This is a genomic window from Umboniibacter marinipuniceus (assembly GCF_003688415.1).
GTDB classification, from domain to species: domain Bacteria; phylum Pseudomonadota; class Gammaproteobacteria; order Pseudomonadales; family DSM-25080; genus Umboniibacter; species Umboniibacter marinipuniceus.
Genome location: NZ_REFJ01000004.1, coordinates 114,974 through 172,644, shown reverse-complemented (window position 1 = coordinate 172,644; position 57,671 = coordinate 114,974). Strand labels below are relative to the sequence as shown.

The following is a 57,671-nucleotide window of genomic DNA, read 5'->3' as shown; positions in this document are numbered from 1 at the left end:
AAAACGAGTTGCCGTTGGCGAAGTCGACGCTGAGCGAGTATTTCCGTTTTGGCGCGGAGACCGCAGAGGCCTTACTCGTTGCAATCAAAGTTGAGCGAGCGTTCGGTAATATCACGGCGGAGCGAACCTTTGCGCAACAATTACAGCTGCGTTATCCCTACTCGGATGAATGGCTCGCCTATCGAGAGATGAGTAACCAATGAGTGAATCCATGCAGGATCTAAATAATTTCGAACGCCTTGGTATACGGCTTAAGGCGCAGCGCGAAGCCGCCGAGCTAACGCTTGACCAGTTAGCGCAGCTACTACGTTTAACGCCTAAGGTAGTGGCCGCTATTGAGGCAGGCGACGAGTCTCAGCTGCCTAAGCGAGTCTTTATTTTGGGCTATATTCACTCGTATATTCGTGCCCTCGAATTAGACGAGCAAAGTTTCGCCGAGGAGTTGGCGCAAGTCTTTCCCAAGCCAGCAGAGATGTCGTCTTCCCAACGAATTGATGGGGGTGTTGATAAATCTGAGGTTTTTCATGACCAAATTGACACACCAATTTGGCAAAAGGGACTTATTGTTGCACTGGTAGTGATAGTTATTACCGCAGTACTGGCCTATATCTACCTACGCCCTAGCAGCACCGCCGCTGTTTCAGTAGCCGAGGACAGCCCCACAACGGCATTGAGTACCGTGGCAGTGATGGGGTCATCTTCACAAGCGGACTCCACTGAGCAAGCTATTGGTACAACCGATGAGAGTGCCGGTGTTGATAGGAACGATTTAGCCGCTGAGACTGACGTGCTAGCGAGTGAATCAGCGACGGAGGCTAGTACAGATGCCAGTGCAATGGCTGAGAATGCCGAAGCGGCAGAGCAAGCTTCTACCGCTAATCAGCTTAACACGCAGCCCCAAGCAGATAGTTCAGAGATAGTGCTGCCAGCGTCTTCGGCAGAGAGTGATAATGTGGTTGCCGCGGCTATTCGCGAAACCATCGTCGGCAGCGCTGGTCAGCGCTTGGAATTGAACTTTAATGCCGAGTGCTGGGTTGAAGTTAAGCGAGCAGATGGTTCGCTGTTGGTTGGTGATTTATTTAACCCAAATCGACGCCTCATCGTGAATACCGATGAACGCGTTTCGATTTTGTTGGGTTATGGTCCAGCGGCAAGCGTAACGTTCGCAGGTGAAGCGGTTGAGTTCAGAGTTCGAGATAACGCTTCGGCGTTCTTCTACGTGGGTGAATAGGTCAAGATATGAAGTTTGAGTCCCCAATTAAACGTCGCAAGACGCGGCAAATAATGGTCGGAAATGTGCCCGTGGGCGGTGATGCCCCCATTGCGGTGCAAAGTATGACTAATACCAGTACCGATGACATTGACGCTACCGTGGCGCAGATATTGCGCCTAGAGAATGCCGGTGCTGATATCGTCCGCGTCTCGGTGCCAACCATGGAAGCTGCGGAAGCATTCGGTGAAATTCGTCGCCAGGTATCAGTCCCGTTAGTGGCTGATATTCACTTCGATTACCGTATCGCCCTTCGTGTGGCTGATTTGGGCGTTGACTGTTTGCGTATTAACCCGGGCAACATTGGCCGCGAAAAACGTATTCGCGCGGTGATTGATAAGGCTCGCGAACACAGCATTCCTATTCGAATTGGTGTGAATGCCGGTTCGTTGGAAAAGGATATTCAAAAGAAATATGGTGAGCCAACACCCGCTGCCTTGGTTGAGTCAGCGATGCGCCACATTGATATTCTCGATCAGCTTGATTTTCAAGACTTCAAGGTTTCTGTAAAGGCCAGTGATGTCTTCATGGCGGTTGGCGCCTATCGCCAATTGTCGCAACAAATTGACCAGCCGTTACATTTGGGGATCACCGAAGCTGGCGGTTTCCGTGCGGGGGCGGTGAAGTCAGCCGTGGGCCTTGGTATGCTCTTGATGGATGGAATTGGTGACACCATTCGCGTGTCTCTGGCCGCTGATCCGGTGGAAGAGGTCAAGGTAGGTTACGACATTCTGAAGAGCCTACGCTTGCGTTCAAAGGGCGTTAACTTTATTGCCTGTCCAAGTTGCTCTCGACAAAACTTTGATGTGGTTAAGACCATGAACGAGCTCGAAATGCGTGTTGAGGATATCCCTACATCATTGGACGTTGCCGTCATTGGTTGCATTGTGAACGGCCCCGGTGAAGCACGTGAAGCGGATCTTGGCCTCACCGGTGGTACGCCGAATAACCTCGTTTACGTGGACGGTGAACCAAGCCACAAATTAGGCCAAGGTAACTTGGTAGATGAACTAGAGTCTTTAATTCGTAAGAAGGCGGCCGAAAAAGCGGCGCTTGACGCGACTATTATTGCCAAGAGCTAAGGGTTAAAACGTGAAAAAACTTCAAGCCGTGCGAGGCATGAATGATCTTACTCCAGAGGGTTCTCCTGTTTGGCAATACCTAGAAGGTGTGATTGCTGATCTGTTGGCGAGCTACGCCTATCGTGAGATCCGTTTCCCTGTGGTAGAACAAACGGCATTGTTTAAGCGTGCAATTGGTGAAGTGACAGATATCGTAGAGAAGGAAATGTATACCTTCGAAGATCGCAATGGCGATAGTCTAACGCTACGCCCAGAAGGCACTGCGCCTTGTGTTCGTGCCTGTGAACAAAACGGCCTGCTTTATAATCAAACCCAGCGACTTTGGTACAACGGACCCATGTTTCGTCATGAACGCCCGCAGAAAGGGCGTTTACGACAGTTTCATCAGGTAGGCGTTGAAACCTACGGTATGATAGGCCCAGATATTGATGCCGAAGTCATTGCCATCAGTGACAAACTATGGCGACAACTCGGTATTCGCGACGCGGTGACACTGGAGCTGAATTCTATTGGCTCACTCGCGGCGCGAGCAGAGTATAAAGAAGCGCTGGTTAGTTTCTTACGACAGCACATTGAAAAGCTGGATGAAGATAGTGTTCGTCGCCTTGAAACCAACCCACTAAGAATCTTAGATTCTAAGAATCAAGACGTTCAAGCACTGCTAGCCGATGCGCCCAATTTATTAGACTACCTCGATGAAGCGTCGGCGGAGCACTTCAAGCAACTTCGCGAGTATCTAGATACTATGGGTATTAGCTATCGGGTGAATCCTCGATTAGTCCGTGGTCTGGATTATTACAACGCCACGGTCTTTGAGTGGGTGACGGATAAATTAGGTGCTCAAGGCACTGTCTGTGCGGGCGGCCGCTATGACAGCTTGGTTGAACAGCTCGGTGGCAAGCCAACTCCTGCAGTGGGTTTCGCTATGGGGCTTGAACGTTTGGTGCTATTGTTGGAAGCGCTTGAAGTGGTTCCAGCTGAACTAAGCCAGCAAGTGGATGTCTATGTTGTAGCCGTGGGCGACGTCGTCGCGAACGCGATGCAAATTGCGGAATCCGCACGCGAGGCGATTCCAGGTCTTAGAGTTCAAATGCACTGTGGTGGTGGTAGCTTTAAGTCGCAAATGAAGAAGGCTGATCGTTCGGGTGCCTCGCTGGCATTAATCTTTGCTGAAGACGAGAAAGCGCGTGGCGAGATTAACGTGAAGTGGCTTCGTGAACAACGCGATCAGGTCACCATTCCCGTTACGGACGTTGCCAGTTTTTTGGTTGAACAGATTGCTTAACAAACAATAAATAATAGGCGCAAACACAGCGCTAAAGTAGTAGGAGAGAACAAGTGGATCCATTACGTACAGAAGAAGAGCAGCTAGAAGCATTAAAACTGTGGTGGGAAGAAAATGGTAAGCAAACGGTTGCTGCGATTGTTCTTGTTGCGGCGGGCTGGGGCGGCTGGCAGTACTGGGGAGCGCAAGAGCAAGCTCACCGTGAAGATGGGTCGGCACTGTATAGTCAGCTACAAACACTAGTGGCTACTCCCGAGCTAACCGATATCCAAAAGGCGTCAATTGAGACCTTAGGTCAGCGCTTGCAGAATGAGTTTGACGATACCGGTTATGCCGAATTTGCAGCACTCGAGTTAGCTAAATACCGCTTTAATCAGGGCGATACACTCGGCGCCGAAGCGGCGTTAAGTACTATCAATTTAGCGGAAGCGCGTCCGGAAGTGGCTCAGCTTGCTGCATTACGCTTAGCGCGAGCTCAGTGGGCGAATGGCGATGCGGATGCAGCCCTCGCTACGCTTAATAGTGTGTCGGTGTCTACCTTTGCTAGCCTCTATGATGAGCTACGTGGTGATATTGCTTTTTCACAGGCAGATCGTGTTAGTGCTCGCGCCTACTATCAATCGGCACTTACCGCATTGCAAAACAGCGATCAGGGTCAAGCGAGCATGCAGCGCGAAGGGCTGCTCACCATGAAGATCGATAGTATTCTCGTTGACGATGCAGCACCGGTTGGAGATGCAGAATGAGATTTAGCAAGCTCGTAGCGGGCGTGGTGGTCGCAACCCTACTTAGCGGTTGTGAGATCTTTGACGATGAGGACCCCAAAGCGCCGGCAGATTTAGTTGATTTTGAGCCAACGCTCTCAGTGAGCAAGGATTGGTCTCAAAAGATTGGCTCACAGCACGAGTATTTATCGCCAATGCGCTTAGCGGAAGATGCTGGTGTTATCTTTGCCGCAAACCTTGACGGCGAGGTGAGTGCCTTCCGCCGTAACTCTGGTGAAAAGGTTTGGGAAGTGGCACTGGATATTCCCCTGTCAGGGGGTGTTTCGGCCTCTCGTGGATTGGTTACCGTAGGTGGTCCGCAGGGCGAAGTGGTAGCGTTAAGCACGGTAGATGGCACGGAGAAATGGCGAGCTAAGCTGGCCACCGAAGTCCTATCAGCGCCGGTGAACACGGGTCGTCAGGTGGTGGTTCATACACCAGATGGTCTGGTTACCGGGTTGTCTAGCTCCGATGGCTCCGAGCTTTGGAAGTATAAAGAAACCTTACCACTATTGACTATGCAGGGCGTTTCCGAGCCTATTCTTGAAGGCCCGTTGGCATTAGTTGGCTTTGCTTCAGGAAAGCTATCAGCCATTCGTACCGATACCGGTCTGCCAGCTTGGGAGGCGCTTATTGCACTGCCGAGTGGTCGCTCTGATATTGAGCGCATGGTTGACCTAGATGGCGAGCCCGTCGTGGTGGGGCAGTCTGTGATTGCGGCAACACTCCAAGGGTCCATTAAGGCATTAGATATGCGTGGTGGCCGAGTGCTTTGGGAGGCAGATGCTTCAACCAGTAAGGCGCTTGCAGCGGGCTTTAGCCAAGTTTATATCGCGGAACTGGATGGAAGCGTTACGGCTTATCGCGCTGATACCGGCGCCCAGGTATGGCGAAATGATCAGTTGAGCTATCGTGGCCTTTCGGCGCCAGTGACATGGAGCTCTTACCTCGCGGTGGGCGATGCGGATGGCTATGTGCACGTAATGTCTCAACGCGATGGAAGCTTCGTGGCGCGCTTCTCAGTAAGCGGAGCGGTGCGTTCCCTAATGGCCTCGCGAGGCAAATCATTATATGTACTTGACGATAGTGGGCGAATTACTGCGCTAAGTATCGAAGAGTAAGCTAAATTGTTAGAAGGCGGTCTGTAGAAGTCTGCGGGCCGCTTTTTTTTGTTTCATTAAAAGGAAAATATCCTAGTGATACCGGTTATTGCTCTAGTAGGGCGCCCAAATGTTGGTAAATCAACGCTATTTAATCAGCTAACGAAGTCGCGAGACGCGTTGGTGGCCGACTATTCGGGTCTCACTAGAGACCGAAAGTACGGCAACGCCAACTACGAAGGCCGCAAGTTCGTGGTGGTCGATACCGGAGGTATCAGCGGAGATGAACAGGGTATTGACCGCGGTATGGCGGATCAAAGCTTGGCGGCGATTGAAGAGGCGGACCGTGTCTTCTTCCTCGTTGACTGTCGAGCGGGAATGACCGCAACCGATGAAATGATTGCGGAGCACCTCCGTTCGGTGAATAAGCCGGTCTATCTTGTCGTCAATAAGATTGACGGCCTGCATGCGGAAGCTCAGAGTGCGGAGTTCTTCGCTTTGGGTCTAGGCGAGCTGCACCTTATCGCTGCCTCCCACGGCCGCGGCATTAAACAGCTTATTGAAGACGCGCTGGAGGATATTCCAGAGAGCGTGGTGGAAGAAGACGAAGAGGATGATGCGGCTCGCGGCATTCGGATGGCGATTGTTGGTCGTCCGAATGTGGGTAAATCTACCCTTGTTAACCGCCTGTTAGGTGAAGATCGGGTAGTTGTGTATGACCACCCGGGGACGACTCGAGATAGTATTTACATTGACTACGAGCGCAATGACCAGTCCTACACCATTATTGATACAGCAGGGGTTAGGCGTCGCAAGAGTATTCGAGAGACAGTAGAGAAATTCTCTATCGTCAAGAGTCTTCAGGCCATTGATGATGCCAACGTTGTGGTGTTGGTGATGGACGCGAGTGAAGGTTTGGTGGATCAGGATCTACATCTTCTGGGGCACTGTATCAAACGAGGTCGAGCCTTGGTTGTTGCCCTAAATAAGTGGGATGGTCTACCTGAAGAGCAGCGAGACTACGTCAAGAAAGAACTGAATCGCCGCTTAGTGTTTCTTGATTACGCGGATATTCACTTTATTTCAGCTCTACACGGCACGGGTGTTGGTCATCTATATGAATCTATTGATGCGGCGTATGAAAGTGCCACCCAGAAACTCAATACCAACCAAGTTACGCGCATCTTGGAAGACGCGGTAGCCACCCATCCACCACCACTGGTGAACGGGCGTCGAATTAAGCTTCGCTACGCGCACGCTGGTGGTCAGAATCCGCCGTTGATTGTTATTCACGGTAATCAGACCGATAAGGTTCCGGCAAGCTACGTTCGTTATCTCGAAAAGACGTTCCGCCGCGTTTTGAAGTTGGCGGGAACGCCGCTCCGTTTGGAATTCAAAGGTAACGAAAACCCGTTTGAACACAAGAAGCCCAAGCTCGTGGATCGACAGGTTAATCGTAAACGTGGACTAAAGAGTCACAAGAACAAAGAGAAGGCGAAGGCAAAGTTGGCAGGAACCAAGAAGCCTGCTCGTAAAAAGCCGGCGCCGAAACGTCCCACCTCACGCTAAACTTTCACTTGTGGTGTTAGCGAGCTTTGCTAACACCGCCGTATTGCTCGTCGTAGTACGGACGGTACATGTCGGTTTCGCTAGTGCTAGTAAGCTTTGCTAATACCGCCTATTGCTCGGCGGCTAGCTCAGTAACGCATCCCCACCGTTCATCACCGTGCCGTTAATAAAGTGAACGCTGGATCGTTGGCCTAGTGGGCCGTGCGAATGAACAATACGGGAAATGGCTGCGTAGGGAAGATGTAATTGTCCAATACTGGCGAGTGGTAGATTTAAAATAGTGGCCAGGTGTACTCGGATCAAGCCACCATGAGAGACCACTAAAACCCGCTTACCTTGATGTTTTTCCAGTAATTCTTGCCAGGCACTCTGAGTGCGTTCTACCAGTGTTTCCATGGGCTCAATGCCGACCTCGTTGCAATTGACCGGGTCGCTAAAATAGGCCATCGCCGCCGCCTTATCAGTCTTCCAGACATCCTTAACCAGCTTGCCTTCCCAACTACCGAAACTCATCTCGCGCCAGCGCTCATCCACTTCAATATCGAGGGAGTGATTCGTGGCAAACTCTTCAGCGAAACGTCGACAGCGAACTAGCGGCGAGGCAATCACCTGCTCCCAACCGCCATTATTCTCCTGAGTTTTGTTGCGCAGCTGTTGCCACCCCAATGGAGACAAGGATACGTCTGTACTACCGCGAAATATTTCTCCGCCCTCGCAAGCGCCGTGTCGTAAAAAATCGACAACCGTGGTTGATGAACTCATGTTAAGCTACCTTAAAAATTTGCTAGAGCAATAGTACCAATGGGTAATAGATTATCAAAAATATATACGCGCACGGGTGATGATGGGACCACAGGAATGGGTGACGGCTCGCGGATTCCTAAATCTAGTGCGCTGATTGAGCTAATCGGCACGCTGGATGAATGTAACGCATTGTTGGGTACTGCCGCGTCTCACTGCGCCGCCGCTGGCTATGATGCTGAAACCGAATTGATCACTCAGATCCAACACCGGATGTTTAATGCCGGGGGTGAGTTGAGCGTCCCTGGGATGCAGCTTATTCACGAAGAGGATGTCACGTGGGTGGAAGATCGCATCGATGCGATGAATGAAACGCTTCCCGCGTTGAAGGAATTTATTCTTCCTGGCGGTAATCTTCCTGCATCCACTACACACGTTGCTCGTACGGTAGTTCGGCGAGCAGAACGACAGGCCGTAGGCCTAGCTCCGGATATGGATATCAGTGCTGTGCTTATCCGTTGGCTGAATCGCCTCTCGGATTTATTGTTTGTCATGGCGAGAAGCCTTGCTCGAAAGGATGGTGGAGAGGTCCTGTGGCAGAATCCAACACGCTAGTTCACTCCCTGCAGCACTACTTTAAGCCTCAGGTCATAGCGATGGCGGCTTTGGGCGTAGGCGCTGGACTGCCATTTTTACTTGTCTTCTCCACCTTAAACTACTGGTTGGCCGATGAGGGAGTAGCCAAATCTACCATTGGTTTTTTTGCCGCGGTGGGCATCACTTACTCAATTAAAGTCATTTGGGCGCCGCTTATCGATCAGTGGCGGTTACCGTTTCTTAGCCAATTAGGCCGTCGGAGAAGCTGGATCTTTTTAGGCCAGTTAGGCATAGCGCTCGCGCTCTTCTGGATGAGTTTGCTGGACCCGAAAACTGAGCTGCAATGGCTGGCGGTAGCTTCAGTATTAGTGGCTTTTAGCTCGGCGACACAAGATGTAGCCCTAGACGCTTGGCGCATTGAAGCGATTGACGAGGCCTATCAAGGTTTGATGTCCGCGTCTTACATCTTTGGCTATCGCGTTGGCTTGCTCATCGCGGGTGCCGGCTCGTTGTATTTGGCCGACTTTGTGTCTTGGCAATTCGCCTATCAGTGCATGGCGATGTTCATGATACTGCCAATACTGGTGCTGCTATTACTCCGACGTGACGCCCATGTAGACGCCGTTCACGATGACAGTTGGCGAGCGATGATTCAGCGTGTTGTGGTTGAACCATTCAAAAATTTCTTTTATCGCTATGGCCGCGCTAGCTTAGTCATATTGGCCTTTGTTGCGCTTTATCGATTAAGCGATATTGCCATGGGAGGTATGGCCAATCCGCTCTATAGTGACCTGGGTTTTTCAAAGTCTGATGTGGCCAGTATCGCCAAGGTCTTCGGCTTCTTTATGACCATCTTAGGCGCTTTTGCCTGCGGCTTTGCGGTGGTACGCTTCGGTGTTATCAAACCATTATTTGTTGGCGCTATTCTTGTTGCCACCACCAATCTGCTGTTTGCTTGGTTGTCAGTATCGGGCGCTGACTTAACGGTATTAACACTTGTAATCAGTGCGGATAATTTAGCCGCGGGAATCGCAAATACTGCGTTTGTGGCCTTTCTTTCGTCCTTAACTGACAGAGCTTATACGGCCACCCAATACGCGTTATTCAGTTCCTTCATGACGCTTCCAGGCAAGCTGTTTTCAACCACCTCAGGATTATGGGTAGAATCTTACGGCTTTACCGATTTCTTCTTTATCTGTGCTGGACTGGGGCTGCCCGCTATCTTGCTTTTACCCCTGATTGCACATATTACCCGAAGAGCGAAGTCGAGCGTGCCGACTATGGGTTCGGGTGGCTAAAGGAGTTTGGGTAGCTAAAGGAGTTTGGGTAGCTAAAGGAGTTTGGGTGACGAGCAAGCGAGGGGAAAGTAAGTTTTAGTGATGGCTAAACAGATGAAGCTGAGTTTGAACGCCTAGCAAACGAATCCGTGCTAACTTAACCTGGAAGAGGACGAGGGAAAGCTAACGCGAACGCCTACTATCTGCGCACCTTCATCGAGCAATCGCTGGCGTTGCTGTTGACCTGACGGGGAGTCAATCGGGAGTGCAATATGGTGGCGACTATTGAGTACTCGATGCCAGGGTAACTTGGTGTCTTTGGGAAGATTCTTCAGGACGCGAGCCACCTGTCGTGCATGCGATGGGTAGCCGGCAAGTTTGGCGATTTCACCATAACTAGTAACAGATCCTGCTGGGATTTGACTCAAGATGGAATACACTTGATCATTGAATGTGGCGGTCATGGGTGCAATTCTTAGTTCTGTGATTACACTCAATCTACAACGATTTGAAAAGAGATCATAATGATAAAACAGATTTTTGCTGCAACGGCGCTGGTGTCACTATCTGGAATGGTGGATGCCGATGTGCTGGTGACTAAAAATGGTGAACGTTTATTGGGAACGCTCGAATCGATTCGCGGTGATTCCCTTGTTTGGAAATCTGACTCCTTTAGTACCTTGACGCTCTCTAAATCAGATATAGCTGAGCTAGTGCTAACCCAAGAGATTAAAATTAACGGCCATGACGACCCCTGTTACATGGACAGTTTTGTCAACGGCATGATGCAGCTCAACTGTGAGGGAACAGAGTCATTTGTTCACCTGGATATGCTGCAATCGTTGGAGCCGTGGGTTGACCCAGACTATGAATACTTCAGCTGGACCGGCCATGTTCGTCTTACCGGCGAACTCTTTTGGGGTAATAAAACGGATAAAGATTGGACGCTGGATTCGGCAACTAATGTCTATAAAGGTGATTTTAGACATTCTGCCGCACTTTATTACAAACGAGATGACAACTCAGACCCTCTGGTAGAGCCGGATATTAAGTGGATTGCGAGCTACGGAATAGATTGGTTTTACAGTGAGCACTGGTACTTAAACGGGAATACCGAGGCGCGACGCGATGACAGTAATTCCGTGGTCAGCCGTTATACCCTTGGTGTTGGTGTGGGTTATCGCTTTTGGGACAACGATACCGGTCACCTGTTCATAGAGAATGGTCCTGCCTACGTAAAAGAGACGCTCGACAACAGCGGCGTGGAAGATACCACCAACTCAATTGGTTGGCGTTATAAGCTAGATTGGTCGGCACCACTGCCACTGTGGCCCGAGGATTTTGGTGCGGCGCCAGATTTTTATCATCGCCATACGGTGACCATGACGGATGCAGATCACTTCCGTACTCAGTTCGAATCAAACACCGGTGTCCGATTTCCAGTCTTTGGAAGTATTAATGCCGACATCGATTTTGAAGCAGACTACGATACCAAGCCAAGTGCGGGCAATGAAAAAGCGGACTACCAGATTCGCCTAGGTGTTTCATACTCCTGGTAGGTATTGATCACCACTTGAAAAATGGGGGCATCGCCCCCATTTTTATGTTTCAGATAAAGAGGGTTCGCTATGCATAAAGTACTATTTGGCCTAATCGCTATTCCGGTTGTTGAACTGTGGGTACTCATTAGTATCGGCGCTGAAATCGGTGCGCTAGCAACTATTGCACTCTGTTTTGTTACCGCCTTTATTGGCGTGCAGCTCCTGCGCCATCAGGGTTTCGCCTTGCTAAGACAAGTAGATGAAAAAGTGGCTCGTGGCGAAGCACCGGCCGGTGAGTTGGTGGAAGGCGTGGTAATGGCAGTGGGCGGCGGCATGCTGTTGTTCCCAGGATTTGTATCGGATGTGGTGGGTTTCCTTTTGATTCTTCCCGCAACTCGTTACCTATTCATTGCCCGTGTAGCCAAGTACTATCAATCACGTGCGCAGTTCTATTCGTCGAGTCAGGATGGTGTGATCATTGATGCTGAGTTCGAACGAAATCCAGATAAAAATCTAAAATAATTTTTTTGATGGGGCTTGAATTCACAGAATTCGAGCCCATCTAAGCAACAGTGCTACGTTAATGCACGTTGTAAACCGCAATAATAATCTATTGGAGATATACCACGATGAAAATTCGTCCTCTACATGACCGCGTTGTTGTTCGTCGCAACGAACAAGAAGAGACAACGGCAGGCGGTATTATTCTAACCGCAGCAGCAAAAGAGAAGCCGAATCAAGGCGAAGTTGTAGCGGTAGGCCCAGGGGCCGCTTTGGATAATGGCGAAGTTCGCACTATGAGCGTCAAAGTAGGCGATCAGGTTGTCTTTGGTCGTTACGCAGATAGCAACACCATCAAAGATGGCGACGAAGAGCTTATTATCATGAGCGAGTCCGAAATCTACGGCATTGTTGAAGCTTAATCACACCGGTTTAAACGAATTGAGGTAATTGGAAAATGGCTAAAGAAGTTTTATTTGGCGACCAAGCTCGCGCAAAAATGTTAGTTGGCGTTAACGTTCTTGCTGACGCAGTCCGTGCAACACTTGGACCAAAGGGTCGTAATGTAGTGTTGGATAAGTCTTTCGGCGCACCAACCATCACTAAAGATGGGGTATCGGTGGCGAAGGAAATTGAGCTTGAAGATAAGTTCGAGAACATGGGCGCACAAATGGTTAAAGAAGTTGCGTCAAAAGCTAATGACGTAGCGGGTGACGGAACCACAACAGCAACCGTATTGGCTCAGTCTATTGTGAATGAAGGCCTTAAGGCAGTTGCTGCTGGCATGAACCCTATGGATCTAAAGCGCGGTATCGACAAGGCCGTTATCGCTGCCGTTGAACACTTGCACTCACTGGCAATTCCGTGTGCTGATACCAAGGCAATTGCTCAGGTGGGTAACATCTCTGCAAACTCTGATTCCAGCATCGGCGACATTATTGCCGAGGCCATGGACAAGGTAGGTAAAGAAGGCGTCATTACCGTTGAAGAAGGTTCTGGTCTGCAGAACGAGCTAGACGTGGTTGAGGGTATGCAGTTTGATCGCGGCTACCTATCTCCTTACTTTGTTACCAACCAAGAGAGCATGCAGGTTGAATTGGATAACCCGTTCATTCTGTTAGTAGACAAGAAGATTTCTAACATCCGTGAGCTACTTCCTGTGCTTGAGCAGGTTGCTAAGTCATCACGCCCGCTGTTGATTATTGCTGAAGACCTTGAAGGCGAAGCGTTGGCCACACTGGTCGTTAACAACATGCGCGGTATTATGAAAGTTGCTGCCTGTAAGGCGCCGGGCTTTGGTGATCGCCGCAAAGCGATGCTTGAAGATATTGCTATTCTTTCAGGTGGCGCGGTAATCTCTGAAGAAGTGGGTATGGAAATCGAGAGCGCGACACTTGAGCACCTAGGTCAAGCTAAGCGTGTTACCTTGAGCAAAGACACTACCGTCATCGTTGACGGCGCTGGCAACGCAGAAGCCATTCAGGCTCGCGTGGTCGCGATTCGAGCTCAGATCGAAGAGACTTCTTCAGACTACGACCGTGAAAAGCTTCAGGAACGTGTTGCGAAGCTAGCCGGCGGTGTTGCAGTGATCAAGGTTGGTGCTGCCACTGAAGTTGAAATGAAAGAGAAGAAAGATCGCGTTGAAGATGCGCTTCACGCTACGCGTGCAGCCGTTGAAGAGGGTGTTGTTGCCGGTGGTGGCGTTGCGCTAATTCGCTGTGTTAAAGCGCTAGAAGGTTTGACGGGTGATAATCTTGATCAGACTGCGGGGATTAACCTTGCTCGCCGCGCGATGGAAGCTCCGCTTCGCCAGATCGTTTCTAACGCAGGTGACGAAGCCTCTGTAGTGGTCGACAAAGTTAAGCAGGGAGATAACACTTTCGGCTATAACGCGGGTACTGGTGAGTATGGCGACATGATGGAGATGGGTATTCTTGATCCAGCTAAAGTCACTCGCTCTGCGCTTCAAGCTGCAGGCTCAATCGCTGGTCTGATGATCACCACGGAAGCAATGGTTGCTGATAAGCCATCTGCTGACGCTGGCGCTCCAGATATGGGCGGCATGGGTGGAATGGGCGGTATGGGCGGCATGATGTAAATCGGCGCCTAGCCTCACCCAAAAAAACCGCGGACCTTGGAAATAGGTACGCGGTTTTTTTTCGTCTCGAATTTGTTATGCTCCTGCAACGAACCTGTCCCGCTTTCGGAAAGATAATAAAAAAGGCATCACATGACCTCTGCAGCATTCGTTAATCGATCCAACCTGTCACTTTTTGTTGGCGCTCTCAGTTTTTTAGTTATGTATATGATGGGCTTCTACCAAACGGTGATGCCGGCCGCGGCGTGGCAGGTGACTTCAGTGGCGGTCTTGATGGCAATTTGGTGGGCCACGGAGGCGTTACCTGTCGCCGTAACGGCACTACTTCCAGTGATCGTATTGCCATTACTTGGATTCTCCGATGTGCGAACTTTGGGTTCGAGTTACGCCCATCCGCTAATATTTTTATTCCTCGGCGCCTTTATCTTGGCCTTGGGGCTGGAGCGCTGGAACCTCCACCGCAGGCTCGCACTCAATATTTTGCTGCGTACCGGAACGGAAGGTAGCCGGTTGATTGCGGGATTTATGCTCATCGCGGCGCTGCTTTCTATGGGCATGACCAATACCTCTACCACGATGATGCTATTGCCCATCGCGCTTTCTGTGAGTGCAATTATTAGTGAGCGTGAGGACGTCAGCGAGCAGCATAAGCAGGCTTTCACCGTTGCATTACTGCTGGGTGTCGCCTTTGGTGCCACAATTGGAGGAATGGCCACATTGATCGGTACGCCACCTAATGCATTACTCGCCGCGTTTGTTAGCGAGCAATATGGTATCGATATCGGCTTTAGTGACTGGTTGGTGATTGGGCTACCCGTTACCATTTTTATGTTGCCGGTGACTTGGTGGGTGCTGACACGACTGGTATTCAAATTTGAAGTCCCTGCAAGCGAAGCGGTGAATCAGCATGTGAAGCAAATGACACTTGAGCTGGGCGCTATGACGCAGTCTGAAAAACGCGTTGGGATGGTCTTTTTATTGGTGGTGTTAGCTTGGGCGTTCCGTAAGCCCATTGTTGCGGCTACCGGAATGAGTTCGTTGAGTGATGCAGGGATTGCATTGATCGGCGCGCTACTGCTCTTCATCATCCCGGCAAGGAGTCAGGCTAGTGATAAGCTGATGACTTGGGATGTAGCAAAAACATTGCCTTGGGCGGTGTTACTTTTGTTCGGCGGGGGGTTGAGTTTAGCGGCCGCGGTAAGTCAGTCGGGCTTAGCGGTTTGGCTAGGGGAAATGCTCTCACCGGTCAGCGTTTTAGGCCTATTCGCACTAATGTTGGCAATTAGTTTCACCGTTGTCTACCTCACCGAACTGACATCTAACCTGGCGACAACGGCAACGTTTTTGCCGATCGTAGCTGCCGTGGCGGTGCAGTTAGATCTCAATCCATTGCTACTATGTGTACCCGTTGCGCTAGCAGCGAGCTGCGCCTTTATGCTTCCCGTCGCTACGGCGCCCAACGCAATTGTGTATTCTTCGGGACGCTTCCAAGTTGCCGATATGGCTAGGGCGGGTATGCGACTGAATATTGTAGCAGGGCTATTTATTACCGCTTTCTGTTATGTGGCGTTAAGTTAAGCTATACGTTAGGTGGAGGTGAACCAAGGTGACGAGATGATCCGCAGATACCAAACGAAAAAAAGGGGCTTCGATTGAAGCCCCTTGTATTTTCATCTACCACAAAGAACTTGCAGCTTTAATCGCGAGGAATATTCATCTCGTCGAGCAGGCGTTCAGTGTTATCAACGTGCTCCATGACCCAAAGCATGTAGCTTACATCAACATGAATTGAGCGAGTTGACGAGGTGAAGTCCCAGTCGGCGTTGATGCTGTCATAGGTGCCGTCAAATAGCAGTCCGATGAATTCACCCTTGCCGTTCATAGTTGGGGAGCCTGAGTTACCTCCGGTGGTATCAACCGTACTGAGGTAGTTCACTGCCACTGAGTCTAGCGCCTCATCGTAGTAGCGACCGTAATGCTTCGCTTCAATCTGCTCTAGTTGAAGGGCCGGTGAATCAAAAGGATCCTCGCCTGTATATTTAGCCGTGATGCCTTTAAGCGTGGTAAACGGTACATAGGAATCAACGCCATCGTTACCGTCGGCTGCTTCGCTGAAGCTTCCCGCTGGTGGCGTGTAACCTTTCACTACACCGTAGGTGACGCGCAAAGTGCTGTTGGCATCTGGGTAGACCGGTAAGCCCTGTTCGCCATAGAAGTCGATAAGCATCTGCATGTAACGTGGGCGCAGTGCTGAATACAAACCTGAACGCTCGCGTGCTTCTTCTTCACGTGCCATACGGAAGTCGAACAGCGCGACGGCAAGTTGAACGAAAGGCTCATCTGACGCCGCCAGCTCTTCTGGTGTAGCGTTCATCAATGCCACCCGAGTATCGGTATCCTCAAATTGCGAAGTCGCGTACATTTCGTCCAACTTGGCAGCTAAGATATCGCTATCGCTTGCCGTGCCGGTTAGGCCAAAGAACGAATCAAAATCGGCGACACGCTGATCAGCTGGTAGTGCCAAATAGTTCTGCACGAAGAACATCCAAACCGCTTTATCAACGGCTTGATCATAACGACGGTTGATGCGCTGAAGGCCTGCTTCAATGCGCGGAAGGTCACGCTCTTGATAACCCTGAGTGCGTTCTTCATTTGGCTTTTGGTTTTCATGGGCTAAGCGTACAAGGGTATTCGCCGCACCAAGGAGGCTACTGCGTGCCATGTAGTTAAGCGCGAAGTCACGCTCTTGATTCAGGCTATCTTCGCTAATCAGGGTACTTAAATCGTTTAGACTTGTTGCGTACTGCTCGGTACGCTGGACGTCCGCATCAATCCATGCCTGGAGATCCGTCTCAAGCTTCAACTTACGCTGCAACAGATCAGAGCGTGCGTAGCCTTCCATCATGCCCATGAAGTTTTTTGCGTAGTTGTTGAGCCCGGCTACTTGGCTGGCGTACTTTAGCTCCGCGTCAGTGCCTTCGCCCGCCGCTTCACCAATGGTAGCAGACCAGTCTGCGAGCACCTTCTGCATGGTTGGATAGTACCAGTTGAACTGATTCTCAACTTCCAAAGCAGTACGGTAGCGATTGGTGCTGCCTGGGTAGCCGGCCACCATGACGAAGTCATGTTCACTAGGTCCCTGGGTAGCAACCTGAAGATGATGTTTCGGCTGGTAGGGAACGTTATCTTCACTGAAGTCAGCAGGCTTGCCATCAACACCTACGTAAGCGCGGTAGAAGCTGAAATCACCGGTGTGACGAGGCCACATCCAGTTATCAATATCGCCACCGAATTTACCGATGGAACTTGCCGGTGCGTAAACTAAACGAACATCTCGGATTTCCATCTGCTTGAGTAAGTAGTACTGAAGGCCGCCATAGTAGGAGTAAACATTACAGCGGTAGCCATCGGTAGTCTCACATTCTGCAACAATTGATTTTTCAGCGTTTTCAATGGCCTGATTACGCTCGAACCCGGTCATATCCGCCGTTAAGGCGCTACGGATGGTCTGGGTGACGTCAATCACATCTTCGGTAACATAAACACGCGAACCGGGGGCGGCCTGAAGTTCGTCGTTGAAGGTTTCGGCGTAGAAACCATTGGCCAACAAATCGTTGTCTTCGGTGGAATTGTACTGGATAGAGCCGTAGGCACAGTGGTGGTTAGTGGCAACCAAACCCTGCGGCGAAACAAATGAGGCAGTACAGCCACCTAGGCTAATCACGGCATTCATTGGGAATTCGGTCAGCTGAGTGAGTGATTCAACGGGCAACTCAAGTCCTAGCGCTTCCAGTCGGGGGCCTAGTTCTGGCAGCTGTTCTGGCATCCACATGCCTTCAGTGTTGAAACTGTCGTTGCTTACATCAAGAGTTGGCGTAGTGTTAGTTGCATTGTTATCCGTGGCTGAGCAGGATGCCAGTGCAAGGCCAAGTGCGGTAGCACTCAACCAAGGCGTTAGTCGCGTCATGTTGTCGTCCTTTTGGGATTTATAATTATCGCGCCAACATAGTAATTAAAAGCGATGAAAAGCGCTACTTAGATGAGACGATAGGTATAAAAGGGGGGTTACTCATCAGCGATTATCGCGCTCCGCCTACCGTTGTGAAAGCGCAGCTCAACCTCATCACCGCTGTTGAGCTCAGCTGCTGCGGTGATGACTTTACCGTCTTCGCTCAGGACCACGCTGTAGCCGCGCTCTAGCGTCGCAAGCGGGGAAACGGAGTTCAGCGTTGAGCCAAGAAGGGTCCAGCGATCACGCTTTTTCTGCAGCAGGTGCTGCGCGTTTTGAATAAGCGATTGCTGTGCTTGATCGGCGCGACGGTGGCTGTTGTTTAGGTTACTCACCAGTAAGCTATTTGACAGTGGCAGTGTTCGCAGACTCTGAGTCTTGGTATTGATCAAGGTTTGTTGAGCGCGAATGAGTCGGCGTTCAAGTGCTTCAATGGTGGTACGCTGGTTGGTTAGGCGTTCGCCGGGATGACGCAAGCGCTGCTTTAACAGGTTTAAGCGTTGTTGTGACTCGCTCAGTTTTACTCTGAGTTGCTGCTGAAGTCGATAGTCAAGGGTGTCAACGGTTTGGGCAAATTGTTGGAGTAGGCGTTCGGGTGACCGTAAGCGCTGCTCGAGCTGTCGAAATTGCTGTTTGTTTTGCTTACCAATTCGAACTAGCGCAATGTGCAAGCGTTGCGATAGCTGCTGTATCTGTCTGAACCAATGGCCTTGATCCGGGCTGGCAAGCTCAGCTGCCTGTGACGGCGTTGCGGCGCGCAAATCGGCAACCAGGTCAGCAATTGAAACGTCTGATTCATGACCTACTGCCGCAATGATGGGTGTTTCCGCTGAAAAAATTGCCCGCGCAACGCGCTCATCATTAAACGCCCAGAGATCTTCCAGTGAGCCGCCGCCGCGGCCGACGATCAACACGTCAAATAGGCCGCTACGCTCCGCTTTAGCAATGGCGTCCACAATCGCGGCAGGCGCTTCACTGCCCTGAACCACCGTTGGAATAATGGTGACAGGAATAGCTGGGCAGCGGGCTTTAAGAACCTTGAGGATGTCGTGAATAGCGGCTCCCTTTGGCGAGGTGATGACGCCAATATGTTTCGGCTGAGTGGGAATAGGTTGCTTGAATTCAGGATTAAATAGCCCCTCGTTTTGGAGCTTCGCTTTTAATTCATCCAGCTGGCGCTGCAGCGCGCCAAGTCCGGCGTCTTCCATATGGTCTACTAAAAGCTGGTAGTCACCCCGGCCCTCGTAGAGGCTCACCCTTCCGCATACCAACACCTTTTGGCCATTGGTGGGGCGAAGTTGAACGCGCAGATTACGCCCCTTAAACATGGCGCAGCGAACTTGGGCGCGTGCATCCTTCAGGGTGAAATACCAATGACCCGACGCGGCAATAGTTACATTCGATAACTCGCCTTCTACCCACATCGTAGGTAGATTGGCTTCTAGCGTTTGTTTGGCGAAGTTATTGAGCTGGGCGACCGTGAATATTTGCCTTTGCTCTGAGGGGGGTAAGTTGTGCATAATTTATGGCTTATATATTCTCGGGCAGCTAGCTAAAGTCATCAATGGATACTTTAACACTAGTTGCCTTTTTTAACATCTATAGAGGTATGCCCCATGCTGCGAATCGCCCAAGAGGCTCTAACCTTTGATGATGTATTGCTGTTACCAGGTTACTCGGAAGTAACCGCGCAGGACGTCTGCGTTAAGACCCAGCTAACTCGCAATATATCGCTCAATATTCCTATCGTGTCCGCTGCCATGGATACTGTCACCGAAAGTCGTCTCGCGATTGCCATTGCCCAAGAAGGTGGTATCGGCATCATTCACAAGAGTATGACCATCGAAGAACAGGCGCAAGAAGTGCGCCGAGTCAAAAAATATGAGAGTGGCGTTGTTCGCTCTCCAATTACCATTGCGCCCAACGCTACAGTAGGTGAGCTGATGGCCATCCGTAGAGAGAATAATATCTCTGGCGTGCCGGTAGTTGATGGTGATGATCTAGTAGGTATCGTGACATCGCGTGACGTACGCTTTATCGAAGATATGGCTACAGAGATTGCTAAAGTAATGACGCCTAAGGCTGATCTAGTAACACTACTAGACGGTGAAATTGAGCCAGCTCGCGTTGAGCAACTACTACAAGCTAATCGTATCGAAAAGTTATTGGTCGTCGATACAGACTTCCGCTTGACGGGGCTCGTGACGGTAAAAGATATCGATCTAACCGAGCAGTACCCGAATGCGAATAAGGATGCCGAAGGGCAACTCCGCGTAGGGGCTTCAGTTGGCACAAGTCCAGATACCGACGACCGCGTTGCTGCGCTAGTTGCTGCTGGCGTTGATGTATTGGTTGTCGATACCGCACACGGTCACTCGAAGAATGTGCTTGAGCGAGTGCGCAAAATCAAAGCTGACTTTCCACAGGTTGATGTGATTGGCGGCAATATCGCAACGGCAGCCGCCGCTCGTGCACTGGTTGAAGCGGGTGCGGATGGGGTCAAGGTTGGTATTGGTCCAGGTTCCATTTGTACTACCCGAATCGTTACCGGTATTGGTGTTCCGCAGATTTCCGCTATTGCCAACGCAGTCGCCGAAGTAGGAGGCGAAGGCATCCCAGTTATTGCAGATGGCGGCATTCGCTTCTCCGGCGATATCGCTAAGGCCTTGGTTGCTGGTGCCAGTGCAGTGATGATGGGTTCTATGTTTGCCGGTACTGAAGAGTCTCCAGGCGAGACCGAATTATTCCAGGGTCGAACTTACAAGGCCTATCGTGGCATGGGCTCGCTCGGTGCTATGAGTCGTACCAAGGGCTCTGCAGACCGCTACTTCCAAGACACTTCAAAGGGTACTGAGAAGCTGGTTCCAGAGGGTATTGAAGGTCGAGTGCCTTACAAAGGCGCATTGAAGAACGTTATTCATCAGCTGTTAGGAGGCGTGAAGTCTTCTATGGGTTACACCGGCTCTGCCGACATGGAAACCTTCCGTAACGTACCTGAATTCGTAAAAGTGACGGCTGCGGGTATGAGCGAATCTCACGTCCACGATGTGCAGATTACTAAAGAGGCACCTAACTACCCAATGAAGTAACGTTTGGGAAGTAATGGCCATGCAGAACCGAGTAAGTGGGCCTAGGCTAGTTACTCGGTTCTTTGCATTTTGCAGAACCATTTTCGCCGATTCTTTGATTCGGCCAACAAAGTGAAATAGCTATGACGCAAGATATTCATCAACATCGTATTCTTATTCTCGATTTCGGTTCGCAGTACACACAGCTCATTGCTCGTCGTGTTCGAGAGATTGGGGTCTTCTGCGAGATTCTACCTTGGGATTTAGCCGCAGAGCATATTAAAGAATTCAACCCTACGGGTATCATTCTTTCGGGCGGGCCGGAGAGTGTTACGGAGCAGGACTCTCCTCGAGCTTCGGATTATGTATTTGACTCAGGCCTGCCAGTGCTTGGCATCTGTTACGGCATGCAGACCATGGCTGAACAGTGGGGTGGAAAGGTAACGGGTTCCGACGAAAGTGAATTCGGCTTTGCTCGCGTTAAGCTTGAGACCGCTGGCACGTTGTTAGCGGGTATTGTTGATCACGACGACGAAGTGGGTCAGCAGATTGATGTCTGGATGAGCCATGGTGATAAGGTCACTACGCTTCCAGAGGGTTTTGTGGTGACGGCTTCAACCCCTTCGTGTCCTATTGCTGGTATGGCGAATGAAGACAAGAAGCTATACGGTGTGCAGTTCCACCCCGAAGTGACGCATACGCTTCAAGGTGAGCGAATTCTTCGCCGTTTCGTGGTTGATATCTGTGGCTGTGAAACGCTATGGACACCCGGTAATATCGTCAATGATTTGGTTGCGACCGTTCGTGAGCAGGTTGGCGATAAACAAGTGCTTCTTGGGTTATCGGGCGGTGTTGATTCGTCAGTGGTGGCGGCGCTACTGCATAAAGCCATCGGCGATAAATTGGTCTGTGTCTTTGTGGACAACGGTTTGCTTCGTAAGAACGAAGGTGACCAAGTGATGCATATGTTCGCTCAGAATATGGGAATCCGAGTGATTCGCTCGGACCGCGAAGATCTATTCCTCGATCGGTTGGCAGGGGTTAGTGATCCGGAAGCTAAGCGAAAGATCATTGGCAATACCTTTATTGATGTATTCGACGAAGAGGCGACGGCTCTGAAGGGGATCGATTTCCTTGCGCAGGGTACCATCTATCCCGATGTCATTGAGTCAGCCGCTTCAAAGCACGGTAAAGCACACGTCATTAAGTCGCACCACAACGTGGGTGGTCTTCCTGAGGATATGGCTTTTGAATTAGTTGAACCACTGCGCGAGCTGTTTAAAGACGAAGTGCGTAAAATTGGTTTAGAGCTGGGATTACCCTACGACATGGTGTATCGCCATCCATTCCCAGGCCCTGGTCTTGGTGTTCGTATTCTGGGCGAAGTAAAGCGTGAATACGCCGACATCCTTCGCGAAGCCGATGCCATCTTTATTGAAGAACTACACAACGCTGGTTGGTACCACGAAACTAGCCAAGCGTTTGCGGTATTCCTACCGGTGAAATCAGTAGGTGTTGTGGGTGACGGTCGTCGCTACGAGTGGGTGATCTCACTCCGCGCTGTGCAGACCGTGGACTTTATGACAGCGCATTGGGCTCACTTGCCCTATGAATTGCTAGGGCATGTATCCAACCGAATCATTAACGAAATTAGTGGCGTTTCGCGGGTTGTTTACGATGTTTCCGGTAAACCGCCGGCGACGATTGAGTGGGAATGATTACTCCCTAATTAGCGCCAATCAGCTGAAGCCCATCGCCCTAACGAGCGTTGGGCTTTTTTTGTACTATTTTCTATCGATTCTTCGGAAATCATTCCAGAGTTACGTATACTAAATTAAGGGATAACAATAAGGTAAAGGTATGGCGAAGGATGCTCGATTGGTAAATTCACGTTGGTTCAAGGTGCTTGTTTCGGTACTGCTTTTAGTCATCATTTTGCTTGTTGCAACGCCAACTGCCCTCAAACACATCGTCACTCAGCGAATTGCGCCAAGTTATGGCTTAAACCTAAGCATGGCAACTCCCGATATCACTTGGCATCAAGCCGCCATAACCCTCGATGAAATTGAGCTGCGCGACGATCGTGACCAAGTGCTGGCCCAAATTGGCAATTTAGCTGTTGATGTCAACCTTGCGGCGTTATTTCGTGGCGAAGTGCAGCTCGAATCGGTTTCGATCACGGAGCTAGACGTTAATGTTGAAACCGCCGACGGTGATTCGAACCTGCAACGCCAGTTAACGCTAGTTAATGAGAAGTTAGCGCTACAGTCGTCTACCACTGAAGAAGTTGAACCATCTAAGGAAGATAGTGAACCTTGGCGGTTTTCACTGCTCTCGTTTCAACTTCAGCGGGCAAGTTTAGGGTTTAGTGACCAACAACATCCCAACCCTCCGGCGGAGGAACTGGTGGTGATTGAGCGGTTGGAGATTGATGGTCTGATGGTGGACCCAATACTAGAGCGTGTAGATATTGATAGTATTCGTTCGTCCTCGCTGGTGGCAAACGGATGGGTGTCCGAAAATGGGGATGTGAACGTCAATCGCTTATTGGGCTCGGTGATTCCTGTTGCAAACCAAGACAATAGTAAAATCGAGACGGCAACCGAGGTGACCCTCGTGGATCAGTCTGCTTCATCAAGCTCTGACGCGACGGATTCGCCAATAGCTGACCAAACTTCGGAAGAAGACCAAGGTATGGCGGCTAGTCCCAAGGATTCAGTAGTGTCAGATAATACTAGCGAAGGATGGATAGTTGCGCTTCATCAGGTGGCAATCAACAACTATCAGCTTAATTTCTGGGACTTGTCATTAGAACGCGAGGCCAACTACCAGTTGGGCCCCATCGATATATCACTGGAGAATTTTGAGACCAAACCATTTCAAGAGGCGGACGTTAACTTTCAAGCTAGCTTGGGTGGAGAATCGTCCATTACGATTGACGGGAAACTGCAATTAATCCCACTGGTCTCAGATGCCAATATCACTATTAGTCAACTAGAGCTCAGCCAGTTTCAGCCCTATTTAGATAGTGTTACTTGGGCTGACATCGAGCAGGGCTCGATTACATTGAATGGGCACCTCAACGCCAATATGGTCGGTGAGGGCAGTCCAACGGTGGAGTACCTAGGCGACGTTTCTGTTGATAACCTACGGCTCATCGATCGACGCGATGGCAGTTTCATTGCTGGTCACGAAAGCCTACAAGTTATCGGACTGGACTTTAACCTCGGGAACATGATGGTTCGTGCGGAAGAGGCGGCGCTAATAGACTCTGAGTTGACGCTGTCTATTAATTCCGATGGCGAATTCAGTCTCTTGTCGCTGGCTCGTGTAAGTGAAGAGACGCTTATTGAGGAAGGTAAAAAAGTCGAGGAAGTGGGCGCTCAGTTCGGCTTGGCAGTGCAGGTGGCTCGAGTCGAGAATGGGCAGTTTCGTTTTAGTGATGACTCCTTGACCTCACCCTTCGATATGACGATTGGTCTGGATCATATTCAGGTGAACGGCGTGAGTTCGGTGAAGCGCCCTGAATCTGCCATTGCTAGGATGAACTTCGGCCGAGCTGGAATCTTGGAATTTGATGGCGCCACCCAGGATGACAATACGGTGGCTACGTATCGTATAGCGGATCTACCAATGGCGAATATCTCCGGCTATATTGCCGCGCTAAGTGGTTATGAAGTGCAGCGGGGAACCTTCAACCTTGACGGGCGCTACACCATCAGTGATTCGGCTTTGGCCGTTGACAACGAGCTTAAGGTGCGTAGTTTTGAGCTCGGGCGAGCTATTCGTGATGAGAACACCCTTCCGCTGCCACTTGCCACGGCCATGCTCAGTGATTCAAACGGCGACATTGAGCTATCGCTCCCCATTCGCGGTAACTTGGATGATCCCAGCTTCTCTGTAGGCAGTGTGGTTGCTGAAGTGATGACCCAAGCGATTATCAACGCGGCGACGTCCCCCTTCACGCTGTTAGGTAGTTTGGTGGGGCAAGATGATTTAAATGTCGTCCTATTTAGCCCTAACAGTTACGAGCTCAGGGCGTCCGAGAAACTCAAGCTTGATCACCTAGTTGAAGCGCTGTTAAGTAAGCCAGACCTAGTACTGCGAATCACGCCAACCGCGCATAATAGTTTAGACACGGATCAGCCCCAACCTCTCGCTGAGCGTGAGCAGGAGCGCCTTGAGTCGCTTGCTGATGAGAGAGCTCAGAGGATTGTTAGCTACCTGGTGGATGAGACACAGTTAGATGAGGGGCGAATTCAGGTCATTAACCCCGTTAGAACCTCCGCGCCAACCACTGAGGTGGAATTAATTCTATCCATTGAACTCGCGGTGGAGTAACGTTCGAGAGCGTATAGCGGCGGCTTGGTTTTAGTCTCGCTGGGGGTTACCTCTCTGGGTTTTAGCTTCGCTGGTTTTAGCTTCGCTGGTTTTAGCTTCGCTGGTTTTAGCTTCGCTGGTTTTAGCCTTGCTGGTTTTAGCTTTGCTGGGGCTTTTTTGGCCGCCAGTGGATGTGCCTTCTAATAGAGTTAGTCTTTCGATGTTTTAAGTGTGGTGAGGAGCTGGTCTTTCTCGTGCCACACGTTATTCACCCACTCCTGAACATCGCCTTTGTAGCGGGCGTCGTTCTGATAATCACCACCGCGAACATGGTCTGGGATGCTTACACTTCGGACAGATACTTCAACCGCGCCAGCTTTTCCACAGAGGAAATCCCAGAAGGTGGGTCTGCCGTGTGGGTAGTGGATGCTGATGTCGAGCAGTGTATCCAGAGTGTTTCCCATGGCGCCTAAAACGAAGCCGGCACCGCCAGCTTTTGGCGGAAGTAAATGTTGAAACTGACTTTGTTTTAGTTGGTATTTTTGCTCAGTAAAGCGAGTGCCTTCCATAAAATTGAAGACGGCGGTGGGTGTGTATTGAAACTTTTCGCATGCTTTGCGTGTCTCAGCCAAATCTTTACCTTGCTTGTGCGGATGTTTGGCGAGGTATTCGCGGCTGTAGCGGCGCATAAAGGGAAAGTCTAACGCCCACCAACAAATTCCCAGAACGGGTACCCAGAATAATTCGCGCTTGAGAAAGAACTTCAACATGGGAACTTTACGGTTGAGAATCCGCTGGGCGATGAGAATATCGGCCCAACTTTGATGGTTGGCCGTAACGAAGTACCACTTATCGGGGGATAAGTTCTCCGGCACGTCCACGTTCCAGTGGTCTGCTTCAGTGATGCTGAGGGCCCAGCTATTCACACTGATCCAGAAGGTAGCTATAGAGCATGCTAGGCGGGTGCACAAGGTCTGCCAGCTTCGCATTGGTAATACGCGCAAGGCACTGACCAGGACAAGCGGTAAGAAGCATATGAGCGTATTGGTAATCATGATGGTTACGGCAATCAGTCCGCGCAGCAGCGAAAACGAAGGTTGATAGCGGTTCAGGGTACTCATAATTTACTCAACTAATTTGGTTGCTTGGCCTTTGGCGTGATTATACGCCGAAGTATTCTTGATGAGAATACGCTCGTTTTTGCCTTTTCAGTATTTCATATAAGCGCTGCTCATCAACCCTCATCACTGACCGTTTAAAGTGAATTCGCATGTGGCTTGAAAGCGATATTGGTTTGATCAGAGCGCTGAGTTACACATCAGAGATATTCAGCAGTTGATCAATTACCGGTGCGAATTTTGCTTTATCCGGGGAGCTGTGGAGGCGAATAAGCGAGGCGAGCGCCTGCTGGGAAAGCAGCGCAAATTGCTTTTCACTTTCGATGTCGAAGAGAATTTGCAGTAGAGTAGTACGCGTGAGGTCCACCCCCGTTCTAGAATCCACAACAGTGAATGCTTCACTGGAGGAAATCATATCTCGGACATCATCAAGTGTGATGTAGCGACTAATTGACGTATCATAGATTCGTCTATTGGGATATTTTTTAAGCGTGATCATAAGGCTAGAATAGAGAAAGTCGTGGGTGATTCCCAGCGTTTCACCAATAAAAGCCAAGTTAAGAGGATAGAAAGTGAAGACTTCGTCATCCCTTCAGTTGTTACGAGAAAAACGATTTGGTCCGTATTTTGTGGCCCAGTTTCTCGGTGCGTTTAACGACAATCTATTTAAGAACGCCCTGCTGATAATCGTAGCGTTTGGTGCCGCGCGCAGTGAGCAGGAAATTGGCCTTATAAATAACCTGGCAGCTGGCCTGTTTATTCTTCCTTTCTTTCTCTTTGCGTTGGTGGCTGGAAACATTGCCGATACCGTTGATAAACAACTCATCATTAAACGCCTCAAATTGACGGAATGTTTACTCGCATTCGCCGCCGTGCCAGCCCTATTGAGCGGCGACGTTAAATTAATGTTGGCGGTATTGTTCGGTTTCGGTCTACAAAGTGCCTTCTTTGCGCCGGCCAAGTATTCACTGCTACCACAGCACCTAGCCATGCACGAACTCGTGGGCGGTAATGCGCTGGTTCAACTAGGGACCTTTGTCGCTATTCTCGTGGGAACCTTAGTTGGTGGCATTTTCGCGAGTAGTCAACTGCTTCTGTATTGGTTATGTGGCTTGATTGTCTGCGTAGCGATATTGGGTTATGTCTTCGCCTGTTATGTTCCGCCCGCGCCACCAAGTCAAGATACCACGGCGAAGGTTGACTGGAATATCTGGCGCATGGGCCAATTAGCCGTTAAGGAAATTCGTAAGACACCGGGGGTGTTACTCGCCATTATGGCGGTGTCTTGGTTTTGGTTTCTCGGAACGGTAGTGCTTACGCAATTGCCAAGCTTCAGTAAGTCGGTTCTCGGTGGTGATGCCACCGTTGTCAGTGTTTTATTAGCCATTTTTTCGGTAGGCATTGGCGCGGGTTCACTGCTGTGTGAAAGATTGTCGGCAGGACGTTTGGAGATTGGCTTAGTGCCGTTGGGTGCCATAGGGATGGCAGTTTTTGGTAGTTTGTTCGCCTTCGCTCCCGCTGCTGGCGGGGTGGAGTTGGTGAGTGCGCTGTCGTTTTTCAGTTCTGGAAGTGGAATTTGGGTGGGCCTTCACGTTGTCTTAATAGGCGTATTCGGTGGGTTGTACATTGTGCCACTTATGGCGCTTATTCAGGCGAAGACCAGCAGCGATATGCGCGGGCGCACCATGGCTATTAATAGCGTGATGAACGCGCTCTTCATGGTTGTCGCAGCGCTGTTTAGTATTGTTGTCTTGGTGATTCTGGAGTGGTCGCTCTCCACGCTGCTATTGCTCACAGCACTGGGTAATCTGGTGGTGTTAGCGGTGATTGTGAAAGCCGTTCCTGCCTACTTTATCCGTATGCTGATGTGGCTGGTGGCACAATTAAGCTACCGGCTACGCGTTGCAGGGAGAGAAAACCTACCCGAGACCGGACCGGGATTAATCTTGGCAAATCACGTTACCTTTATAGATTGGATGCTATTAGGCGCAGCTAGCGTTAGACCTTTGCGATTCGTTATGTACAAGCCCTTCTATGACATACGAGTGCTGAGACCAATACTTCGTTGGGCGGGAGCCATACCCATTTCGCCGCGCCACGAAGATGAGAAGTGCTATCGTGAAGCTATGGATGCAATTAAACAAGCGCTACGCGACGGTGAGTTGGTGCTGGTCTTTCCGGAGGGGAAGCTCAGTGAAACGGGAGAGCTTCAGACGTTTCGAACGGGCTTTGAACGAGTGTTAGCAGAAGTGCCCGTGCCGGTGATACCGGCTGCCTTACACGGCCTCTGGGGGAGTTTTTTCTCCCGTCGATGGGGGCGGGCAATGCGCAAGCCGTTCAAGCGCGTGTATTCTCGTGTAGGCGTGGAGTTTGGGTGCCCAGTGGTACCAGAGGAAGCGACGGCCGAAGTATTACAGCAGCAGATTGCCACAATGTTAGCGAAGGAAGAACAGATTGAACGATAACTACTTTATGAGCAGGGCGCTTGAACTAGCAGCTATGGGCGCCGACATAAATGAGGTTCCCGTTGGCGCCGTGGTAGTGCTTGATGGAGAAATCATTGGTGAAGGCTTTAATCAACCTATCACCACCCATGATCCCACAGCTCATGCTGAGATGGTGGCACTTCGGCAAGCGGCCAAGAATTTGCAAAATTACAGACTGCCCGAAGCCGAAATATACATCACCATGGAACCCTGCTCCATGTGTGCCGGAGCAATTGTTCATAGTAGAGTGAAGCGAGTTATTTTTGGTGCCGATGAGCCAAAGTCAGGGGTGGCGAAAAGCCAGGCAAACTTCTTTAAGTCTGAGTGGCTTAATGCCTGGCCTGAGGTTGAGGGAGGAGTACTCGCTGAGGAGGCGAAAGTTTTGCTTCAGGGGTTCTTCAAGCGTAGACGAGCAGAAAAAAAGGCTGAAAAGCTCGCTAAGCAAGTGGAATGCGACGTTGAAAAGTTGGTGAACCTAAAGAGCGACCCGAGCGCGTCATAGTTCAACTACTTAATGAAGTATTCCAAGACTAACTGGCTACCCACGTAGGCCAAGAGCAACAGGCCATAACCAACGAAGGTGAGCGTAGTTGCCCGCTGTCCGCGCCAACCTAACGCATAATGTCCCACTAACAATCCCGCATAGAAGCACCACGCCATGATACTGAGTACAGTCTTGTGAGCAAGATGTTGAGCGAACAGATCCTCTACGTAGATAAAGCCAGTGGCGATGGCCGCGCTGAGGATGATGAAACCTGCCCAGAGAAAGCTAAATAGAATAGCTTCCATGGTCTGAAGCGGGGGCATAACTGAACTGAATCCCGTGACGTTGTGATTGCGCAGCTGCCGATGCTGAATAGCGGTTAAGATGGCTTGTATTGCCGCGCTAGTCAGGAAGCTATAGGCAAGTACTGAAAGTAATATATGGGCGATCAAGCCGGGGCTTAGGTCGCTGATGGGCGTTGCTAGGTCCTGGTCACCAAGTAACAGACCGAACAGGGTGAGGGCAGTAATGGGGCCGAGTGCAAAAGACAGCCCTTGGGTAGGTTGGCGAACACTGGCAATAAGTAACACCCACTGAGAGCTAATCATGATGAGTGCGAGCACGTTAAGAAGGCCAAGACGAAGTGCGTAACCGTCATAGAGCGCAGCAAGTAATGGCGGCATAGCGAGCACGCAGGCGATTAATAGGCCGCTAGTGCCAAGCTTGGCATGGCGTGGCTTGCCGTGCTTGAGAGCACGAAGTTGACTCCAGCCTAAACTGAGAAAAATGGCCGCGGAAATTACAATTAAGCTATCGAACATGGCAGTTGCCTTGGTTGTGATGCATAAAGTGCGCTAGTAACTGTGATTGTCGTTTATTCGTCTGCGTGTTGGCAACTTTTTTACAGCTTAAGTGTCGGCTTTTTTGCGATGAATAAGTACTACGAGGTGATTAAACTACACTCAGGTCTGTGCTATGATGCGCGGCTAACAGAATTTATCTTGTGGAAAGCTTTATGTTCGATTCACTATCCGATCGCTTATCGTCAACGCTACGCTCCATTCAGGGCAAGGCGAAATTAAGCGAAGACAATATTAAAGATACCCTGCGTGAAGTTCGCCGGGCATTGCTTGATGCCGACGTGGCGCTCCCTGTTGTAAAGAGCTTTGTTGAGCAGGTTAAGCAGCGTGCAGTGGGCACCGAGGTGGCCAAGAGTCTAAATCCTGGTCAGCAGTTTATTAAGATTGTAAATGATGAGCTAACGCTCGTCATGGGCGAGGCCAATGAGAGCCTAGACCTAAAGGCAACGCCACCGGCAGTGGTATTGATGGCCGGCTTGCAGGGTGCAGGTAAGACCACCTCTACGGCTAAACTTGCCAAATACCTCATCGAACGTGAAAAGAAAAAGGTCATGGTCGTTTCGGCTGACGTTTATCGCCCTGCGGCGATTAAACAGCTGCAGACGCTCGCCGCTGAAGTGGATGCAATCTTTCACCCTTCAACGGCCGATGAAAAGCCTGTTGATATCGTAACGGGTGCCATCGATGCTGCCCGTAAGACGCACGCCGATGTGCTACTTGTGGATACTGCGGGCCGACTAGCTGTTGATGACGCAATGATGGCGGAAATTCAAGCGCTTCACGCCGCGGTTAATCCGGTTGAAACCTTGTTCGTCATTGATGCGATGATTGGTCAAGATGCTGTGAATACGGCACAGGCTTTCAATGAAGCGTTGCCACTAACGGGTGTAATTCTCACCAAAACAGATGGTGACGCTCGCGGCGGTGCAGCGCTCTCGGTTCGTCATGTAACGGGCAAACCAATTAAATTTATTGGTGCCGGCGAGAAAGTTGACGCGCTAGAGCCATTCCACCCTGATCGTATCGCTTCACGTATTTTGGGTATGGGCGATATGCTCACCATGATCGAGGAAGCTGAGCGTAAGCTGGATAAGAAGAAAGCTGAGAAGCTGGCGAAGAAGGTTAAGAAGGGTAAAGCCTTTGATCTCGAAGATCTTCGCGACCAGCTCCAGCAAATGCAAAACCTCGGTGGTATCGGCGGTATTTTAGATAAAATGCCGGGTATGGGCCAAGTAAGTCAGATGGCGCAGAACCCTGAGGTGACCAAGAATTTTAAGCGTATGGAGTGCATCATTGACTCAATGACGCCAGCTGAAAGAGCTAATCCAGACCTGCTTAACGGATCGCGAAAGCGTCGTATTACCATGGGGTCAGGAACACAAATTCAGGATTTGAATCGTTTGCTCAAGCAACACAAGCAAATGGCTAAAATGATGAAGAAAATGGGTAAAAAAGGCGGCATGTCTAATATGATGCGCGGCATGGGTGGAATGATGCCTGGACAAGGCGGCATGCCACCGGGTGGTAAGTTCCCTGGTGGGGGCGGATTCCCTGGGCTCTAAGCTAGTTTTAGCTACGAGTTCCATCTTGGTGTAATCGCCTTTCTCTATAAGGGGAAACTAGGCTTTGCATCGAGGGCTTTTTTTCCGTATGATAGCGCGCCTCAAAGCTATGCCTGTGCATGGGTTTTGAGGCTCTAAGATGTTTGCACGCTTTTCGTGCTAATTTTAACTACAGGATACGTATACGTATGGTTACTATTCGACTAGCACGTGGTGGCTCAAAAAAGCGCCCGTTCTACCACATCACAGTAAGTGACGTACGCAATTCGCGTGACGGCCGTTTCATTGAGCGTGTTGGCTTCTTCAACCCGGTAGCCCGTGGTCAAGAAGAGCGTTTACGCGTTGATAGCGAACGTGCAGAGTACTGGTTGAGCAAAGGCGCACAACCAACTGATCGCGTTGCTAAGCTATTGAAAGAAGCGAAGTAATTCGCTGCCCCTATGGAAAATAACGCGAAATTGTTAACCGTAGGGAAAATCACTTCGGTATTCGGAGTGAAAGGTTGGGTTAAGATTTATTCTTATACCTCACCCATTGAAAATATATTTGATTACCAGCCCTGGACTGTTAAAACGCCGCAAGGCGATAAAACAGTTGAGGTTGATCAGTGGCAGAGACATGGGAAGGGCTTAATTGCCCACCTTAAAGGTGTCGATGACCGCGATATTGCACAAACTTACTGTCAATCGGATTGTGTGGTAGCTAATAGCCAGTTACCACCGCTAGACGAGGGAGAGTACTACTGGAGTCAGTTGATTGGTTTGCATGTTGTCAGTGAGTACAGCGGCGAACGTCAACTCTTGGGAAAGGTACAGCGCCTAGTTGAGACGGGTGCTAACGACGTCCTTGTAGTACGCGGCTGTAAAGGTAGCATCGATGAACGCGAGCGCCTTATTCCCTTCGTGCCCGAACAGTACATCCTCAATGTGGATATCGCAGTCGGTGAAATGCTGATCGACTGGGACCCTGAGTTTTGAGTAGCGATCGTCGTCGCGCAAAACGATATGGGGTTGTGAGCATATTCCCTGAAATGCTCTCTGCTATTAGCCAATATGGTGTATCTAGCAGAGCAATAGATCAGGGATCGGTTGCACTGGAAGCTTGGAATCCGCGTAGTTTTACGCACGATCGACATCATACTGTCGATGACCGTCCTTACGGGGGCGGCCCTGGTATGTTGATGAAGGTTGAGCCACTTAAACAAGCGCTTCATGCGGCTAAAGCATGGGCGGGCGAAGGTTCTAAGGTTATCTATTTGTCCCCTCAGGGACAGCCGTTCAATCAGCGCGCAGCGCAGCGGTTGGCGGCAGAACCCGGTTTGGTTTTTCTGGCCGGGCGCTACGAAGGTGTTGATGAACGATTGATCAATGCCGAGATAGACGAAGAATGGTCTATCGGTGATTACGTGTTGAGCGGCGGTGAGCTGGGCGCCATGGTGATGATTGACGCAATAGTGCGATTATTACCGGGAGTTCTTGGACACAACCAATCAGCCGAGCAAGATTCATTTTCGGATGGATTGCTCGATTGCCCTCACTATACTCGTCCAGAAGTATACGAAGGCGAAACGGTTCCCGAGGTGTTATTGTCGGGAAATCATGAGCGAATTCGCCAATGGCGATTAAAACAGTCGTTGGGCCGCACTTACGAGCGGCGTTTGGATTTGCTACAGCGTCTGGAGCTGAGCGACGAACAGCAGCGTTTACTTGAGGAATACCTCGAGGAACGGAAACAGAAATAATTTATGATGCCTGGCTTTGATAGCCAAGCTGGAAAAAGTGATTAACAGGAGCACTGAAATGAGCGCCAACAAAATTATTGCTCAGCTTGAAGCAGAGCAGATGAACAAAGAAATCCCAGTCTTCGGACCTGGTGATACAGTCGTTGTTCAGGTTAAGGTTAAAGAAGGCAACCGTGAGCGTCTACAGGCGTTTGAAGGTGTTGTTATTGCTAAGCGTAACCGCAGCCTAAACTCAGCTTTCACCGTCCGTAAGATTTCTCACGGTATTGGTGTAGAGCGTACGTTCCAGACTTACAGCCCGTTGGTTGACAGCATTAGCGTTAAGCGTCGTGGTGACGTTCGTCGCGCGAAGTTGTACTACTTGCGTGAGCGTTCTGGTCGTTCAGCACGTATCAAAGAGAAGTTGAGCTAAGTTTAGCTTAACCATCTTGCTACTTCGGTAGCACCAAAAGAGCGCGCCTTGGTTAACAGGGGGCGCTTTTTTTATAGCTAGAATTCGCTGAACGGCGGTATGGCTGCCTTTTGTCTGTGTGTCGTATTCTGTCATGTTTCGTAGAGCTGGCTTTCGTAAAGTGGCTGCATCAGAAGTATTGGAAAGTGTTATGCAGTCAGAAAAACCCCCCATTATGTGGCTTCCGGTCACCGTGTTCTTATTTACCACTATTGTTACTGTGATTGGCGTTCCCTGGTACGGCTACGCCGTGGGTTACAGTGGTGCGATGTGGCTTGCCGCCATCTTAGTGCTTGGCGCTAACGGCATGTCGATCACTGCCGGCTATCACCGATTGTGGGCGCACAATAGCTACCGCGCTCACTGGAGTCTCCGTTTGTTGTTCGCACTATTTGGTGCTGCCGCCACGCAGAATAGTATTTTAGTGTGGGCGTCAGGTCATCGCCGTCACCATCGCCATGTAGACGATAATGAGCGCGATCCCTATTCGGCTAAACGCGGATTTTTCTTCTCTCATATTGGCTGGATGCTCCGCGCCTACCCCAGTGGCAAAGTGGATTTTTCCAACGTCAAAGATCTACAGCGTGATCCAATTGTGGTCTGGCAGCACAAGCACTATGTAGTGTTGGCAATCGCCATGAATTTCATTCCGGCGCTGGCATTGGGTTGGTTGCTTGGTGATATCGTCGCGGGCGCATTGCTCATCGGCTTCTTACGTTTAGTAGTTTCGCACCACACCACGTTCTTCATTAATTCCTTGGCGCATATTTGGGGGCGTCGTCCCTATACCGAAGCCAATACGGCTCGTGATAACGATGTCTTGGCGTTCTTTACCTACGGTGAGGGTTACCATAACTATCACCACCTCTTCCAAGGTGATTATCGAAATGGTGTTAAGTGGTGGCAATACGATCCAACGAAATGGCTAATCTTTGTGGCCTCCAAGCTAGGACTGGCGAGTAAGTTGAAGCGAACCCCTGCGGCTAAGATCAATCAGGCGATGATTGAGACCCAGCTTAAGAGAGCGGAAGAGACCTTTAAGTCAAAGCCACTTTCACTTCGTTTTAGCGATCAGATTGCCTTGGAGTCTATGCGCTTCCAACAGCAGCTACAACACTGGAAAGAGCTTCGTCTAAGTTGGGTTGAAGCGCAAAAGGAGTTGATGGAACAGCGCGGCGAAGAGTTGCGTTCAATGGCCGAAACAGAGCTACTGGTCATCTCCGAAAAGCTTGCGGCATTGGAGTTTGAAATAAAACAGCAGCGTAAGCGGATGATTCGTTTCGTGAATCGCCTGGCAGCCTGCTGATAGCGTGAGTTGCGAAGTGTAAAAAGGAGTCCTTAGGACTCCTTTTTTGTTGCCAGTGCTAATTTGCGCTTGAGTGGCGCAGCATAGGCGCTGAGCAATTGGGCGTGATAGGCTTCATCGCAATCAGCAAGGCGTTGCTCAAATACAGCTTGTTGTTGAGCAATATCTTGGGCGGAGACGTTAAAAGCGGTGGCGTCAATTTCACGTTCAGGATCAAGTTTTTGCAGCGCTAAAATATTCGCAGGTCGAATTTCATACTGCGCAAGAATCGATTCGTCAATCATGGCTGCTAGTTCATCGGCGGTGGTTTCATCGTTCAATTGGTTGAGCGGTTTACCGAAAGCAACACTCACTCGTCCTTTGAACCCAGTAATACCAGCCCCAATAGTTTGAATATCTTCGTGTTCACCCTTTTCGTAGTGACCGGTAGTGGCTTTAAGCGTTAGTTCTCGTGCTTTGGCAACGTCACACGGATCATACTCGTAGCTTAGACTCACGGGCACGATATTGAGTGTATTAAGGTACGCCGCCAGTGATTCATCCTTAGCCTTACTCATTGCAAACATTTTAATAATTGCCGGCTCAGTGATATCCACACCATCCTTTGCTCTTCCCTCGCGCTGCGCAATCCACACGTCATGTTGATCCACGGTTACAGAATGGCCGATATAGGCCGATAACTTTTTAAACGCAGCGAACAGTTTGCGTGGTGCAGTGATAGAGCGTTGCACAATGAAGCTCTTGTTAAGGCGCATCACGTCACTAGTCCATGGCTTCGACAGGAGATTATCGCCAATGGCGATGCGGACGGTGTCGCGGCCGTGCTGGAAGATACTCCAGTTGATTAACGCCGGATCCATAGCGATATCGCGATGGTTGGAGATGAACAGGCAAGCACCCTTAGGGATATTCTCAACGCCCTCCACCGACAGATCAGTAATGGTTTCCCTGATCATCTTATTCATGTATTGCTCAACATCTTCCTGAAAGTCACGGACTGTCTGAAGTTTGTTGACGTGGCGACGTAGTCCAATTGAAACGAGCTTGCTGCCGAGTGATTGACGCAGGAATTTCGGCCAATTGCTGAATTTGTATTGGCTAAAGGTTGCTAATAACTCCGGATCACGAATAAGTTTTTGCAGAGTAGGTTGTACTTCGCCATCGTTAAAGGGGCGAATGTCGTCGAAATTTGCCATAAATGCTTTCAAATACCACGGTTTAATAGGAGGTCGATTTTAAGTTAGATTCGTGCAAACAACAATGACCGATTAGTCACTTGGCAAAGAAATGATTTTTTTTGGCGGGAACTATCACTTCGCATGAGTTTGCGGCAAACTGTAACGCATAATAATAGCCAGAGTCATAAGCGTTATGTCTACCGTAAAATCACCCTCATATTTGCAATCACTCATTCCAGTTATCTCGTTAATACTGATGTTGTCCGCGTCCGTTTATCTGTACGGCGCAGATTCCTCCTATGGCGCCAATCAAATTGCGTTGCTATTGTGTGCTGCCATCACTGGCCTCATTGGTATCTACAACGGCATGAGCTGGGAGAGCTTCGAAGAGGGGATGCTTAAGGGGATTTCGCTGGCCTTCGGCTCGGTCATGATTTTGCTTGCGGTTGGCGCGTTGATTGGCACCTGGATCTTATCGGGTACCGTGCCAGCAATGATTTACTACGGTGTTCAGATTCTCGATCCATCAATTTTCTACTTTGCCGCCTGTCTTATCTGCGCTTTGGTCTCGGTCAGCATTGGCTCCTCGTGGACCACCGCAGGCACATTGGGCATTGGTTTGATTGGTATTGCTGAAGCATTACAGCTGGATCCCGCCATTACTGCTGGAGCCATTATTTCGGGCGCCTACTTTGGCGACAAGCTGTCGCCGTTATCCGAAACCACTAACTTGGCGTCGGCAATTACCGGGGTTAATTTGTTCGATCATATACGCCATATGTTGTGGACTACCGTTCCCGCCTATGTTGTGGCGTTAGTGTTCTTCGCGTTCTTAGGCTTTGGTAATGATGCGCAAATAACGCCGGTAGAAATTACCGCTTTAGTATCCGCCATTCAGGTTGAATTCAATATCTCGCTGATTAGCTTGCTACCACTGGTGTTCCTCTTGTTTCTTGCCTATAAAAAAGTACCGGCATTCCCAACTATTTTGCTGGGTGCACTGTTTGGCGCCATTATGGCCGCAGTGCTCCAACCTCAGGCGGTTGAAAAGCTAGCAGGAGAGGTAGGAGATTTGGGCGTAGTGGCGCTGCACTTGAAGGGCATATGGACTACTTTATTTGACGGTTACACCTCGGATTCAAACAATGAGATGCTGGGTTCGCTGCTTTCCAAAGGTGGAATGAGCAGTATGCTGAACACCGTTTGGTTAATTGTTTGCGCCATGGCATTTGGTGGTGCCATTGAGAAAGTTGGTATTTTAGAGAAGCTCGTGGGCGGGGCGCTAAGTATGGTGCACTCAACGGGTTCGTTGATCACAACCACTATTGTAACGGCCTTTGCCGCTAACGTGGTCACCTCGGATCAGTACATGGCGATTGTGTTGCCTGGAAGAATGTATCGTTTAGAATTCGAGCGCCGGGGACTTAACGCATTAAATCTTTCCCGAAGCCTAGAGGATGCGGGCACCATTACCTCGCCACTTATTCCCTGGAATACGTGTGGTGCCTACATGGCTGCAACGCTAGGGATTGCTACTTGGACCTACGCTCCCTGGGCGCTCTTCAATATCATCTGCCCATTCATTGGTATTGCCTATGGCCTGTTAAATATTAAGCTGGCAAAGAACGAGACGCAGGCAGCGGCTTAAGAATTAAAAAATTCACTGATGGGGTAGTTGGGAGGCGCGGTTCACATGGTAAACTGCAGCCTCTCTATTCGCCTAGGTTTATACAATGTTGAATGACTCTGACAAGTCGACTATTCAGAAGGCCTACAGTCGCTACCTCAAGGCGAATGACCTCGGCCCGCGTCAAGGTCAGAAGGAAATGATTGCTCATATCGCTAGAGCGATGGGCGCCGTTGAAATTGACGATGAGTCCGGTGAGCGCGTCTCTGGTGGCTTGGCCGTTATCGAGGCGGGTACGGGGACGGGTAAAACCATCGCCTATTTAATTCCTACCATCCCCTTGGCAAAACGTCACGATAAGAAGCTCATTGTTTCCACCGCTACGGTTGCACTTCAGGAGCAAATTCTGCATAAGGATTTGCCTGCGGTACTGCGTCATAGTGGGCTGTCGTTTTCCTTTGAATTAGCGAAGGGACGAGGGCGTTACCTGTGTCCCGTTCAGCTTCAACAACAACTTTCTAATGCGGACCCCTCTCAGGGTTCATTGGGCTTATATCCTGACGAAGCAGACGGCTTGCCAACCAAAGATCAGCGCGAACTATTTGAGGAGCTAAAAGCCTCCTTTGATGCGAGGCGTTGGGAAGGGGATAGGGATTCCTGGCCGGACACCATTGAAGATCAAAACTGGCGCCGTGTGACCACGGATCACAATCGCTGCACCGGACGTCGCTGTGAACAGTTTAATTCGTGCCCGTTTTATCAGGCCAGAGAAAGTCTTGAGTCTGCCGATGTGATTGTTGCCAATCATGATTTAGTTCTTGCGGATCTTCGTTTGGGGGGTGGGGCCATCCTTTCACGCCCAGAAGATAGCATCTATGTATTTGATGAGGGACATCATTTACCTGATAAGGCGTTGGATCATTTCGCGGCTACCTGTCGGCTGAATGCTTCAATCAAATGGCTGGCCAGCCTAGAGAAACAATTACCGCCTGTCTTAGACCTTGCTCAGAAATTATCGCTGGGGCTTGCTGCCGTTGGCGAGTTGCCACGTGCGGTGGCCGATACTATTCGCGTTCAACAGGAATTCGAACCAGTAATGAACGCGCTGATCGAAATACCCATTAATGAGCGTCATGATCTGCCAAGATATCGCTTCCCTCAGGGCCAGGTTCCAACACAGCTACGCAATGAAGCTGAGCGTAACCGGGATACCTACAAGCGCCTCAATAGTTGGTTGGGGCGTTTCCGGGACGCACTGCAAGACGGTATTGAATTAGCCGTGGGTGATGAGCGTGGGCAACTAGAGGCCGCCATAGCCGGTGTGGGTGCAGCGGTATCTCGGGGTGAGGAGAATTTAGCGCTTTGGGAAGCTTGGTCCGACGTAGACATTGCCGGTCGTCTTCCGCATGCACGTTGGATTACCTGGTTAAATGACGGTGACCCGCTGTTGAGCTGTAGCCCAATTTTAGCCTCGGGAACCCTACAGAATAAGTTATGGAATAGATGCTTTGGCGCGGTAGTAACCTCGGCAACGCTATCTAGTTTGGGTCATTTTGACCGCTTTAAGATGCGTGCAGGTACCGCCGCCGAAGACACCTATGCCATAGTGCAAAGCCCCTTTGATTTCGCCAACGTGGCGGAACTGTGGATCCCTCCTATTGCCGTTGACCCCAGTCAGGCTTCAGCCTTCGACCACCTTATTGAGACGGACTTGCCTGCCTTGGTGAATGACGACGTAGCAACACTGGTGCTGTTTACCGCAAGACGTCATATGGAGCAATACGTTGAGGCCTTAACAGCGGAGCAGCTAGAAGAAACCTTATATCAGGGGCAGTTCTCGCGCTCTCGTGTTTTGGAGTTGCATAAAGCTAGAATTGATGAAGGTAAACGAAGTTGCCTGTTAGGGCTCGCCAGCTTCGCCGAGGGACTAGACTTGCCCGGTGAATACTGCGAGCGCGTTGTGATTGTAAAGCTGCCCTTCTCGGTACCCGATGCGCCAGTTGAGGCGCAGCTATCAGAATGGATTGAATCGGAGGGAGGTAACTCCTTTATGCAGGTATCGGTGCCCGATGCATCGCTCAAATTGGTACAGGCCTGTGGCCGTTTGATTCGAACTGAGCGTGATACCGGGCAGGTAGTCCTGCTAGACAAACGTGTGGTAACTAAGCGCTACGGTCACCAATTACTTAATTCGCTACCGCCATATCGCCGGCGCATTGAGGTGTAATCATGGCGCAGCGCGAAGCGATTTCCATGGCACTCGATGCTCTAAGAGCCGAGTTACAGCGCGCTAAACTTTGGTCTGCAAGCAGGCCTGAACTGAGTGCCTTCCACAGTACAATTCCATTCTTTACTGACACCATGCCGTTTGAGCAGTGGTTGCAGTTCGTATTGATTGAGCGTTTAGATGAAATGCTGCGCGTTGAAGCACCCTTGCCCGCCTTGAGTGGCGTAGCACCGATGGCAGAAATGGTCTGGGCGCAGGATTTAGCGGAACGACGTTATATTGTGGAGCTATTACAGGACTTAGATGACTTGTTGGGTAGCTAATCTATCTATCTATCTATCTATCTATCTATCTATCTATTGCGTTCTGCTAGCAGTGAGCTTCCCCAAGCCTATTCAAGGTAGGCAAGCTTCTCCGAGCAAGTGCTACCGCCCCTAAGCTTCGGGGCGGTTTGGCCTCTCGTCCTAAGGGCTTTTAGAGGCCTGCGAATAACGGAATGGCTTGGCGGATAAAGTCTTCAAAGAAAAACACCAGTAGCCCAGCAATGGCCAAGTAGGGGCCGAAGGGGATAGGCTTAGCTTTGTCTCGGCCCGAAATAACTATTGCCAAAATTCCGAGTGCCGCACCAACAAAGGAGCTGATAAGAATAATCATTGGCAGCGCCTGCCAGCCCATCCACGCGCCCAGCGCTGCAAGCAGTTTAAAGTCACCGTAGCCCATTCCCTCTTTACCGGTGGCAAGTTTAAATAGCCAAAAGATTAGCCAAAGGGACATATAGCCGGCAACAGCACCCCAAAGCGCAGAGTCTAAATCTGTGAACCAACCCATGCTGTTAGCAATAAGTCCGGCCCAGAGTAGCGGGAGGGTGAGAGAATCCGGCAATAGATAGCAGTCAATATCAATGGCAATGAGTGCGACTAAAATCCAAATGGCGAGAAATACATACATCACCGGTGCGCCAACACCCATATACCAGGCTGCAAAGCCAGTGAGCAGACCGGTAGCTAGCTCCACCGCTGGGTAACGCCAATGGATTTTCACCTTACAGCTAGTACAGCGGCCTTTGAGCATTAACCAACTGATGAGCGGGAGGTTCTGCCAAGGTTTGATAGGCGCGTTGCAGCTAGGGCAATGCGAAGCGGGAAACGCGAGATTATATTTCTTCTCGGTGTTAGCGTCATCGTCAGCAAATTCAGCAGCCCATTGGGCTTGAAGAATCTTAGGTAGGCGATGAATGACAACATTTAGAAAACTACCCACCACTAGGCCTAATAGAGTGGCGACGGCAATAAAATAACCGGGGTGTTGTTGGAATAGCGCTAGCATTACATCGCGTTCCCCATGGAGAAGATGGGTAGGTACATAGCAATCAAAAGACCACCAACAAGTACACCAAGTACAGCCATGATGAATGGCTCCATTAATGCCGTAAGCTGGTCAACAAGGTTGTCCACCGCCTCTTCATAAAAGGTAGCGACTTTGTCTAGCATTTCATCTAGGGCGCCGGATTCTTCACCAATGGCGGTCATCTGAATGGCAAGGCTTGGAAAAGTATCGGTTTGGCGCATGGCAACATTGAGCGCAATACCAGAGGTTACGTCTTCTTTAACCTGCTTGGATGCATCACGGAATACGGCGTTACCCGCTGCGCCGGCTACGGAGTCTAGCGCATCAACAAGCGGAACACCGGCAGCAAACGTGGTGGATAGCGTACGAGCAAAGCGGGCGATAGCAGACTGCTCTTGAATGGCGCCTAGCACCGGAATCTTTAGAACAAACTTGTCCACGCCGTCAGCGAACGCCTTGGAGCGACTCTTCGCTTCTTTAAAGGCAATGCCGATAACCCCAATTCCTATTAACATTTTCCACCAATTGGCCTGCATGGTTTCAGAGAGGCCCAAAACAAACAGCGTGAAGGCGGGAAGTTCGGCGCCAAACCCGGCAAAGGTGGTGGCAAACTGTGGGACAACCTTTACCAACAACACTACGGTTACAATGGCCGCAATCACCAAGACGGCAATGGGGTAGGTCATAGCTTTTTTGATTTTCTTCTTGAGTGACTCTGACTTTTCTTTGTAGGTAGCAACGCGATCCAACATGGTCTCAAGTGCACCCGATTGTTCACCGGCAGCAATAAGTTCGCAAAACAGGTCATCAAAATACTTTGGATGTTTGCGGATGGCGTTGGCAAAACTCTCACCGCCTGCCACGGTATCTCTGACATCCGTCATTAATTCCTTTACGCCTGCACTGTCCGAGCCCTCGGCGACAATCTCAAAGGACTGAATCAGAGGAACACCCGCCTTCATCATGGTAGAGAGTTGACGGGTGAAAAGGGCGATGTCTTGTGGGGTAACCTTCTTTGAGGCCCCGAATAACGGCTGTGCCTTCGGACGAACCTTCTTGGCGATGATGCCTTGCTTGTTCAAAAGTGCCTTGGCGGCCGCTGAGCTTACAGCGCGAATCTCACCCTTGGTGCTATTGCCACGGCGGTCAGATCCAGAGTATTCGAATACTTTTTCTTTAGTTACTGTAGCCATAATAATTAGTCGTTGGTTACTCGGTTGGCCTCTTCGAGGCTAGTTACACCCATACAAACCTTGCGTAAGGCTGAAATACGGAGATTGTTGAAGCCGGCTTCGGCGGCGGCATCTGCGATTTGAATTGCATTCCCTTCTTCCATGATAATCCGAGAGATAGTAGGAGTAATGCGAACTACTTCGTAAATACCAACACGCCCTTTGTAGCCGCGGGTACAACCACCGCAGCCTTTAGGGTTGGGGTGATAGAGCTCCATGTCCTCAACGGCGAAGCCGCAATCCAAAATGCCCTCTTTCTGAAGAACCTCCTGAGGAATGTCCTCGGCTGGAATCTTACAATTCTTACAGAGCCGCCTTGCTAATCGCTGGGCAATAATGAGGTTGACGGAGGTGGCAATATTAAACGAAGGAACGCCCATATTGGCTAGGCGAGTTAACGTCTCCGGTGCCGAATTAGTGTGGAGCGTGGAGAGTACCAAGTGGCCAGTTTGCGCTGCCTTAATGGCAATTTCCGCCGTCTCTAAATCTCGAATCTCACCAACCATCACAATATCAGGATCCTGACGCAGGAAAGAGCGTAGCGCGGTGGAGAAAGTCAGGCCCACCTTGGCATTCACGTTAACCTGGTTAATCCCCTCAAGGTTAATCTCAACCGGATCTTCGGCGGTGGAGATATTCCGCTCCTCCGTATTGAGAATATTTAGACCCGTATAGAGTGATACGGTTTTCCCTGAACCCGTAGGGCCGGTGACCAAGATCATTCCCTGAGGCCGACTAAGCGCATCCATGAAGAGTTGCTTTTGATCATCCTCATAGCCCAGCGCATCAATACCCATCTGAGCGCTGGTTGGATCCAAAATACGAAGAACAATCTTTTCGCCCCACAAGGTGGGTAGTGTATTCACCCGGAAATCGATAGCTTTGGTTTTGGAAACCTTGAGTTTGATTCGCCCGTCCTGTGGTTTGCGCCGCTCCGAGATGTCCATCTGGCTCAGTACCTTGAGGCGAGCGGAAATTCTGCCGGCGGTAGCAATAGGAGGGCGAGCTACTTCGTGTAATACGCCATCGGTACGGAAGCGAACGCGATAGGCCTTTTCATAGGGTTCGAAATGTAAATCTGAAGATCCCATCTTAATGGCATCGAACAGCATCTTGTTAACGAAGCGGACGATAGGGGTCTCGGAGGCCCCCTCCGCGCTAGCGTCATCATTAACCTCGGTTTCAACGGTCTCGATGTCGTCAAGCTCTTCGTCATCCAGGTCATCCATGCCTGAAGTTGTTTCACCGGCTGAACCTTTCAGAAAGGCGCTAATTGCTTCTAAAAGTGCTGGGTGTTCAACGGTGATAACGTCAATGCTCATGCCTGAGGCGAACTTAATATCGTCGAAGACGTCAAAGCGAGACGGATCACTAGAGGCAATAAATAGCCGTGACCCGCGTACGTAAAGAGGTAAAACCTGAAGCTTCTCGATAAGCTCCGGTTTGAGTATCTCTTCTGGGATCATTTCGGGGTTCATTGCATCTACCGCGAACAGCGGCGAGCCATAGGCTTTACTCTGCGAACGAGCAAGCACTGCTGCTGGCACCAATTCATTCTTAACCAGGTAAGCAATGGTGCTGTCTTCCTCCCGCTTTAACAGGGGAGGTAATTCTTCGAGTTGTTCTTCGCTCAGCAGTTTTTCTTCCGCTAGCCGCTTTAAGAGGTTTGCATCGTTTTGCAGATAAGCCATAGCAAATTTTCATCATTGTGATTATTAAACTTAGCTTAACCCAATTAATAGCACCTAAACAGCTCCATTAAGGCGGAAAAGGTGATGGTGTTGGAAAAATGATGAGAGAACAAGGTACAGCTTAAGTTGGTGAGTTGCTCCTATCCGCATAGTTGCTGTCACCAGAGTGACGCGAAATGTATAGTGTGGTTGTAGTTGAGTGACGCAAATTGTCACTCGCTAATGGAGGAGTTAGCTGGATATCTAGCATCTAACTTAGATTACACGTGCGGCTCAGAGGCTAGTCCCTATGTTGAGCTAAAAATTAAGGGTGTAAGTGGTTACTCATATAAAGTTGGCACGGTAAATGCTTGTGTCTAGGCAACAGCAGTTTTCGCTGTGATGCGATAAAATTTTATAATGGAGATTTATCATGAAAAACCAAAAGGGTTTCACCTTAATTGAATTGATGATCGTTGTTGCGATCATCGGTATTTTGGCTGCGGTAGCGATTCCGCAGTACCAAAACTATGTTGCGCGCTCTGAGGCTTCTACTGGACTAGCGACAATTAGCCCCCTTAAAACGGCTTACGAAGAGTTAATTCTTCGTGGAGAAACTACTGGTATCGCTCTACCAGCTTCTGTTTCATTAAGTACTGATACAGATAACGTTCTTGGAGCTCCCCAGCTGGTTGCTCTTACAACTGGAGTTGTGAGCTCGGATTATTCGGACGGCTGTGCGGCAGATGCTTGCTACATTCGTTTCGTCTTTTCGGCAGATGCTACCGCGAGTGTGTCGCCGGCTGTTAAAGGTGCAACTATTCAACTCGACAGAGATCTAAACGGTACTTGGACGTGTGAATATACTCCTGTCGCTGCAAATGGTGGTACAGATAATCACGCGCCTAAAGGGTGTGACTAAGCGATAAGGCTTTTTTCTAAGCGAGAAATCAGATCACAGAGATACTTTATGGGGTAGCAGTGAGCTACCCCTTTTTGTGCATGTTAGGTTTGAGATAGTCTTAAGCATTTAAAGCTAGCTTTACTTTAGGGTGCTTAATTAGTGACAAGTTTTTCTTGAGAAGCGGTGTTTACCTAAAAAACTAACCCACCCGCATACTCAAATCCAACGCCTTTACATCCTTCGTCAGCGCCCCAATGGAAATGAAATCAACACCGGTTTCGGCAATGGGGCGCAACGTTTTATCCGTCACGTTCCCAGAGGCCTCTAGTTTGGCACGACCGCCATTCATCTCAACCGCTGAGCGCAGGTCGGCGAGGCTGAAGTTGTCCAACATGATGATATCGGCGCCGGCATCAAGGGCTTCTTGATATTCGTGCAGATCTTCCACTTCTACCTCTACCGGTTTACCCGGCGCAATCTCGTGGGCACGGCTAACGGCTTGCTGGATGCCGCCGCAGGCAGCGATGTGATTTTCTTTGATTAAGAAGGCGTCGTAGAGACCAATTCGATGATTGAAACAGCCACCACAGCTTACGGCGTACTTCTGTGCGTTGCGGAAAAGGGGGATAGTTTTGCGCGTATCGAGTAGGCGAACGCTAGTGCCTTCAACCATGTCGGCATAACGGCGGCATGTTGTAGCGGTGCCACTTAACATCTGAACGAAATTGAGTGCTGCACGCTCTCCGGTAAGAAGGCTTCGGCTGCTACCACTTAGGGTGTAAAGAGTTTGATTGGGCTCAAGGCGATCGCCATCTTCCACCGCAAAGTGGATCTCAACGCTGGGGTCTAGCTGTTTGAATACTTCAAGCACCCACTGTTTGCCTACAAACACACCGCCTTCGCGGGTAATAATGCGGGCATTACTTGTCGCTTCTGCGCTAATCAACTGTGCGGTGATATCACCGGAGCCAACATCTTCAAGCAGGGCTTGAGTTACTTGGTTGGCGATGTCTTCAGCGCTGAGAAGGTGGGCGGCAATGCTCATGGTTGGTCCTTGGGTAGCTGTTAGTTCTGTCAGGCGTTAAGGGGGTGTGCCGTTGGTCTGGCATTTCTCCCAATTGGGCGAATTCTAGCACAGCAAATCGCGGAGGTAATAATGCAAGCCGCTATTTTGGCAGTGAAAATTTTGTAGTGCTAGGCAAACTCAGTGAGTTGAGGGTTTGCTCAGGTGGAATTCCCGTTAAGGCGCTCTTGAACTCAGGATAATAGCCCCCCATACTGCTACTAAGCGAACTAGAAGGAGTCCGCCATTGCAGTGGGACGGTTGGTTAGACAATGCCGAGAAAAGAACGTCGCCCAATTTTAATGAGCGACCGGACTGTCAGGTAGACCTGCTGGTAGTACATTGTATTAGCTTGCCAGAGGGTAGTTATGGTGGCCCGTGGGTAGATAGGCTGTTTCTAAATCGAATTCGCGGGACGGAACATCCTTCGTTTGCTGACCTCGAAGGTTTGGAAGTTTCGGCACATTTTTTTATCGCTCGAGACGGTACGCTTACTCAGTACGTGAATTGTTTTAGCCGCGCTTGGCACGCTGGGTTGTCGTCATTCAATGGGCGCACTAACTGTAATGATTTCTCCATTGGCGTTGAGCTGGAAGGCTGTGACAAAGATGGGTACGAACCCGCGCAGTATCAGGTGTTACGTGACCTAGTAAAGCGGTTACAGGATTACTTCCCAGCGCTTTCTTCGGAGAGAGTGGTTGGGCACGAGCACATCGCACCAGGTCGCAAGACCGATCCCGGGCCGCAGTTTGCCTGGAAAGAATTTAGGGAAGAATTGGAGAAAGCATGAGCTTCTTTGTAGTTTTGGTTGTGTATTTACTTTATCGCAAGGGTGAGGGTTGGCATCGTCTCCAGCGCCGAGTGTGGCTGGGTAATTGGTGGAATGTCAGTGGCGATAAGGGTACGGCTGTTGGTAGGTTTATTTACCTGGCGCTACCGCTGGGTGGGCTTGCTTCAGCCTATTGGCTGCTTTCGCCCATGGGGTTGATGGGCAGTTTAGCGTTAGTCCTGATTGATCTCTTTGTTCTGGTTCAGATCTTGGGCGAACAGTCCCTTCGTGCTCATTTTGATGATTATCGTGAGCAGTTGGTAGCGGGCGAGATGATGGAGGTTGGTGCTCAAGCAGCGAAGGATCTTGGTTATGATAATCCTACAGATAGCGAAAGCGCCTATAAGTTGGTGTGGCAGGCCCTTGCCCGTCGTGCTTTTATTGACTTCTTTGCCATCTTATTTTGGTACTGGCTGGGCGAAAGCTTCTTTGGTTTAGGCGCACTGTTCGCCATGGCTTGGCGGCTTATCTTTATTGGTGCTGCGCACGACAGCTGGTTCTTTAAGTTACGTCATATGGCAGGGTGGATTCCCGCTAGGTTGGCGTTGTTGGGTTACGCGTTTGTCGGTAATTTTAGTACCACTATCCCCGTATTAATGCGTTCGCTAACTGACTTCCATATTCGCACTAGCCGCCTACTCTGTGATGGCGCTAAGGCGGCACTGGTGGTGGATAATGATGCTCAAGATGAAGGTGAAAAACCCTTCGAGCGGCTCTTTCAATTGGTGCAAAATGCCGAGTTGGTGTGGTTGGCGGCCTTTAGTCTGTTAGCCATCGCTGGTGCTTAAGTGAATTGCGCGGGTAGTTGTTAGTGTGATGTCCGAATTGAGCCCAGCTAATCGGGATAGGCTCGAAGGCTGGTGTCATTATCTGCAGTTTGAAGCAGGCCTATCAAAACTCTCCTGTGAGAGTTACCGCCGCGATGTCAGTCAGTTCATCCGCTTTGCCGATATCTCGCTTGATAAGTTCAATAGTGATGATGTGAAGCATTGGTTAGCTAACGGCTTTAAAGGGGAAGCGTCGGCCAAGTCGCAAGCGAGGCGGCTTTCGAGTTTGCGTAATCTTTGTTTGTGGTTAATTAGCAGTAACTACCGCGCCGACAACCCCTGTGCAAATATTGAATTACCTAAGCTTGGACGGCGCCTTCCCAAGGATATTAGTGAGCAACAGGTTGAACTGCTATTAGCTGAGCCTGATGTTACATCGGCGTTAGGATGCCGCGATCGCACCATGCTCGAACTGATGTACGCAACGGGGTTGCGGGTATCCGAGCTCGTAAATTTGTCCATCTTGTCGCTTAATATCAACCAAGGTCTTATTCGCGTTACTGGAAAGGGTTCCAAGGACCGACTTGTGCCGTTGGGTGAAGAAGCCGAAGACTGGCTTATTCGCTATATGAAAAGTGCACGTACCGAGCTGTTAAAAGCGCAGCAAAGTGACGTACTATTTCCCTCTTCAAGAGGGACCCTGATGACCCGCCAGACTTTCTGGTATCGAATAAAAAAATATGCGGCGGCTATTGGGTTAGAGGAAGCAATTTCTCCCCATGTTTTGCGCCATGCGTTTGCCACTCACTTGCTAAATCACGGAGCAGATTTACGGGCGGTGCAAATGTTGTTGGGGCATAGCGATTTATCCACCACTCAGATTTATACACACGTTAGTAGAGCCCGTTTAGGTGACGTACATCGTACCCATCACCCTAGAGGCTAAAGAGAGAATTTATATCATGAAGTTGTTCAAAATTGCTGTGGCCCTAATGGCCTTGAGTTTATCTGTCCCATCTATCGGTCAGGCGCTAGTACCGCAGGCCGAAGCAAACGTGGACCGAGCCCAAGCTAATCTGCAGCGTATCTACCCGCAGATCCCCTGGGGAACACCGGCGCCATCTTCTGTTGAGGGCTGGCTCATGGTGCCTATCATCGGTTCTCCGGAAGCAATTTACGTATCGAATGACGGTGAGCACCTGTTTACCGGAAAGGTATTTCGCATCAGTGGTAATTCACCGGTGGATATTGAAGAAGAGCGAATGATGCCAGAGCGTGCAGAAAAGCTTGCCAACTATGATCTCAGTGAAGCGCTAATTTACCCTGCCAGTAGCGAAAAGAAAGCGCGGATCTATGTCTTTACGGACGTATCCTGCGGCTATTGCCGCCGCTTTCATGGTCAGCTGGATGAGCTGAATGATGCCGGTGTCGAGGTGGTCTATCTGGCTTACCCGCGAGATACTCAAAGTCGACAGCCTACGGCTTATCGAACAATGACGGGCGTCTGGTGTTCACGTGACCCCAAGGGCTCCTTAAATGAGGCCTTTGCAGGTGAGTCATTTCAGGCCGCCAATTGCTCCGATGCGGTGCGCGATCAGTACAATTTTGGTTCGTCATTGGGTGTAAATTCTACCCCGCATATTTTCCTTGAGGATGGCACTAAGATTCCGGGCGCACAGCCAACTGAAGTGCTGCTTCAACAATTGGGAATATAAACCATAAGTTAGTGTAATTGACCTACCTTGGGTGTCTGATACTCTCGGTTTAACTGGGGGAGTTCTCCCGAAAAATATTGAGGTTCAGCGTGAAAGTAGTCAAATTAGGTCTGTGTGGTTTAGGTACGGTTGGTAGCGGTGTTGTAAATATATTCGAACGCAATGCCGATCTAATTCGTCGGAGAACGGGTAAGCGAGTGGTGATCAATCACATCGGAGCGCGTTCTGATTCCACTCAATGTGATGTTGCCAACATCAAACTAAGCCGAGATATTTTTGCGGTGGCCAATGATGATGACGTTGATATTCTCATTGAGCTAATTGGCGGCACCACGGTTGCAAAGGACTTGGTTGAGGCCGCGCTTAAGAACGGTAAGCACGTTGTCACCGCCAACAAGGCGCTTATTGCTGAGCACGGTGATCACCTGTTCAAACTTGCTGAAGAGTGCGAAGTGGTGCTGCGCTACGAAGCCGCAGTTGCCGGTGGTATACCAATCATCAAGACCCTAACAGAGGGTTTGTCGGCGAATGAAATTCACAGCATTGTAGGCATCATCAACGGTACCGGCAATTTTATCCTGAGCGCAATGACTAACGAAGGTAAAACCTTTGAAAGCGCCTTAGCTGAGGCTCAGCGTTTAGGTTATGCCGAGGCGGACCCAACTTTTGATGTGGAAGGTATCGATGCAGCGCACAAGCTACAGATCCTAGCATCACTCGGTTTCGATAAGCCTTTTGAATTTGGCTCAGTGTCCACCGAAGGGATTAGCAAGATTACCCCCGCGGATATTGAATACGCCAAAGAGTTGGGCTATCGCATCAAGCATCTTGGTATTGCCCGCCGTCGACATCACGGTTTCGAGCTACGCGTTCACCCAGCTCTGGTCCCCGTTAAACACAGTTTGGCCAATGTTGATGACGCACTGAATGCCGTCTTCCTCTATGGTGATGCGGTGGGTGGCGTACTTTCCGTTGGCGCAGGAGCAGGCTCCGAGCCTACTGCCTCCGCGGTCATCGCCGACGTGGTAGACATTGTTAAAGCAGGAGAGGCGGCGCGAGTAATTCGTCCGAAGCAAACTAAAGGAAAAGTCTTGCCGCTTGAAGATGCGGAATCGAGCTACTACATCCGTTTCAAGGCCATTGATAAGGCGGGGGTAATGGCCGCCATCACCAGTGCCTTCTCCAACCACGGAATTAGCCTTGAGGCTATCTCGCAGAAAGAGAAACAAAGTGCTGAAGATGACCAAGTTACCGTTGTGTTGCTCACACATGGCGTTCGCGAGTGGTTGTTCAATCAGGCTCTCATTGACCTTAAAGCGCTGGATGGCGTGGTAGGTGATATTGCAATGATACGTGTCGAAACGCGTTTTTAAGGTTAATGCTATGAAGTATCAAAGTACTCGAGGCGCCTCCGAGCAATTGTCGTTCGAAGATGTGCTTTTAAAAGGTTTGGCGAATGATGGTGGCCTATTTGTCCCCACTGAGCTCCCAAAGTTTAGCAATGAGGATCTCACTCGGCTCGCGACATTGAGTTATGAGGCGCTTGCCTTCGAAATTATGTGGCCCTTCGTGGAAGGGTGTATTTCCGCTGTCGATTTTCGCGCCCTCATAGATGATGCCTACGCGCAGTTTAATCACTCGGCTGTTGCGCCACTGGTGCAGATTGACCAGCGCACCTGGGTCTTAGAGCTGTTTCACGGCCCTACATTAGCGTTTAAAGACTTCGCTCTACAACTACTTGGTAGATTGCTGAATCACTTCCTTAGTAAGCGTAATCAACACGGTGTTGTGATGGGCGCTACTTCGGGTGATACCGGTTCCGCAGCCATTGAGGCCTGTGTTGCCTGTGATCATCTCGATATCTTCATTTTGCACCCACACCAGCGGGTCTCGGAAGTGCAGCGGCGTCAGATGACGACGGTGTTGTCAGATAACGTCCACAACATTGCGCTTGAAGGTCATTTTGACAACTGTCAGCAAATGGTCAAAACCAGTTTCGCAGACCAATCTTTCCTTCCAGAAGGTCGCCAGTTAATTGCGGTAAACTCCATTAACTGGGCGCGGATTATGGCGCAAATTGTCTACTATTTCTCGTCAGCACTTGCCCTGGGGGCGCCGCAGAAGCAAATTAGTTTTAGTGTGCCAACCGGCAACTTTGGCGATATCTATGCCGGTTACTTGGCCAAGCAGATGGGCTTGCCTATTGGTCAGCTAGTGGTTGCTACCAATGCCAATAATATTCTTCATCGCGCCATTTCAGCCAATGATTACTCAAAACAGGGGCTGCAGAAGACCTATTCGCCGTCAATGGATATCATGGTCTCTAGTAACTTTGAGCGCTTACTTTTCGACGCTTTTGATCAAAACGGCGAGGCACTGAAGGCGGAGATGGAATCCTTTGCCGCCACGGGCGAACTATCGCTGCCGGCGGAGGTATACCAAAATGTGATTACGCACTTTAGTTCGGCTGCGCTGGATGATGAAGACACTTTGACGTGGATTCGAGATACTTTTGCACAGTCCGGCTATTTAGCTGACCCGCATACTGCAATTGGTATTGGTGCCGCGGCGGCTTGTCGTCGCAGTGATGACGAGGTAATGGTATGCTTGGCCACAGCACATGCCGCTAAATTCGAAGATGCTGTTAAGGCCTCTGGGGTAGATCAGGAGGTGGTGCTTCCCGCTCATCTGACTGATTTGCTTGACCGCGAAGAGTCCTATGAGGTTATTGAAAATAACTTGGAAACCGTGCAATCGTGGATTCAGCAGCAGGTGAACATCTAGTCAATATTCAGCGTCGCAAGGCGCTGACCAAGCCCCTTGATAACTACCCCGAGCTGTTGGCTCGGGTTCTGGCCCATCGGGGTATTCAATCTGAGGCTGAACTTCCTCAATCACTCGCACAGCTGTTACCGCCCACCCTGATGATGGGGCTGTCCGAAGCCGCCGAAATTGTCGCCGCCGCGATTGCTGAGCAAAAACGTATTCTTATTGTGGGTGATTTCGACTGCGACGGCGCTACCAGCGTGGCATTAGCAATGCTGGGTCTCAGCGCCCTAGGCGCCAACCACGTTGACTACCTTGTGCCGAATCGCTTTGAGTTCGGCTACGGGCTCTCCACTGAAATTGTTGAGGTGGCACGGGAGCGGTCGCCCGATCTGATCATCACCGTTGATAACGGGATTTCTAGTGTGGAAGGCGTGGCCTTGGCACGCAGCTATGGCTGGGATGTCGTGGTGACCGACCACCACCTTCCTGGTGATCAACTTCCAGACGCTTCAGAAATCGTCAATCCTAATCAACACGGGTGTGAGTTTCCCTCGAAGCACCTAGCCGGTGTTGGGGTTATGTTCTATCTTCTGATTGCTCTGCGATCAAGGTTACGGGCGCTGGGTAATACCGCTGTTGAGCAGGTCAATCTCGCGCAATGGCTGGATATCGTTGCCGTTGGGACGGTAGCGGATGTGGTGCCATTAGATGCTAATAATCGCCTGCTAGTTAGCCAGGGCCTAGCAAGAATTCGCAGCGGCCGATGTAGGCCGGGAATTAAGGCGCTGTTACAGATTGCCAAGCGGGATCCTGTAGTAGCGAAAGCCACAGATTTAGGCTTCGCAGTGGGCCCCAGGCTCAACGCCGCGGGGAGATTAGATGATATAAGCGTAGGAATTCGTTGTTTGCTCACTAGCGATGACTCGCAGGCCATGACCCTAGCTGATCAGCTCAATCAATACAACGTGTCGCGGCGCGAGATTGAAGCGTCCATGCAGGCTGAAGCCGCAGTTGCCGTTAAAGCTATTACCTTGACGGGTGAACTACCGTGGGGGCTATGTGTGTACGAGCCCAGCTGGCATGCTGGTGTGGTGGGTATCGTCGCATCCCGACTCAAAGAACAGCATCATCGTCCGGTCATCGTTTTTGCCGATGAAAGCGACGGCTTTATTAAGGGGTCAGGGCGAAGTATCCCGGGCTTACATCTGCGCGATGCCTTGGATCAAGTTGCAAAACAAGCCCCAGAGGTGCTCCACAAATTCGGGGGGCACGCCATGGCTGCTGGATTGAGTATTCACCGAGCTCATTTCGAAGCGTTCTGTGAGCGTTTTGACGAGGTGGTTCGCAGCCAGCTAACGGCGGACGATCTGACCGAAACCCTATTGTCCGATGGCGTACTTACTAGTGCAGACTTGCACACTGATAATGCCAAGCTGCTATCCACAGCTCAACCCTGGGGGCAAGGTTTTCCAGAGCCTAGCTTTGATGGCGAGTTCTTCGTGGTGTCCAGCAAAGTTCTTCAGGACAAGCATGTTAAGTTGACCCTAGCGCCGGTAGATAATCGTCAGCATCTGGTGGATGGTATCCTCTTTAACTATCAAACTGCGGACCGCCGATGGCATGAACAAACGTCGAAAATTCACGCCGTGTATCAGCTTGATGTCAATCGTTGGCGAGGGAATGAATCGCTGCAGTTAATGTTACGTCACCTCGATGTCGTCTACGATTGAAAGCTGTTGGATTTATTGCGCTTTGGCGCTACTGACTTTCGCTCGCTATACTCGCAAACAACATGATTTTTTTATGGCTTTGAAGTAGAATCGCCGCCTAATTCGAATTTGATAATGGTTAGCCACTAAATGGAAATTAATCCGATCCTCAATACCATCAAAGATGTCCGCGAACGCGTTGATATCTTGAGGGGGTATCTTTGACTATGCCAACAAGAAAGACCGACTTGCAGAAGTTGAGCTAGAGCTTGGCGAACCGTCCGTTTGGGACGATCCTAAATTAGCCCAGGAACTGGGTAAAGAGCGGTCACTACTCGAAGGCGTGGTCAAGACCATTGACGACGTTGACGCCGGTGTCGACGATGTCTCGGACTTGCTTGAACTAGCCGTAGAGGAAGATGACGAAGACACGGTTACCGAGGTTGAAACCGAGTTAGCGAATATCGTTACGCTGTTGGAAGAGCTCGAGTTTCGCAGGATGTTCTCCAATGAGATGGACCCAAACAATTGCTTCCTGGATATTCAATCTGGCTCCGGTGGCACTGAAGCTCAAGATTGGGCGGAAATGCTACTTCGTATGTACCTTCGTTGGGGTGACTCAAAGGGTTTCAAAACCAGTCTGGTGGAATGTTCGGCGGGTGATGTAGCCGGTATCAAGAGTGCGACCATTCAGTTTGAAGGCGACTATGCCTACGGCTGGCTTCGTACCGAAACAGGTGTACACCGTTTAGTTCGTAAGAGCCCCTTTGACTCCGGTGGCCGCCGACATACGTCCTTTACCTCAGTGTTCGTATCTCCTGAAATCGACGATAATATTGAAATTGAAATCAACCCTGCCGATTTGCGCACCGATACCTATCGTGCCTCCGGCGCGGGTGGACAGCACGTTAACACCACGGACTCAGCTGTGCGTATTACCCATGAGCCATCGGGTATTGTGGTTCAGTGTCAGAGTGAACGCTCGCAGCACCAAAACCGTGACCGAGCCATGAAGCAGTTAAAAGCCAAGCTCTATGAGTTGGAACTGCAAAAGCGCAGTGCCAGTGCCCAGGCGTTGGAAGATACTAAGTCGGATATTGGCTGGGGAAGTCAGATTCGCTCCTATGTACTGGACGATCAACGTATCAAGGATCTCCGTACTAGTGTGCAGTCATCGAATTGTAATGCCGTACTCGACGGCGATATTGACCAATTTATTGTCGCCAGTTTGAAGAGCGGCCTGTAGGAAAAACTATGAGTAATAGCAGCGAAGAAAACAAGCTAGTAGCAGAGCGCCGTACCAAGTTGAATGGCCTGCGTGAGCGCGGTAACGCCTTCCCGAATGACTGGCGCCGTGATGCGTTATCGGCCGATTTGCAGAAGCAGTTTGCCGAGCACGATAAGCCGACCCTAGAGAGTTTGGATCACCGAGTAAAGGTGGCGGGTCGAATTATGCGTAAGCGCGGTGCGTTTATGGTGCTTCAGGACGTTTCTGGTCAGATCCAGCTCTATATCAATCGTAAGGTATTGTCGGAGGCCGAGGCTGCCGATGTGAAGACATGGGATATTGGTGACATCGTTGGTATCGAAGGTCCAGTGCAGCGCTCGGGTAAGGGTGACTTGTTTGTAGATATGCACCGTGCAGTGATGTTAACTAAGAGCCTGCGCCCACTACCGGATAAGTTTCACGGCTTGACCGATACCGAACAGCGTTATCGTCAGCGTTATGTTGACCTTATTATGAACGAAGAGTCACGCAATGTGTTTGCCACCCGTTCGGCGGTGATTCAGTCTATTCGTAATTTCCTGGGCGACAAGCACTTTATGGAGGTTGAAACCCCCATGATGCACGTGATTCCCGGCGGCGCGTCAGCACGCCCGTTCGTGACGCATCACAATGCCTTGGATATGGACCTCTATTTGCGAATTGCCCCTGAGCTTTATTTGAAGCGTTTGGTAGTGGGTGGTTATGAGCGGGTTTACGAGATTAACCGTAACTTCCGTAACGAAGGTCTTTCTACGCGTCACAACCCTGAATTCACCATGTTGGAATTTTACCAAGCCTACGCGGACTATCGTGACTTGATGGACCTCACCGAGGGGATGATCCGCCAGGTCTGCCTTGATGTGTTAGGCTCAACTGACGTGGTTAATACAACGAAGAATAGTGATGGCGAAGTGGTTGATTCTGTTACCTATGAATTCGGCAAGCCCTTTGCTCGCTTAAGCATGTTTGATTCCGTTCTGGCTTACAATCCGAAGTTAAAGACCGAGGATATTAATACGCTGGAAGGGATTACTGCGGTAGCGAAGTCACTGGGTGTGAAGATCGAAGCGCGTTATGGATACGGCAAGATTTTAACTGAAGTCTTCGAAGAGACGGTTGAATCACGCCTCATTCAACCCACCTTCATTACCGACTACCCAACCGAAGTTTCGCCGCTTGCTCGTCGTAGCGATGACAACCCGGATGTGACGGACCGTTTTGAGTTCTTTATCGGTGGTCGGGAAATTGCTAACGGTTTCTCGGAGCTTAATGATGCGGAAGACCAGGCAGCGCGTTTCGCCGCGCAGGTAGCCGACAAGGATGCGGGCGATGACGAAGCTATGCACTTCGACCACGATTACATTCGTGCGCTGGAGTACGGCTTGCCGCCAACAGCCGGAGAGGGTATCGGAATTGATCGATTGGTTATGCTATTGACCAACAGTCCTTCAATTCGCGATGTGTTGTTATTCCCTCATATGCGTCCGGAGTAATTCACTCCTGCTAGCAAAAAAAGGCCGAATCATCATGTGATTCGGCCTTTTTTGTTAGCGCTAGCGGTTAAATATCTTCGGGCAACTTAGCGCCGCCCGTATTGAATCGCTTTAGCGCCCCATGTGAGCTTACTACTGGGTGTAAATACCCAGTGCGTAATAGCAGGGTTCAGCGGAACAACTATACATCTTTACGGTGTAATCGTAGCTATTGCCGTTGGCGCTAGGTAGCGTTACCACTGGAAAGGCATCCTCCTCTTCATCAGAATCTACCAGGTTGTCACGGTGATCGTAGATGAATAGGTCAATGTCAGGGCAGTCCTGATCGCAGACGGCAACCAGACGATAGCGCTGGCCGCGAGTGGGAACAAAGCTCCAGGTGTCGTCGGAATTTTCGTTCAACTTCGACATCACGATGGACTCCATGGTCCAACCCTCTTCGCTCATCGAATCGGTGACCCCAGAGATTTGCTCGGCAATGCTATCGACATAAATATCAGCGTGAGTACCAGCTGTGGCTAGGCCAACGGTGATGCCTAGGGCTAATTTTACGGACCCGTGCTTTAAACTCTTCATGCTATCTATCCTTTGATTGTGAATCTGAGGTCATCCTACGCCAAGATTTTGGTGCCATACCTGACCAA

At 50.2% G+C, this 57,671-nt stretch carries 52 protein-coding genes (2 of these 52 running past the window's edge); 38 read left to right on the top strand and 14 right to left on the bottom strand.

Features of this window, described 5'->3' with window-relative positions; genetic code table 11:
• The 7 genes from DFR27_RS09095 to der form a co-directional block, all read left to right on the top strand.
• A protein-coding gene (locus DFR27_RS09095; protein ID WP_121877151.1) for a tetratricopeptide repeat protein crosses the window boundary here: on the top strand, nucleotides 1-203 show its 3' end. 583 nt of this gene lie to the left of the window's left edge; the window shows 203 of its 786 coding nt (coding positions 584-786); its start codon lies off the left edge, out of view; it ends in the stop codon at nucleotides 201-203.
• Nucleotides 200-1,231, top strand: coding sequence for a helix-turn-helix domain-containing protein (locus DFR27_RS09090; RefSeq protein WP_121877150.1), 1,032 nt, complete (start codon nucleotides 200-202; stop codon nucleotides 1,229-1,231). Before DFR27_RS09095 ends, DFR27_RS09090 begins: the two co-directional genes overlap by 4 nt.
• A gap of 8 nt (nucleotides 1,232-1,239) precedes the next feature.
• Nucleotides 1,240-2,352, top strand: a complete 1,113-nt coding sequence (gene ispG / locus DFR27_RS09085) for a flavodoxin-dependent (E)-4-hydroxy-3-methylbut-2-enyl-diphosphate synthase (RefSeq protein ID WP_121877149.1) — start codon at nucleotides 1,240-1,242, stop codon at nucleotides 2,350-2,352.
• Nucleotides 2,353-2,362: 10 nt separating this feature from the next.
• Nucleotides 2,363-3,637, top strand: a complete 1,275-nt coding sequence (gene hisS / locus DFR27_RS09080; RefSeq protein ID WP_121877148.1) for a histidine--tRNA ligase — start codon at nucleotides 2,363-2,365, stop codon at nucleotides 3,635-3,637.
• A 53-nt stretch (nucleotides 3,638-3,690) separates the two neighbouring features.
• The gene (locus DFR27_RS09075) at nucleotides 3,691-4,383 is read left to right on the top strand and encodes a YfgM family protein (RefSeq protein WP_121877147.1); all 693 of its coding nucleotides are present in this window, start codon (nucleotides 3,691-3,693) and stop codon (nucleotides 4,381-4,383) included.
• Nucleotides 4,380-5,522 (top strand): outer membrane protein assembly factor BamB, encoded by a 1,143-nt coding sequence (gene bamB / locus DFR27_RS09070; protein ID WP_121877146.1) that lies wholly within the window; start codon nucleotides 4,380-4,382, stop codon nucleotides 5,520-5,522. The genes DFR27_RS09075 and bamB overlap by 4 nt, the downstream gene beginning before the upstream one ends.
• Before the next feature lie 75 nt (nucleotides 5,523-5,597).
• Nucleotides 5,598-7,070 carry a ribosome biogenesis GTPase Der gene (gene der, locus DFR27_RS09065; RefSeq protein WP_121877145.1) on the top strand — a complete coding sequence of 491 codons (1,473 nt, stop codon included), beginning with the start codon at nucleotides 5,598-5,600 and terminating at the stop codon, nucleotides 7,068-7,070.
• A gap of 123 nt (nucleotides 7,071-7,193) precedes the next feature.
• Here the strand turns inward: der and DFR27_RS09060 are convergent, their stop codons facing one another.
• On the bottom strand, nucleotides 7,194-7,832 hold the full coding sequence (locus tag DFR27_RS09060; protein WP_121877144.1) for a histidine phosphatase family protein: 639 nt from the start codon (nucleotides 7,830-7,832) through the stop codon (nucleotides 7,194-7,196).
• Nucleotides 7,833-7,871: 39 nt separating this feature from the next.
• Here DFR27_RS09060 and DFR27_RS09055 point away from each other — a divergent pair, with 39 nt between their 5' ends.
• The gene (locus DFR27_RS09055) at nucleotides 7,872-8,426 is read left to right on the top strand and encodes a cob(I)yrinic acid a,c-diamide adenosyltransferase (protein ID WP_121877143.1); all 555 of its coding nucleotides are present in this window, start codon (nucleotides 7,872-7,874) and stop codon (nucleotides 8,424-8,426) included.
• On the top strand, nucleotides 8,405-9,706 hold the full coding sequence (locus DFR27_RS09050; protein WP_245962639.1) for an AmpG family muropeptide MFS transporter: 1,302 nt from the start codon (nucleotides 8,405-8,407) through the stop codon (nucleotides 9,704-9,706). The genes DFR27_RS09055 and DFR27_RS09050 overlap by 22 nt, the downstream gene beginning before the upstream one ends.
• Nucleotides 9,707-9,837: 131 nt before the next feature.
• Here the strand turns inward: DFR27_RS09050 and DFR27_RS09045 are convergent, their stop codons facing one another.
• Complete coding sequence (locus tag DFR27_RS09045; RefSeq protein ID WP_121877142.1) at nucleotides 9,838-10,149, bottom strand: MGMT family protein; 312 nt, start codon at nucleotides 10,147-10,149, stop codon at nucleotides 9,838-9,840.
• 60 nt (nucleotides 10,150-10,209) lie between these two features.
• On the opposite strand from DFR27_RS09045, the gene DFR27_RS09040 reads away from it, so the two are divergent.
• The 5 genes from DFR27_RS09040 (at nucleotide 10,210) to DFR27_RS09020 (ending at nucleotide 15,403) form a co-directional block, all read left to right on the top strand.
• A complete protein-coding gene (locus DFR27_RS09040; RefSeq protein WP_121877141.1) occupies nucleotides 10,210-11,244 on the top strand; it encodes a DUF481 domain-containing protein in 1,035 nt (344 codons plus the stop codon).
• A gap of 69 nt (nucleotides 11,245-11,313) precedes the next feature.
• Nucleotides 11,314-11,748 carry an FxsA family protein gene (locus tag DFR27_RS09035; protein ID WP_121877140.1) on the top strand — a complete coding sequence of 145 codons (435 nt, stop codon included), beginning with the start codon at nucleotides 11,314-11,316 and terminating at the stop codon, nucleotides 11,746-11,748.
• 107 nt (nucleotides 11,749-11,855) lie between these two features.
• Nucleotides 11,856-12,149, top strand: a complete 294-nt coding sequence (locus DFR27_RS09030; RefSeq protein ID WP_121877139.1) for a co-chaperone GroES — start codon at nucleotides 11,856-11,858, stop codon at nucleotides 12,147-12,149.
• 35 nt (nucleotides 12,150-12,184) lie between these two features.
• On the top strand, nucleotides 12,185-13,825 hold the full coding sequence (groL, locus tag DFR27_RS09025) for a chaperonin GroEL (RefSeq protein ID WP_121877138.1): 1,641 nt from the start codon (nucleotides 12,185-12,187) through the stop codon (nucleotides 13,823-13,825).
• Between the two features lie 132 nt (nucleotides 13,826-13,957).
• Entirely contained in the window at nucleotides 13,958-15,403 is a 1,446-nt protein-coding gene (locus DFR27_RS09020) for an SLC13 family permease (protein ID WP_121877137.1), read from the top strand.
• Nucleotides 15,404-15,521: 118 nt separating this feature from the next.
• Here the strand turns inward: DFR27_RS09020 and DFR27_RS09015 are convergent, their stop codons facing one another.
• Both DFR27_RS09015 and xseA read right to left on the bottom strand, forming a co-directional pair.
• On the bottom strand, nucleotides 15,522-17,792 hold the full coding sequence (locus DFR27_RS09015; RefSeq protein WP_121877136.1) for a S46 family peptidase: 2,271 nt from the start codon (nucleotides 17,790-17,792) through the stop codon (nucleotides 15,522-15,524).
• Between the two features lie 98 nt (nucleotides 17,793-17,890).
• Nucleotides 17,891-19,354: an exodeoxyribonuclease VII large subunit gene (gene xseA / locus DFR27_RS09010; RefSeq protein WP_121877135.1), complete on the bottom strand. Its 1,464-nt coding sequence runs from the start codon at nucleotides 19,352-19,354 to the stop codon at nucleotides 17,891-17,893.
• Between the two features lie 96 nt (nucleotides 19,355-19,450).
• Here xseA and guaB point away from each other — a divergent pair, with 96 nt between their 5' ends.
• The 3 genes from guaB (at nucleotide 19,451) to DFR27_RS08995 (ending at nucleotide 25,243) form a co-directional block, all read left to right on the top strand.
• Nucleotides 19,451-20,923: an IMP dehydrogenase gene (gene guaB, locus DFR27_RS09005; protein WP_121877134.1), complete on the top strand. Its 1,473-nt coding sequence runs from the start codon at nucleotides 19,451-19,453 to the stop codon at nucleotides 20,921-20,923.
• A gap of 122 nt (nucleotides 20,924-21,045) precedes the next feature.
• Nucleotides 21,046-22,620: a glutamine-hydrolyzing GMP synthase gene (gene guaA, locus DFR27_RS09000; protein WP_121877133.1), complete on the top strand. Its 1,575-nt coding sequence runs from the start codon at nucleotides 21,046-21,048 to the stop codon at nucleotides 22,618-22,620.
• 142 nt (nucleotides 22,621-22,762) lie between these two features.
• Nucleotides 22,763-25,243, top strand: a complete 2,481-nt coding sequence (locus DFR27_RS08995; RefSeq protein WP_121877132.1) for a DUF748 domain-containing protein — start codon at nucleotides 22,763-22,765, stop codon at nucleotides 25,241-25,243.
• Nucleotides 25,244-25,431: 188 nt separating this feature from the next.
• Here the strand turns inward: DFR27_RS08995 and DFR27_RS08985 are convergent, their stop codons facing one another.
• Nucleotides 25,432-26,343 (bottom strand): acyltransferase, encoded by a 912-nt coding sequence (locus tag DFR27_RS08985; protein ID WP_121877131.1) that lies wholly within the window; start codon nucleotides 26,341-26,343, stop codon nucleotides 25,432-25,434.
• 190 nt (nucleotides 26,344-26,533) lie between these two features.
• Complete coding sequence (locus DFR27_RS08980) at nucleotides 26,534-26,839, bottom strand: polyhydroxyalkanoate synthesis regulator DNA-binding domain-containing protein (protein ID WP_121877312.1); 306 nt, start codon at nucleotides 26,837-26,839, stop codon at nucleotides 26,534-26,536.
• Nucleotides 26,840-26,912: 73 nt separating this feature from the next.
• Here DFR27_RS08980 and DFR27_RS08975 point away from each other — a divergent pair, with 73 nt between their 5' ends.
• Complete coding sequence (locus tag DFR27_RS08975) at nucleotides 26,913-28,805, top strand: MFS transporter (RefSeq protein WP_121877130.1); 1,893 nt, start codon at nucleotides 26,913-26,915, stop codon at nucleotides 28,803-28,805.
• Nucleotides 28,795-29,328, top strand: coding sequence for a tRNA adenosine(34) deaminase TadA (gene tadA, locus DFR27_RS08970; protein ID WP_425452020.1), 534 nt, complete (start codon nucleotides 28,795-28,797; stop codon nucleotides 29,326-29,328). The genes DFR27_RS08975 and tadA overlap by 11 nt, the downstream gene beginning before the upstream one ends.
• Nucleotides 29,329-29,333: 5 nt before the next feature.
• On the opposite strand, the gene DFR27_RS08965 is transcribed toward tadA, so the two are convergent.
• Nucleotides 29,334-30,131: a cytochrome C assembly family protein gene (locus DFR27_RS08965; protein WP_121877129.1), complete on the bottom strand. Its 798-nt coding sequence runs from the start codon at nucleotides 30,129-30,131 to the stop codon at nucleotides 29,334-29,336.
• A 194-nt stretch (nucleotides 30,132-30,325) separates the two neighbouring features.
• On the opposite strand from DFR27_RS08965, the gene ffh reads away from it, so the two are divergent.
• The 6 genes from ffh to DFR27_RS08935 all read left to right on the top strand — a co-directional run bounded on the left by ffh (nucleotide 30,326) and on the right by DFR27_RS08935 (nucleotide 35,230).
• The gene (gene ffh / locus DFR27_RS08960; RefSeq protein ID WP_121877128.1) at nucleotides 30,326-31,732 is read left to right on the top strand and encodes a signal recognition particle protein; all 1,407 of its coding nucleotides are present in this window, start codon (nucleotides 30,326-30,328) and stop codon (nucleotides 31,730-31,732) included.
• A gap of 188 nt (nucleotides 31,733-31,920) precedes the next feature.
• On the top strand, nucleotides 31,921-32,160 hold the full coding sequence (gene rpsP, locus DFR27_RS08955; RefSeq protein ID WP_121877127.1) for a 30S ribosomal protein S16: 240 nt from the start codon (nucleotides 31,921-31,923) through the stop codon (nucleotides 32,158-32,160).
• Between the two features lie 12 nt (nucleotides 32,161-32,172).
• Nucleotides 32,173-32,709 carry a ribosome maturation factor RimM gene (gene rimM / locus DFR27_RS08950; RefSeq protein WP_121877126.1) on the top strand — a complete coding sequence of 179 codons (537 nt, stop codon included), beginning with the start codon at nucleotides 32,173-32,175 and terminating at the stop codon, nucleotides 32,707-32,709.
• Nucleotides 32,710-32,744: 35 nt separating this feature from the next.
• Nucleotides 32,745-33,473 (top strand): tRNA (guanosine(37)-N1)-methyltransferase TrmD, encoded by a 729-nt coding sequence (trmD, locus tag DFR27_RS08945; RefSeq protein ID WP_281269018.1) that lies wholly within the window; start codon nucleotides 32,745-32,747, stop codon nucleotides 33,471-33,473.
• 58 nt (nucleotides 33,474-33,531) lie between these two features.
• Nucleotides 33,532-33,885: a 50S ribosomal protein L19 gene (gene rplS / locus DFR27_RS08940; protein WP_121877124.1), complete on the top strand. Its 354-nt coding sequence runs from the start codon at nucleotides 33,532-33,534 to the stop codon at nucleotides 33,883-33,885.
• Nucleotides 33,886-34,075: 190 nt separating this feature from the next.
• Nucleotides 34,076-35,230, top strand: a complete 1,155-nt coding sequence (locus DFR27_RS08935) for an acyl-CoA desaturase (protein WP_121877123.1) — start codon at nucleotides 34,076-34,078, stop codon at nucleotides 35,228-35,230.
• A gap of 32 nt (nucleotides 35,231-35,262) precedes the next feature.
• Here the strand turns inward: DFR27_RS08935 and DFR27_RS08930 are convergent, their stop codons facing one another.
• A complete protein-coding gene (locus DFR27_RS08930) occupies nucleotides 35,263-36,426 on the bottom strand; it encodes a 1-acyl-sn-glycerol-3-phosphate acyltransferase (protein WP_121877122.1) in 1,164 nt (387 codons plus the stop codon).
• 175 nt (nucleotides 36,427-36,601) lie between these two features.
• Here DFR27_RS08930 and nhaC point away from each other — a divergent pair, with 175 nt between their 5' ends.
• From nhaC to DFR27_RS08915, 3 genes are all read left to right on the top strand, one after another.
• Nucleotides 36,602-38,056, top strand: coding sequence for a Na+/H+ antiporter NhaC (nhaC, locus tag DFR27_RS08925; RefSeq protein WP_121877121.1), 1,455 nt, complete (start codon nucleotides 36,602-36,604; stop codon nucleotides 38,054-38,056).
• Between the two features lie 85 nt (nucleotides 38,057-38,141).
• Nucleotides 38,142-40,262 carry an ATP-dependent DNA helicase DinG gene (dinG, locus tag DFR27_RS08920; RefSeq protein ID WP_121877120.1) on the top strand — a complete coding sequence of 707 codons (2,121 nt, stop codon included), beginning with the start codon at nucleotides 38,142-38,144 and terminating at the stop codon, nucleotides 40,260-40,262.
• Between the two features lie 2 nt (nucleotides 40,263-40,264).
• The gene (locus DFR27_RS08915; protein WP_121877119.1) at nucleotides 40,265-40,585 is read left to right on the top strand and encodes a YqcC family protein; all 321 of its coding nucleotides are present in this window, start codon (nucleotides 40,265-40,267) and stop codon (nucleotides 40,583-40,585) included.
• Between the two features lie 151 nt (nucleotides 40,586-40,736).
• Here DFR27_RS08915 and DFR27_RS08910 read toward each other — a convergent pair whose 3' ends face one another.
• The 3 genes from DFR27_RS08910 to pilB are packed head-to-tail and all read right to left on the bottom strand — an operon-like array spanning nucleotide 40,737 to nucleotide 44,532.
• A complete protein-coding gene (locus tag DFR27_RS08910; protein ID WP_121877118.1) occupies nucleotides 40,737-41,588 on the bottom strand; it encodes a prepilin peptidase in 852 nt (283 codons plus the stop codon).
• Nucleotides 41,588-42,802, bottom strand: a complete 1,215-nt coding sequence (locus DFR27_RS08905; RefSeq protein WP_121877117.1) for a type II secretion system F family protein — start codon at nucleotides 42,800-42,802, stop codon at nucleotides 41,588-41,590. The genes DFR27_RS08910 and DFR27_RS08905 overlap by 1 nt, the downstream gene beginning before the upstream one ends.
• Nucleotides 42,803-42,807: 5 nt before the next feature.
• Nucleotides 42,808-44,532, bottom strand: coding sequence for a type IV-A pilus assembly ATPase PilB (gene pilB, locus DFR27_RS08900; protein WP_121877116.1), 1,725 nt, complete (start codon nucleotides 44,530-44,532; stop codon nucleotides 42,808-42,810).
• A gap of 412 nt (nucleotides 44,533-44,944) precedes the next feature.
• Here pilB and DFR27_RS08895 point away from each other — a divergent pair, with 412 nt between their 5' ends.
• Nucleotides 44,945-45,433, top strand: a complete 489-nt coding sequence (locus DFR27_RS08895; protein WP_121877115.1) for a pilin — start codon at nucleotides 44,945-44,947, stop codon at nucleotides 45,431-45,433.
• A 181-nt stretch (nucleotides 45,434-45,614) separates the two neighbouring features.
• Here the strand turns inward: DFR27_RS08895 and nadC are convergent, their stop codons facing one another.
• A complete protein-coding gene (nadC, locus tag DFR27_RS08890) occupies nucleotides 45,615-46,460 on the bottom strand; it encodes a carboxylating nicotinate-nucleotide diphosphorylase (RefSeq protein ID WP_121877114.1) in 846 nt (281 codons plus the stop codon).
• A 265-nt stretch (nucleotides 46,461-46,725) separates the two neighbouring features.
• On the opposite strand from nadC, the gene ampD reads away from it, so the two are divergent.
• The 9 genes from ampD to lysS all read left to right on the top strand — a co-directional run bounded on the left by ampD (nucleotide 46,726) and on the right by lysS (nucleotide 57,027).
• Nucleotides 46,726-47,268 carry a 1,6-anhydro-N-acetylmuramyl-L-alanine amidase AmpD gene (ampD, locus tag DFR27_RS08885; protein ID WP_121877113.1) on the top strand — a complete coding sequence of 181 codons (543 nt, stop codon included), beginning with the start codon at nucleotides 46,726-46,728 and terminating at the stop codon, nucleotides 47,266-47,268.
• The gene (ampE, locus tag DFR27_RS08880; protein WP_121877112.1) at nucleotides 47,265-48,095 is read left to right on the top strand and encodes a regulatory signaling modulator protein AmpE; all 831 of its coding nucleotides are present in this window, start codon (nucleotides 47,265-47,267) and stop codon (nucleotides 48,093-48,095) included. The genes ampD and ampE overlap by 4 nt, the downstream gene beginning before the upstream one ends.
• 28 nt (nucleotides 48,096-48,123) lie before the next feature.
• Nucleotides 48,124-49,020, top strand: a complete 897-nt coding sequence (gene xerD / locus DFR27_RS08875) for a site-specific tyrosine recombinase XerD (RefSeq protein ID WP_121877111.1) — start codon at nucleotides 48,124-48,126, stop codon at nucleotides 49,018-49,020.
• A gap of 16 nt (nucleotides 49,021-49,036) precedes the next feature.
• Nucleotides 49,037-49,789 carry a DsbC family protein gene (locus DFR27_RS08870; RefSeq protein WP_121877110.1) on the top strand — a complete coding sequence of 251 codons (753 nt, stop codon included), beginning with the start codon at nucleotides 49,037-49,039 and terminating at the stop codon, nucleotides 49,787-49,789.
• Nucleotides 49,790-49,878: 89 nt separating this feature from the next.
• On the top strand, nucleotides 49,879-51,162 hold the full coding sequence (locus DFR27_RS08865) for a homoserine dehydrogenase (RefSeq protein ID WP_121877109.1): 1,284 nt from the start codon (nucleotides 49,879-49,881) through the stop codon (nucleotides 51,160-51,162).
• Between the two features lie 10 nt (nucleotides 51,163-51,172).
• Nucleotides 51,173-52,573, top strand: coding sequence for a threonine synthase (gene thrC, locus DFR27_RS08860; protein ID WP_121877108.1), 1,401 nt, complete (start codon nucleotides 51,173-51,175; stop codon nucleotides 52,571-52,573).
• Complete coding sequence (gene recJ, locus DFR27_RS08855; RefSeq protein ID WP_245962638.1) at nucleotides 52,546-54,288, top strand: single-stranded-DNA-specific exonuclease RecJ; 1,743 nt, start codon at nucleotides 52,546-52,548, stop codon at nucleotides 54,286-54,288. The genes thrC and recJ overlap by 28 nt, the downstream gene beginning before the upstream one ends.
• Nucleotides 54,289-54,417: 129 nt before the next feature.
• Nucleotides 54,418-55,513, top strand: a protein-coding gene (gene prfB / locus DFR27_RS08850) for a peptide chain release factor 2 (protein ID WP_121877107.1) whose coding sequence is annotated in 2 segments (ribosomal slippage) — nucleotides 54,418-54,489 and nucleotides 54,491-55,513 — 1,095 coding nt in all. Because the reading frame shifts where the segments join, the coding sequence is not laid out codon by codon here.
• Nucleotides 55,514-55,521: 8 nt separating this feature from the next.
• On the top strand, nucleotides 55,522-57,027 hold the full coding sequence (gene lysS, locus DFR27_RS08845) for a lysine--tRNA ligase (RefSeq protein ID WP_121877106.1): 1,506 nt from the start codon (nucleotides 55,522-55,524) through the stop codon (nucleotides 57,025-57,027).
• 132 nt (nucleotides 57,028-57,159) lie between these two features.
• Here lysS and DFR27_RS08840 read toward each other — a convergent pair whose 3' ends face one another.
• Complete coding sequence (locus tag DFR27_RS08840; RefSeq protein WP_121877105.1) at nucleotides 57,160-57,603, bottom strand: hypothetical protein; 444 nt, start codon at nucleotides 57,601-57,603, stop codon at nucleotides 57,160-57,162.
• Between the two features lies 1 nt (nucleotide 57,604).
• Nucleotides 57,605-57,671, bottom strand: partial view of a helix-turn-helix domain-containing protein gene (locus DFR27_RS08835; RefSeq protein WP_121877104.1) — the 3' end only. Its footprint extends 881 nt past the window's final position; 67 of the gene's 948 nt are visible here — the last part of the coding sequence; its start codon lies beyond the right edge, outside the window — the gene reads right to left on this strand; the stop codon is at nucleotides 57,605-57,607.

What these genes read in the sequence shown, in the direction of transcription:
- DFR27_RS08980 (WP_121877312.1), bottom strand. Translation starts at nt 26,839, where the DNA reads ATGATCACGCTTAAAAAATATCCCAATAGACGAATCTATGATACGTCA.
- DFR27_RS08910 (WP_121877118.1), bottom strand. Translation starts at nt 41,588, where the DNA reads ATGCTAGCGCTATTCCAACAACACCCCGGTTATTTTATTGCCGTCGCC.
- rpsP (WP_121877127.1), top strand. Translation starts at nt 31,921, where the DNA reads ATGGTTACTATTCGACTAGCACGTGGTGGCTCAAAAAAGCGCCCGTTC.
- DFR27_RS08840 (WP_121877105.1), bottom strand. Translation starts at nt 57,603, where the DNA reads ATGAAGAGTTTAAAGCACGGGTCCGTAAAATTAGCCCTAGGCATCACC.
- xseA (WP_121877135.1), bottom strand. Translation starts at nt 19,354, where the DNA reads ATGCACAACTTACCCCCCTCAGAGCAAAGGCAAATATTCACGGTCGCC.
- DFR27_RS09055 (WP_121877143.1), top strand. Translation starts at nt 7,872, where the DNA reads ATGGGTAATAGATTATCAAAAATATATACGCGCACGGGTGATGATGGG.
- dinG (WP_121877120.1), top strand. Translation starts at nt 38,142, where the DNA reads ATGTTGAATGACTCTGACAAGTCGACTATTCAGAAGGCCTACAGTCGC.
- ampE (WP_121877112.1), top strand. Translation starts at nt 47,265, where the DNA reads ATGAGCTTCTTTGTAGTTTTGGTTGTGTATTTACTTTATCGCAAGGGT.
- bamB (WP_121877146.1), top strand. Translation starts at nt 4,380, where the DNA reads ATGAGATTTAGCAAGCTCGTAGCGGGCGTGGTGGTCGCAACCCTACTT.
- nadC (WP_121877114.1), bottom strand. Translation starts at nt 46,460, where the DNA reads ATGAGCATTGCCGCCCACCTTCTCAGCGCTGAAGACATCGCCAACCAA.
- thrC (WP_121877108.1), top strand. Translation starts at nt 51,173, where the DNA reads ATGAAGTATCAAAGTACTCGAGGCGCCTCCGAGCAATTGTCGTTCGAA.
- DFR27_RS08905 (WP_121877117.1), bottom strand. Translation starts at nt 42,802, where the DNA reads ATGGCTACAGTAACTAAAGAAAAAGTATTCGAATACTCTGGATCTGAC.
- groL (WP_121877138.1), top strand. Translation starts at nt 12,185, where the DNA reads ATGGCTAAAGAAGTTTTATTTGGCGACCAAGCTCGCGCAAAAATGTTA.
- rplS (WP_121877124.1), top strand. Translation starts at nt 33,532, where the DNA reads ATGAGCGCCAACAAAATTATTGCTCAGCTTGAAGCAGAGCAGATGAAC.
- DFR27_RS09035 (WP_121877140.1), top strand. Translation starts at nt 11,314, where the DNA reads ATGCATAAAGTACTATTTGGCCTAATCGCTATTCCGGTTGTTGAACTG.
- rimM (WP_121877126.1), top strand. Translation starts at nt 32,173, where the DNA reads ATGGAAAATAACGCGAAATTGTTAACCGTAGGGAAAATCACTTCGGTA.
- DFR27_RS08895 (WP_121877115.1), top strand. Translation starts at nt 44,945, where the DNA reads ATGAAAAACCAAAAGGGTTTCACCTTAATTGAATTGATGATCGTTGTT.
- DFR27_RS08915 (WP_121877119.1), top strand. Translation starts at nt 40,265, where the DNA reads ATGGCGCAGCGCGAAGCGATTTCCATGGCACTCGATGCTCTAAGAGCC.
- DFR27_RS08930 (WP_121877122.1), bottom strand. Translation starts at nt 36,426, where the DNA reads ATGGCAAATTTCGACGACATTCGCCCCTTTAACGATGGCGAAGTACAA.
- lysS (WP_121877106.1), top strand. Translation starts at nt 55,522, where the DNA reads ATGAGTAATAGCAGCGAAGAAAACAAGCTAGTAGCAGAGCGCCGTACC.
- DFR27_RS09020 (WP_121877137.1), top strand. Translation starts at nt 13,958, where the DNA reads ATGACCTCTGCAGCATTCGTTAATCGATCCAACCTGTCACTTTTTGTT.
- DFR27_RS09060 (WP_121877144.1), bottom strand. Translation starts at nt 7,832, where the DNA reads ATGAGTTCATCAACCACGGTTGTCGATTTTTTACGACACGGCGCTTGC.
- guaA (WP_121877133.1), top strand. Translation starts at nt 21,046, where the DNA reads ATGACGCAAGATATTCATCAACATCGTATTCTTATTCTCGATTTCGGT.
- guaB (WP_121877134.1), top strand. Translation starts at nt 19,451, where the DNA reads ATGCTGCGAATCGCCCAAGAGGCTCTAACCTTTGATGATGTATTGCTG.
- DFR27_RS09045 (WP_121877142.1), bottom strand. Translation starts at nt 10,149, where the DNA reads ATGACCGCCACATTCAATGATCAAGTGTATTCCATCTTGAGTCAAATC.
- DFR27_RS09015 (WP_121877136.1), bottom strand. Translation starts at nt 17,792, where the DNA reads ATGACGCGACTAACGCCTTGGTTGAGTGCTACCGCACTTGGCCTTGCA.
- DFR27_RS08935 (WP_121877123.1), top strand. Translation starts at nt 34,076, where the DNA reads ATGCAGTCAGAAAAACCCCCCATTATGTGGCTTCCGGTCACCGTGTTC.
- DFR27_RS08985 (WP_121877131.1), bottom strand. Translation starts at nt 26,343, where the DNA reads ATGAGTACCCTGAACCGCTATCAACCTTCGTTTTCGCTGCTGCGCGGA.
- DFR27_RS08870 (WP_121877110.1), top strand. Translation starts at nt 49,037, where the DNA reads ATGAAGTTGTTCAAAATTGCTGTGGCCCTAATGGCCTTGAGTTTATCT.
- nhaC (WP_121877121.1), top strand. Translation starts at nt 36,602, where the DNA reads ATGTCTACCGTAAAATCACCCTCATATTTGCAATCACTCATTCCAGTT.
- pilB (WP_121877116.1), bottom strand. Translation starts at nt 44,532, where the DNA reads ATGGCTTATCTGCAAAACGATGCAAACCTCTTAAAGCGGCTAGCGGAA.
- xerD (WP_121877111.1), top strand. Translation starts at nt 48,124, where the DNA reads ATGTCCGAATTGAGCCCAGCTAATCGGGATAGGCTCGAAGGCTGGTGT.
- DFR27_RS08965 (WP_121877129.1), bottom strand. Translation starts at nt 30,131, where the DNA reads ATGTTCGATAGCTTAATTGTAATTTCCGCGGCCATTTTTCTCAGTTTA.
- ispG (WP_121877149.1), top strand. Translation starts at nt 1,240, where the DNA reads ATGAAGTTTGAGTCCCCAATTAAACGTCGCAAGACGCGGCAAATAATG.
- DFR27_RS08995 (WP_121877132.1), top strand. Translation starts at nt 22,763, where the DNA reads ATGGCGAAGGATGCTCGATTGGTAAATTCACGTTGGTTCAAGGTGCTT.
- DFR27_RS09090 (WP_121877150.1), top strand. Translation starts at nt 200, where the DNA reads ATGAGTGAATCCATGCAGGATCTAAATAATTTCGAACGCCTTGGTATA.
- DFR27_RS09040 (WP_121877141.1), top strand. Translation starts at nt 10,210, where the DNA reads ATGATAAAACAGATTTTTGCTGCAACGGCGCTGGTGTCACTATCTGGA.
- ffh (WP_121877128.1), top strand. Translation starts at nt 30,326, where the DNA reads ATGTTCGATTCACTATCCGATCGCTTATCGTCAACGCTACGCTCCATT.
- DFR27_RS09030 (WP_121877139.1), top strand. Translation starts at nt 11,856, where the DNA reads ATGAAAATTCGTCCTCTACATGACCGCGTTGTTGTTCGTCGCAACGAA.